The 56,366-nt window shown below is 66.2% G+C and carries 59 protein-coding genes (2 of these 59 only partly in view); 17 read left to right on the top strand and 42 right to left on the bottom strand.

What is annotated here, in order from left to right:
- A protein-coding gene (purF, locus tag C1A30_RS30235; RefSeq protein WP_101951910.1) for an amidophosphoribosyltransferase crosses the window boundary here: on the bottom strand, positions 1–179 show its 5' end (the start). Its footprint begins 1,354 nt before the window's first position; only the first 179 of its 1,533 coding nucleotides appear in the window; the start codon lies at positions 177–179; its stop codon lies beyond the left edge, outside the window.
- Between the two features lie 111 nt (positions 180–290).
- Complete coding sequence (locus C1A30_RS30230; RefSeq protein WP_101951909.1) at positions 291–689, bottom strand: sterol carrier family protein; 399 nt, start codon at positions 687–689, stop codon at positions 291–293.
- Positions 690–705: 16 nt separating this feature from the next.
- Between C1A30_RS30230 and C1A30_RS30225 the strand changes: the two genes are divergently transcribed.
- Together C1A30_RS30225 and C1A30_RS30220 are read left to right on the top strand one after the other, a co-directional pair.
- A complete protein-coding gene (locus C1A30_RS30225; protein WP_101951908.1) occupies positions 706–1,899 on the top strand; it encodes an MCE family protein in 1,194 nt (397 codons plus the stop codon).
- Positions 1,900–1,939: 40 nt separating this feature from the next.
- Positions 1,940–2,350 (top strand): PPOX class F420-dependent oxidoreductase, encoded by a 411-nt coding sequence (locus C1A30_RS30220; protein ID WP_101951906.1) that lies wholly within the window; start codon positions 1,940–1,942, stop codon positions 2,348–2,350.
- 69 nt (positions 2,351–2,419) lie between these two features.
- Here C1A30_RS30220 and C1A30_RS30215 read toward each other — a convergent pair whose 3' ends face one another.
- From C1A30_RS30215 to purL, 4 genes are read right to left on the bottom strand one after another with little or no spacing between them, the layout of a single operon-like run.
- On the bottom strand, positions 2,420–3,214 hold the full coding sequence (locus C1A30_RS30215) for an SDR family NAD(P)-dependent oxidoreductase (RefSeq protein WP_101951905.1): 795 nt from the start codon (positions 3,212–3,214) through the stop codon (positions 2,420–2,422).
- Positions 3,211–3,864 carry a CPBP family intramembrane glutamic endopeptidase gene (locus C1A30_RS30210; RefSeq protein WP_101951904.1) on the bottom strand — a complete coding sequence of 218 codons (654 nt, stop codon included), beginning with the start codon at positions 3,862–3,864 and terminating at the stop codon, positions 3,211–3,213. The genes C1A30_RS30215 and C1A30_RS30210 overlap by 4 nt, the downstream gene beginning before the upstream one ends.
- Positions 3,864–5,588 (bottom strand): alpha/beta-hydrolase family protein, encoded by a 1,725-nt coding sequence (locus C1A30_RS30205; RefSeq protein ID WP_101951902.1) that lies wholly within the window; start codon positions 5,586–5,588, stop codon positions 3,864–3,866. The genes C1A30_RS30210 and C1A30_RS30205 overlap by 1 nt, the downstream gene beginning before the upstream one ends.
- The gene (gene purL / locus C1A30_RS30200; RefSeq protein WP_101951901.1) at positions 5,585–7,882 is read right to left on the bottom strand and encodes a phosphoribosylformylglycinamidine synthase subunit PurL; all 2,298 of its coding nucleotides are present in this window, start codon (positions 7,880–7,882) and stop codon (positions 5,585–5,587) included. The genes C1A30_RS30205 and purL overlap by 4 nt, the downstream gene beginning before the upstream one ends.
- Positions 7,883–7,929: 47 nt before the next feature.
- On the opposite strand from purL, the gene C1A30_RS30195 reads away from it, so the two are divergent.
- Positions 7,930–9,738, top strand: a complete 1,809-nt coding sequence (locus tag C1A30_RS30195) for a thiamine pyrophosphate-requiring protein (RefSeq protein WP_101952990.1) — start codon at positions 7,930–7,932, stop codon at positions 9,736–9,738.
- On the opposite strand, the gene C1A30_RS30190 is transcribed toward C1A30_RS30195, so the two are convergent.
- Positions 9,735–10,085, bottom strand: coding sequence for a VOC family protein (locus C1A30_RS30190; RefSeq protein ID WP_101951900.1), 351 nt, complete (start codon positions 10,083–10,085; stop codon positions 9,735–9,737). The genes C1A30_RS30195 and C1A30_RS30190 overlap by 4 nt on opposite strands.
- A gap of 14 nt (positions 10,086–10,099) precedes the next feature.
- Complete coding sequence (locus C1A30_RS30185; protein ID WP_101951898.1) at positions 10,100–11,356, bottom strand: M18 family aminopeptidase; 1,257 nt, start codon at positions 11,354–11,356, stop codon at positions 10,100–10,102.
- A gap of 43 nt (positions 11,357–11,399) precedes the next feature.
- On the opposite strand from C1A30_RS30185, the gene C1A30_RS30180 reads away from it, so the two are divergent.
- Complete coding sequence (locus C1A30_RS30180; protein WP_101951897.1) at positions 11,400–12,428, top strand: Dyp-type peroxidase; 1,029 nt, start codon at positions 11,400–11,402, stop codon at positions 12,426–12,428.
- Positions 12,425–13,222: a family 1 encapsulin nanocompartment shell protein gene (locus tag C1A30_RS30175; protein ID WP_101951895.1), complete on the top strand. Its 798-nt coding sequence runs from the start codon at positions 12,425–12,427 to the stop codon at positions 13,220–13,222. The genes C1A30_RS30180 and C1A30_RS30175 overlap by 4 nt, the downstream gene beginning before the upstream one ends.
- Before the next feature lie 6 nt (positions 13,223–13,228).
- On the opposite strand, the gene C1A30_RS30170 is transcribed toward C1A30_RS30175, so the two are convergent.
- From C1A30_RS30170 to C1A30_RS30125, 10 genes are all read right to left on the bottom strand, one after another.
- Positions 13,229–13,825: a hypothetical protein gene (locus C1A30_RS30170; RefSeq protein ID WP_101951893.1), complete on the bottom strand. Its 597-nt coding sequence runs from the start codon at positions 13,823–13,825 to the stop codon at positions 13,229–13,231.
- Positions 13,822–15,387, bottom strand: coding sequence for a phage tail sheath subtilisin-like domain-containing protein (locus tag C1A30_RS30165; RefSeq protein ID WP_101951892.1), 1,566 nt, complete (start codon positions 15,385–15,387; stop codon positions 13,822–13,824). Before C1A30_RS30165 ends, C1A30_RS30170 begins: the two co-directional genes overlap by 4 nt.
- A 44-nt stretch (positions 15,388–15,431) precedes the next feature.
- Positions 15,432–16,160: a hypothetical protein gene (locus C1A30_RS30160; RefSeq protein WP_101951890.1), complete on the bottom strand. Its 729-nt coding sequence runs from the start codon at positions 16,158–16,160 to the stop codon at positions 15,432–15,434.
- A gap of 15 nt (positions 16,161–16,175) precedes the next feature.
- Entirely contained in the window at positions 16,176–16,796 is a 621-nt protein-coding gene (locus C1A30_RS36260) for a hypothetical protein (RefSeq protein ID WP_235010264.1), read from the bottom strand.
- 710 nt (positions 16,797–17,506) lie between these two features.
- Complete coding sequence (locus C1A30_RS30150) at positions 17,507–18,226, bottom strand: hypothetical protein (RefSeq protein WP_142392684.1); 720 nt, start codon at positions 18,224–18,226, stop codon at positions 17,507–17,509.
- Positions 18,223–19,521 (bottom strand): hypothetical protein, encoded by a 1,299-nt coding sequence (locus C1A30_RS30145; protein ID WP_101951887.1) that lies wholly within the window; start codon positions 19,519–19,521, stop codon positions 18,223–18,225. Before C1A30_RS30145 ends, C1A30_RS30150 begins: the two co-directional genes overlap by 4 nt.
- A 47-nt stretch (positions 19,522–19,568) precedes the next feature.
- Positions 19,569–19,859 carry a type VII secretion target gene (locus C1A30_RS30140; protein ID WP_369974190.1) on the bottom strand — a complete coding sequence of 97 codons (291 nt, stop codon included), beginning with the start codon at positions 19,857–19,859 and terminating at the stop codon, positions 19,569–19,571.
- A 95-nt stretch (positions 19,860–19,954) separates the two neighbouring features.
- Positions 19,955–20,629: a phosphoribosylformylglycinamidine synthase subunit PurQ gene (gene purQ / locus C1A30_RS30135; protein ID WP_101951885.1), complete on the bottom strand. Its 675-nt coding sequence runs from the start codon at positions 20,627–20,629 to the stop codon at positions 19,955–19,957.
- Positions 20,626–20,865 (bottom strand): phosphoribosylformylglycinamidine synthase subunit PurS, encoded by a 240-nt coding sequence (gene purS / locus C1A30_RS30130; protein WP_101952987.1) that lies wholly within the window; start codon positions 20,863–20,865, stop codon positions 20,626–20,628. Before purS ends, purQ begins: the two co-directional genes overlap by 4 nt.
- Before the next feature lie 36 nt (positions 20,866–20,901).
- Complete coding sequence (locus C1A30_RS30125) at positions 20,902–21,561, bottom strand: ATPase (RefSeq protein WP_101951883.1); 660 nt, start codon at positions 21,559–21,561, stop codon at positions 20,902–20,904.
- Between the two features lie 44 nt (positions 21,562–21,605).
- On the opposite strand from C1A30_RS30125, the gene C1A30_RS30120 reads away from it, so the two are divergent.
- Positions 21,606–22,259, top strand: coding sequence for an MBL fold metallo-hydrolase (locus tag C1A30_RS30120; protein ID WP_101951881.1), 654 nt, complete (start codon positions 21,606–21,608; stop codon positions 22,257–22,259).
- On the opposite strand, the gene C1A30_RS30115 is transcribed toward C1A30_RS30120, so the two are convergent.
- From C1A30_RS30115 to C1A30_RS30100, 4 genes are all read right to left on the bottom strand, one after another.
- Positions 22,256–23,899: an FAD-binding dehydrogenase gene (locus C1A30_RS30115; RefSeq protein WP_101951880.1), complete on the bottom strand. Its 1,644-nt coding sequence runs from the start codon at positions 23,897–23,899 to the stop codon at positions 22,256–22,258. The two genes, C1A30_RS30120 and C1A30_RS30115, sit on opposite strands and share 4 nt — an antisense overlap.
- 22 nt (positions 23,900–23,921) lie before the next feature.
- Positions 23,922–24,626, bottom strand: coding sequence for a DUF2334 domain-containing protein (locus C1A30_RS30110; RefSeq protein WP_101951879.1), 705 nt, complete (start codon positions 24,624–24,626; stop codon positions 23,922–23,924).
- Between the two features lie 62 nt (positions 24,627–24,688).
- Complete coding sequence (locus tag C1A30_RS30105) at positions 24,689–25,180, bottom strand: glutathione peroxidase (RefSeq protein WP_101951877.1); 492 nt, start codon at positions 25,178–25,180, stop codon at positions 24,689–24,691.
- 11 nt (positions 25,181–25,191) lie between these two features.
- The gene (locus C1A30_RS30100; RefSeq protein ID WP_101951876.1) at positions 25,192–25,749 is read right to left on the bottom strand and encodes a TetR/AcrR family transcriptional regulator; all 558 of its coding nucleotides are present in this window, start codon (positions 25,747–25,749) and stop codon (positions 25,192–25,194) included.
- Positions 25,750–25,824: 75 nt separating this feature from the next.
- On the opposite strand from C1A30_RS30100, the gene C1A30_RS30095 reads away from it, so the two are divergent.
- Positions 25,825–26,274 carry a DoxX family protein gene (locus tag C1A30_RS30095; protein ID WP_101951875.1) on the top strand — a complete coding sequence of 150 codons (450 nt, stop codon included), beginning with the start codon at positions 25,825–25,827 and terminating at the stop codon, positions 26,272–26,274.
- Here the strand turns inward: C1A30_RS30095 and C1A30_RS30090 are convergent.
- A complete protein-coding gene (locus C1A30_RS30090; protein ID WP_101951873.1) occupies positions 26,233–28,338 on the bottom strand; it encodes a S9 family peptidase in 2,106 nt (701 codons plus the stop codon). The two genes, C1A30_RS30095 and C1A30_RS30090, sit on opposite strands and share 42 nt — an antisense overlap.
- Complete coding sequence (locus C1A30_RS30085) at positions 28,335–29,222, bottom strand: phosphoribosylaminoimidazolesuccinocarboxamide synthase (protein ID WP_101951872.1); 888 nt, start codon at positions 29,220–29,222, stop codon at positions 28,335–28,337. Before C1A30_RS30085 ends, C1A30_RS30090 begins: the two co-directional genes overlap by 4 nt.
- Positions 29,223–29,252: 30 nt before the next feature.
- Between C1A30_RS30085 and C1A30_RS30080 the strand changes: the two genes are divergently transcribed.
- On the top strand, positions 29,253–29,879 hold the full coding sequence (locus C1A30_RS30080) for a hypothetical protein (protein ID WP_101951871.1): 627 nt from the start codon (positions 29,253–29,255) through the stop codon (positions 29,877–29,879).
- A gap of 95 nt (positions 29,880–29,974) precedes the next feature.
- Positions 29,975–30,838, top strand: coding sequence for a DUF559 domain-containing protein (locus C1A30_RS30075; RefSeq protein ID WP_101952986.1), 864 nt, complete (start codon positions 29,975–29,977; stop codon positions 30,836–30,838).
- Here C1A30_RS30075 and C1A30_RS30070 read toward each other — a convergent pair.
- From C1A30_RS30070 to purB, 3 genes are read right to left on the bottom strand one after another with little or no spacing between them, the layout of a single operon-like run.
- Positions 30,762–31,676, bottom strand: a complete 915-nt coding sequence (locus C1A30_RS30070; RefSeq protein ID WP_101951869.1) for a tellurite resistance/C4-dicarboxylate transporter family protein — start codon at positions 31,674–31,676, stop codon at positions 30,762–30,764. The genes C1A30_RS30075 and C1A30_RS30070 overlap by 77 nt on opposite strands.
- A complete protein-coding gene (locus tag C1A30_RS30065) occupies positions 31,673–32,884 on the bottom strand; it encodes a cytochrome P450 (RefSeq protein ID WP_200828469.1) in 1,212 nt (403 codons plus the stop codon). The genes C1A30_RS30070 and C1A30_RS30065 overlap by 4 nt, the downstream gene beginning before the upstream one ends.
- The gene (gene purB, locus C1A30_RS30060; protein ID WP_101951868.1) at positions 32,881–34,299 is read right to left on the bottom strand and encodes an adenylosuccinate lyase; all 1,419 of its coding nucleotides are present in this window, start codon (positions 34,297–34,299) and stop codon (positions 32,881–32,883) included. The genes C1A30_RS30065 and purB overlap by 4 nt, the downstream gene beginning before the upstream one ends.
- A 40-nt stretch (positions 34,300–34,339) precedes the next feature.
- Here purB and C1A30_RS30055 point away from each other — a divergent pair, with 40 nt between their 5' ends.
- Positions 34,340–35,182: a DUF429 domain-containing protein gene (locus C1A30_RS30055; protein WP_101951866.1), complete on the top strand. Its 843-nt coding sequence runs from the start codon at positions 34,340–34,342 to the stop codon at positions 35,180–35,182.
- Here C1A30_RS30055 and C1A30_RS30050 read toward each other — a convergent pair.
- From C1A30_RS30050 to C1A30_RS30035, 4 genes are read right to left on the bottom strand one after another with little or no spacing between them, the layout of a single operon-like run.
- The gene (locus C1A30_RS30050) at positions 35,179–36,603 is read right to left on the bottom strand and encodes an APC family permease (protein ID WP_101951864.1); all 1,425 of its coding nucleotides are present in this window, start codon (positions 36,601–36,603) and stop codon (positions 35,179–35,181) included. The genes C1A30_RS30055 and C1A30_RS30050 overlap by 4 nt on opposite strands.
- A 15-nt stretch (positions 36,604–36,618) precedes the next feature.
- Complete coding sequence (locus tag C1A30_RS30045) at positions 36,619–37,248, bottom strand: TetR/AcrR family transcriptional regulator (protein ID WP_101951863.1); 630 nt, start codon at positions 37,246–37,248, stop codon at positions 36,619–36,621.
- A gap of 50 nt (positions 37,249–37,298) precedes the next feature.
- Positions 37,299–38,132: an oxidoreductase gene (locus tag C1A30_RS30040; protein WP_101951861.1), complete on the bottom strand. Its 834-nt coding sequence runs from the start codon at positions 38,130–38,132 to the stop codon at positions 37,299–37,301.
- 14 nt (positions 38,133–38,146) lie between these two features.
- On the bottom strand, positions 38,147–38,938 hold the full coding sequence (locus tag C1A30_RS30035) for an SDR family NAD(P)-dependent oxidoreductase (RefSeq protein WP_101951860.1): 792 nt from the start codon (positions 38,936–38,938) through the stop codon (positions 38,147–38,149).
- An 85-nt stretch (positions 38,939–39,023) separates the two neighbouring features.
- On the opposite strand from C1A30_RS30035, the gene C1A30_RS30030 reads away from it, so the two are divergent.
- Positions 39,024–39,602, top strand: coding sequence for a TetR/AcrR family transcriptional regulator (locus C1A30_RS30030; protein WP_101951859.1), 579 nt, complete (start codon positions 39,024–39,026; stop codon positions 39,600–39,602).
- On the top strand, positions 39,599–40,507 hold the full coding sequence (locus C1A30_RS30025; RefSeq protein ID WP_200828468.1) for an alpha/beta hydrolase family protein: 909 nt from the start codon (positions 39,599–39,601) through the stop codon (positions 40,505–40,507). The genes C1A30_RS30030 and C1A30_RS30025 overlap by 4 nt, the downstream gene beginning before the upstream one ends.
- On the opposite strand, the gene purD is transcribed toward C1A30_RS30025, so the two are convergent.
- The 6 genes from purD to C1A30_RS29995 form a co-directional block, all read right to left on the bottom strand.
- A complete protein-coding gene (purD, locus tag C1A30_RS30020) occupies positions 40,504–41,772 on the bottom strand; it encodes a phosphoribosylamine--glycine ligase (RefSeq protein WP_101951857.1) in 1,269 nt (422 codons plus the stop codon). The two genes, C1A30_RS30025 and purD, sit on opposite strands and share 4 nt — an antisense overlap.
- Before the next feature lie 52 nt (positions 41,773–41,824).
- Positions 41,825–43,108: an LLM class flavin-dependent oxidoreductase gene (locus tag C1A30_RS30015; protein ID WP_101951856.1), complete on the bottom strand. Its 1,284-nt coding sequence runs from the start codon at positions 43,106–43,108 to the stop codon at positions 41,825–41,827.
- A 32-nt stretch (positions 43,109–43,140) separates the two neighbouring features.
- Positions 43,141–44,463 (bottom strand): LLM class flavin-dependent oxidoreductase, encoded by a 1,323-nt coding sequence (locus C1A30_RS30010; RefSeq protein WP_101951854.1) that lies wholly within the window; start codon positions 44,461–44,463, stop codon positions 43,141–43,143.
- Positions 44,460–44,786 (bottom strand): hypothetical protein, encoded by a 327-nt coding sequence (locus tag C1A30_RS30005; protein WP_101951852.1) that lies wholly within the window; start codon positions 44,784–44,786, stop codon positions 44,460–44,462. The genes C1A30_RS30010 and C1A30_RS30005 overlap by 4 nt, the downstream gene beginning before the upstream one ends.
- Positions 44,783–46,303 (bottom strand): sodium:solute symporter, encoded by a 1,521-nt coding sequence (locus tag C1A30_RS30000; protein WP_200828467.1) that lies wholly within the window; start codon positions 46,301–46,303, stop codon positions 44,783–44,785. The genes C1A30_RS30005 and C1A30_RS30000 overlap by 4 nt, the downstream gene beginning before the upstream one ends.
- A 208-nt stretch (positions 46,304–46,511) precedes the next feature.
- Entirely contained in the window at positions 46,512–47,228 is a 717-nt protein-coding gene (locus C1A30_RS29995; RefSeq protein ID WP_101951851.1) for a FadR/GntR family transcriptional regulator, read from the bottom strand.
- A 180-nt stretch (positions 47,229–47,408) separates the two neighbouring features.
- Between C1A30_RS29995 and C1A30_RS29990 the strand changes: the two genes are divergently transcribed.
- The 3 genes from C1A30_RS29990 to C1A30_RS29980 are packed head-to-tail and all read left to right on the top strand — an operon-like array spanning position 47,409 to position 50,983.
- A complete protein-coding gene (locus tag C1A30_RS29990) occupies positions 47,409–48,326 on the top strand; it encodes an ABC transporter substrate-binding protein (protein ID WP_101951850.1) in 918 nt (305 codons plus the stop codon).
- On the top strand, positions 48,326–49,873 hold the full coding sequence (locus C1A30_RS29985) for an amino acid ABC transporter permease/ATP-binding protein (RefSeq protein ID WP_101951848.1): 1,548 nt from the start codon (positions 48,326–48,328) through the stop codon (positions 49,871–49,873). The genes C1A30_RS29990 and C1A30_RS29985 overlap by 1 nt, the downstream gene beginning before the upstream one ends.
- Positions 49,874–49,888: 15 nt before the next feature.
- Positions 49,889–50,983 (top strand): acetamidase/formamidase family protein, encoded by a 1,095-nt coding sequence (locus C1A30_RS29980; RefSeq protein ID WP_101951847.1) that lies wholly within the window; start codon positions 49,889–49,891, stop codon positions 50,981–50,983.
- Between the two features lie 7 nt (positions 50,984–50,990).
- Here the strand turns inward: C1A30_RS29980 and ddaH are convergent, their stop codons facing one another.
- Positions 50,991–51,761: a dimethylargininase gene (ddaH, locus tag C1A30_RS29975; protein WP_101952982.1), complete on the bottom strand. Its 771-nt coding sequence runs from the start codon at positions 51,759–51,761 to the stop codon at positions 50,991–50,993.
- 62 nt (positions 51,762–51,823) lie between these two features.
- Between ddaH and C1A30_RS29970 the strand changes: the two genes are divergently transcribed.
- Both C1A30_RS29970 and C1A30_RS29965 read left to right on the top strand, forming a co-directional pair.
- Positions 51,824–53,053 carry a cytochrome P450 gene (locus C1A30_RS29970; protein WP_101952981.1) on the top strand — a complete coding sequence of 410 codons (1,230 nt, stop codon included), beginning with the start codon at positions 51,824–51,826 and terminating at the stop codon, positions 53,051–53,053.
- Between the two features lie 9 nt (positions 53,054–53,062).
- On the top strand, positions 53,063–53,704 hold the full coding sequence (locus C1A30_RS29965) for a TetR/AcrR family transcriptional regulator (protein WP_101951846.1): 642 nt from the start codon (positions 53,063–53,065) through the stop codon (positions 53,702–53,704).
- Here C1A30_RS29965 and C1A30_RS29960 read toward each other — a convergent pair.
- The 4 genes in view from C1A30_RS29960 to C1A30_RS29945 are tightly spaced (at most 4 nt apart) and all read right to left on the bottom strand, a layout consistent with a single transcriptional unit that may run on beyond the window.
- Complete coding sequence (locus C1A30_RS29960; RefSeq protein ID WP_101951844.1) at positions 53,643–54,869, bottom strand: hypothetical protein; 1,227 nt, start codon at positions 54,867–54,869, stop codon at positions 53,643–53,645. The two genes, C1A30_RS29965 and C1A30_RS29960, sit on opposite strands and share 62 nt — an antisense overlap.
- Positions 54,859–55,290, bottom strand: coding sequence for a carboxymuconolactone decarboxylase family protein (locus C1A30_RS29955; protein WP_101951842.1), 432 nt, complete (start codon positions 55,288–55,290; stop codon positions 54,859–54,861). The genes C1A30_RS29960 and C1A30_RS29955 overlap by 11 nt, the downstream gene beginning before the upstream one ends.
- Positions 55,291–55,294: 4 nt before the next feature.
- Positions 55,295–56,143, bottom strand: coding sequence for an NAD(P)-dependent oxidoreductase (locus C1A30_RS29950; protein WP_101951840.1), 849 nt, complete (start codon positions 56,141–56,143; stop codon positions 55,295–55,297).
- Positions 56,143–56,366, bottom strand: the 3' end of a protein-coding gene (locus C1A30_RS29945) for an SDR family oxidoreductase (protein WP_101951839.1). It continues 526 nt past the right edge of the window; only the last 224 of its 750 coding nucleotides appear in the window; the start codon falls outside the window, past its right edge — the gene reads right to left on this strand; its stop codon occupies positions 56,143–56,145. The genes C1A30_RS29950 and C1A30_RS29945 overlap by 1 nt, the downstream gene beginning before the upstream one ends.

Raw genomic sequence — 56,366 nt, 5'->3', positions numbered from 1 at the left:
TCCTTGAACACCAGCACCTGCGAACCGTCGGCGACGGCGATGCCTGCGGCTTCCTGGCCGCGGTGCTGAAGCGCGTACAAGCCGTAGTAGGTGAGTTTGGCGACTTCTTCGCCCGGCGCCCAGACGCCGAATACGCCACACTCTTCGCGGGGTTCTGGATCGGTCTGCGGGCCGGTCACGATATGGCTGCTCCCAGGGCGGGGGGGTAGACGCACCCAGTCTACGGCTACCACCGAGTAATCACGGAATCGCGACGCAGTGTCGCGTGACACACCAACAAACTGTCTAGCTCAGACATTTCCGTCGACGGCAACCAGCGGCAACCAGTGGGCTATCTCACTTGCCCGCGATCCGGACAACTGCAGGCCGCCCGTCGCGGTGGCGCCTTCCACGTCGAGCAGGCCCGTGGCCAGCAGCAGCCACGTGCGCGGATCCGCCTCGACGACGTTCGGCGGGTTCCCGCGGCGGTGCGCAGGCCCGGAAATACATTGCACCGCAACAAAAGGAGGCACCCGGACCTCGACGCTGGCGCCGGGCGCGACGGCTGCAAGGGTGCGGGCGGTCAACCGAACCGCCTCGCCAAGTTCGGTGCGGCCGGGTTCGGGCCTGCCTGCGTCCTTCAACCACGCGAGAACTGCGGAAACGGCGGCGCGGGTCTTCGCCGGATCGGCACTGCGGCGGGCGGCCATACCTTAGATTCTCAAAGTGCTCGTCGACCGCCACCGACCGCCCTATAAAGCGGCGGGCGCGGTCTTCCTGGCGATCGCGGCGGCCGTTGCGGTTTTCATCTTTCTCGCGTTTCGCGGCGCGCTGACCGACAACATCCAATTGACCCTGCTGTCACCGCGGGCCGGCCTCGTCGTCGAACGGGGATCGAAGGTGACCTACAACGGCGTGCAGATCGGCCGGGTGGCGCGGATCGCGATGGACGACCAGAAGGCGAAGCTCACGCTCGACGTCAACCGCCGCTATGTGAAGTTCATCCCGGCCAACGTCGCCGCCGAGATCAGGGCCACCACGGTGTTCGGCAACAAGTACATCTCCCTGAGCTCCCCGAAAAACCCGGCGCCGCAACGGATTACCCCCAGCGACGTGATCGACGCCTCGGCTGTCACGACGGAGTTCAACACGCTGTTCGAGACGGTCACCGCGATCGCCGAGCAGGTGGACCCCATCAAGCTGAATCAGACGCTGGCCGCCGCCGCCGATGCGCTGACCGGCCTTGGCGATCGGTTCGGCGAATCGCTGGAGAATGGCAATCAGATCCTCGGCGAACTGAATCCGCAGATGCCGCAGGTCGCCGCCGACAACCGCGGGCTGGCAGACCTGGCAGACATCTACGCCGACGCGTCGCCCGATCTCTTCAGCGGCCTCGGGCATGCAGTGCGGACCGCGCAGACCTTCAACGAGTACCACGCCGACATCGACGAGGTGTTGATGGCCGCAGTCGGGTTCGCCAACGATGCCGCCGACAGCTTCGAACGTGGCGGACCGTATCTGGTCCGCGGCGCCGCCGACCTGGTCCCGACGACGCAACTTCTCGACAATTACCAGGGCATGATCTTCTGCACGATTCGCAAGTTCTCGGTCGTGCAGAAACAGGTCTCCAAGGCGCTCGGCGGCAACGGCTATTCGCTGGCGTCGTCGTCGGGCACGGTCGGCGGCGGCGGCAACCCGTACGTCTATCCCGACAACCTGCCCCGCACCAACGCCAGGGGCGGGCCGGAAGGCAGGCCGGGCTGCTGGCAGGACATTTCGCGGGACCTGTGGCCCGCCCCGTATCTGGTGATGGACACCGGCGCTTCGATCGCGCCGTACAACCATTTCGAACTCGGCCAACCGATACTGATCGACTACGTGTGGGGCCGACAAGTCGGCGAGAACACGATCAACCCGTGAGCGTTGACATGAACGTTTGTTGAGGTTCTACGTTGACGCCATGGCATTCAAATCCCACGAACTCGAGTTCCTGAGCCAGGCGGAGCTGGGCCGGTTGGCCACCATCCAGCCCGACGGCACGCTGCAGAACAGTCCGGTCGGATTCGTCTACAACGACGAACTGGGCACCATCGACATCGCCGGCTACGGGATGTCGAAGAGCCAGAAGTACCGCAATATCGCCCACAACAACAAGGTGGCGTTCGTCGTCGACGACATCACGTCGCGCGACCCGTGGCGGGTTCGCTGCCTGGAAATCCGCGGCACCGCCGAGCAAGCCGAGATTCCGCCGCCGGGCAATGGCGTGGACACCGCGATCATCCGGGTGACGCCACGGCGGATCATCAGCTTCGGCATCGACGACCAGGTCAGCGAGCCGCATCAGCTGCACGTAGATCGTCGGGACGCCTGAATCAAGAGATCTCGCGGACTGCGGTTCACCGACGGCTGGCCGCCGCCGTCGGTTGGACGGGTAACGACGTCAGTCGACGGGAAACCCGAACAGCTTGACGACGCCGTGATCTCGGCCCGCCGTGTAGCCACCGTCGACCGCGATCGCCTGCCCGGTGACAAACGAGGCATCAAGGGAGACAAGGAAAGCCGCCATCGCGGCCACCTCCTCCGGTTGCCCTCGGCGCCCCAGCGCGTGCTCCTCGGTGATCGAACGCAACGGGCCCTCCATACCTTCGAAGCCCATCACGCTTTCCAGCATCGGGGTGTCGATGAAGCCGGGGCAGATGGCATTCGCCCGGATTCCGCTCGGGCCGTAGTCGAGCGCGATGTTCTTGGTGAGCAACACGACGCCGCCCTTCGCGGCGTTGTACGCACTGCCGCCCGCTGTGCCTTCGAGACCCTCGATGCTCGCGAGCGTCACCACCGATCCGCGCTCTCCGCCGATGCGCGGCTGTTCGATCATCCGGGCCAGCGCCGCCTTGGCCACCAGGTACGTCCCGGTGAGATTGATCCGGATCACCCGCTCCCACTCCTCGCGGGGCAGCAGGTGGATCGGGCCGCCGCCTGCGACACCTGCGCAGTGCACCACTCCGTCGAGCCGCCCACGCACAGCGGCGAACACGGCACCGACCGCGTCTTCGTCGGTGATGTCGGCCGCCACGAAATCGAAGCGATCACCGAGATCGTCTGGCGGGTCTGCAATGTCTGTTCCGACGACGGTGCCGCCCTCGGCCAGCAGCCGCCTGGCGGTGGCGAGCCCGATGCCCGACGCGGCTCCGGTCACAACGAAGGTGCGCGAGCGCGCGCGATCAGCGTTGGTCACCCGGTGCTCCTCTGGTCCGAGGCCGATGACCCTAGCCGCCTCGCGCGGCGTTGTACGCGAAGTGCGGTCAACCCGGCGGCCTCGTTGATCGCCAGGTGCAGCAGAATCGGCGCGATCACGCTGCCGGATCGCGCGTGCAGCCAACCGAACACCCAACCCGCGGCGCCGGTCGCCAGCACGGTGCCCGCCACCGGTTGCCCGGTGACGCGGGCGTCGACGACGTGCCACAGGCCGAACGCCGCCGCCTGCAGCAGCCTGCCGCGGGTCGGGCCGAATGCCGCCTCCGCGACGGTGCCCAGCGCGGCCCGGTAGGCGGCCTCCTCCGGCCACACCGTGCCGACCGGGATGGTCAGCAGCAGCCAGCGGGCGGTGCCCTTAGGCAATTCGCGTTCGGCCATCGCGTTGCGCACCGGCGGCAGCGCCGACACGGCGGCGATGCCCAGCGCGGCGACCGCACCCGCCGCGAGCCCGTGCCGGATACCCGACCACAGCGTGGGCGGGCGAAAACCCAACGGGGACTGCGTGATTGCGACCAGGCCGGTGCCCAGCGACGCGTTCGGAACCGGATGCCACCGCACCCGAGGCGCGGCGAAGCTCCAGCCGACCAGTGCCGCGGCAAGACCAAGAGCGCGAGTCTTGCTGGGCCGCATCAGTATTCGGGCCCGTCTTCGGACTCAGTCTTCTGCAGCGCGATGCGGATGCGTTCGGTGTCGTGCTGGGTCCAGCCGTCCGGCGGGGTGACGGCCGCCCAGCCGTCGAGCACGAAGTCGCCGTAGTTGTGGCCGTGCCCACCTGGCACCGACGACGCATTCGTCATGTCGGCCGCGACCTGCCAGAAGGTGATGATCGGATACCAGCGCATCGACGCGGTCCGGTCCCGGCCCGGCGGCTCCCTCAGCCAGTCGGGCCGGGTGAACAGCAGATTCTCCGACCACCACACGATCGGGTCCGACGGATGCTGCAGGAACAGCACCCGGGTGCCCTCCCACGGCGCCATCGTGTCGTCGTGGATCTCGTTGGCGTCGATACCTTGTGAGAACCGCACCGTGCGGCCGTTGTCGTACCGCGGCTCCACCTCGGTGGTGCCCGGGTCGCGGCGGGCGATGAGGCCCCTCCACATCGGGCTCGCGTTGGGCGGACCGACCCACAGCACCGACGAGAAGCCCATCCGCGAGATGTCGGGCAGCCAGCCGAATGCGCCCTGCCCGGCCATCGATCCGAGGCTTTCGCCGTAGAGCACCAGCTTCGGCCTGCGGTCGGCGGGTAACTGCGTCCACCGTTGGTGGATGGCGTCGATCATCATCCGTCCGGACCGCATGGACTTCTCTTTGTCGCCGAGGAAAGAAATCCAGCTGGGCAGAAAGGAATACTGCGATCCGACCAGCGCGGTGTCGCCGTTGTACATCATCTCGATCGCCCGCGCGGCGACGGGGTTGATCCATCCGGTGCCGGTGGTCGGGATGATGACGAGCAGCTTGCGGTCGAATGCGCCGGTGCGTTCGAGTTCGCTCAGCAGCACCGCCATTCGGCTCTCGTCGTCCTCGGCGGTGTTCAACCCGACGTACACGCGGATCGGTTCCTTGGCGGGCCTGCCGTTCAACCGGGTCAACTCGTCCACGTGCGGGCCGGTGGCCACGAAATTACGGCCCTGGTAGCCCAGCGTGTCCCACGGCGCGTATGACGCTGGGCTGCCCGATCTTTCAGGCTGCAGCGGCTGCACGATGCCCGCACGGGTGGTGGTGTTCTGCGGCTGGAACACCCGGTTCGCGCCTGCCAGGAAACCGCGCACCAGGACGCCGTTGATCAGCGTCACGGCCAGCACCACCACGATGGCGGTACCGATGAACAGCGCCATCTCGTCGTGCAGATGCCAACGTCGGATCAAGAACCGGGCCATGGTTTTGATCACGTCGAGCAGCACTCGCGACACAGCCACGCACACCGCGGCGACCGCCAGTGCGATGATCAGGGTGCGCATGTACCCCAGCGTGTTCGGGCCCTCCATGCCCATCACCGACGAGACCTGACGCTGCCACGCTGCCGCGGGGATCATCATCAACACACACGCCGACACCGAACCCGCGACGACGACCGTCTTCACCGCGTACATCACCCGTTTCGACGGTGGCCACCAGTCCCGTCGGCGCAACACGAAGCGCCGCACCATCTTTTCCAGGAACGCGCCGATGCCGTAGCCGATCGCCGCGTTCAGGCCCCCGATCAAGCCTTGGAACAACCAGTCACGCGGCAGCAGCGACGGGGTCAACGAGAGGCAGAAGAACAGCGCGCCGACGGCCACCCCGGTGAAGTCGAGGTGGACCAGGCTCCACGCCCAGACGAGTAGCGGATGTCGTTCTTTGACCGCCCCGGTCACCCGAACAACCCGGGAAGCACGCCCTCCGACGTGCTGCGCAGGTCCTCCAACGAAACCGTGAACAAGCCCTGTACTTCGATCGAATCGCTGCCTTCGTCGACGACGCCGATCCGCGTCGCGGGCAGCCCGCGTGCCTCGCACATCGCGCGCAATCGGCTCTCCTCGGTGCGCGGCACCGCGACGAGCACCCGGCCCGCGGACTCGCTGAACAACGTGACAAACGGATCCGCGTTCTCCGGAACCACGATGCGGCAACCGGTTTCGCCTGCCAGAGCCGCCTCTACGACGGCCTGCATCAGCCCGCCTTCGGACAGGTCGTGCGCCGCGGACACCAGCCCGTCGCGCGACGCCGCGGCGAGCACCTCGGCCAGCAGCTTCTCGCGGGCAAGGTCGACCTTCGGCGGCAGCCCGCCGAGATGGTCGGCGGTGACCTGGGCCCAGATCGAGCCGTCGAATTCGTCGCGGGTGTCGCCGAGCAGGAGCAGGGTCTCACCGGGCTCGGTGCCCAGCCCCGTCGGGATGCGCCGCTTGACGTCGTCGATCACACCGAGCACCCCGACCACCGGCGTCGGCAGGATCGGCGTGGTTCCGGTCTGGTTGTAGAAGCTGACGTTGCCGCCCGTGACCGGAATGCCAAGTGCTGCACACCCATCCGCCAACCCGCGGACGGCCTGGCTGAACTGCCACATCACCGCCGGGTCTTCCGGTGAACCGAAGTTGAGGCAGTTGGTCACCGCGACCGGATTGGCACCGGTAGCCGCGACGTTGCGATACGCCTCGGCCAGCGCGAGTTGCGCACCGGTGTACGGGTCGAGTTGGGTGTAGCGGCCCGACGCGTCGGTGGACACCGCGATGCCGCGGCCGGTGGTCTCGTCGACGCGCAGCACGCCGCCGTCGGCGTGCTCGGCGAGCACGGTGTTGCCACGCACGTAGCGGTCGTACTGCTCGGTGATGAACGCCCGACTGCACAGGTGCGGACTACCAAGCAGCGCAAGCAGAGTGGCCTTCAGTTCCTCTCCGGTCTTCGGCCGCGGCAGATGGGCCGAGGTGTCTGCGTTGAGCGCGTCCTGGGTGTCCGGACGCTGCACGGGCCGCTCGTACACCGGGCCCTCGTGGGCGACCGTGCGCGGCGGTACGTCGACCACCGTCTCGCCGTTCCAGGTGATCTCCAGTCGGTCGCCGTCGGTGACCTCACCGATGACGGTGGCCAGCACCTCCCACTTGCGGCACACGGCCATGAACTTGTCCACGTTCTCAGGGGTGACGACCGCGCACATCCGTTCCTGCGACTCGCTGGACAGGATTTCGGCGGGCGTCATGTTGGCGGCGCGCAGCGGCACGGCGTCGAGCTCTATTTTCATTCCACCGTCGCCAGCCGACGCGAGTTCGGATGTGGCACAGGATAATCCGGCGCCGCCGAGGTCCTGGATGCCGACGACCAGATCGGCGGCATACAGCTCGAGGCAGCACTCGATGAGCACCTTCTCCATGAACGGATCGCCGACCTGCACGCTGGGCAGCTTCTTGCGACCCGATGCGCCCCCCTCGTCGCCGCCGAAGGTCTCGGATGCCAGCACCGAAACGCCGCCGATGCCGTCGAGGCCGGTGCGCGCACCGAACAGGATGATCTTGTTGCCGGTGCCGGACGCGAACGCCAGGTGCAGGTCCTCCTTGCGCAGCACGCCGACGCACAGCGCATTCACCAACGGGTTGCCGGCATAGGACGCGTCGAACACCGTCTCGCCGCCGATATTGGGCAGTCCCAGCGAGTTTCCGTAGCCGCCGATGCCGCGCACCACCCCGTCGACCACCCGGCGGGTGTCGGGCGCGTCGGCGGCGCCGAACCGCAACTGGTCCATCACCGCCACCGGTCGTGCGCCCATCGCCATGATGTCGCGGACGATGCCGCCCACACCGGTGGCCGCGCCCTGATACGGCTCGATGTAGGAGGGATGGTTGTGCGACTCCACCTTGAACGTGGCCGCCCAGCCGTCGCCGATGTCGACGACGCCGGCGTTCTCGCCGATGCCGGCGAGCATCGCCTCACGCATCTTCTCCGTGGTGGTCTCACCGAAGTAGCGCAGATGCACCTTCGACGACTTGTACGAGCAGTGCTCGCTCCACATCACCGAGTACATCGCCAGCTCGGCGTCGGTGGGCCTGCGACCGAGGATCTCGCGTATCCGCTGGTACTCGTCGTCCTTCAGGCCGAGTTCGCGGAACGGCTGCGGTTGCTCGGGAGTGGCGGTGGCGTGGTCGACAGTGTCAAGGGCGTTGGTGAGCTCCGACGTCACCCGGCCAGTCTAGTTTGGCCAGCATCCTCGCGGGTATCGCGACGCTCATGGGTCAAACCGTTGCTGATTTCCTGCTCGCCCGCCTGCGCGAATGGGGGGTCGAGCAGGTCTTCGGCTATCCGGGCGACGGCATCAACGGGATCGTCGCCGCGTTCGGCGATGCCGACAACCAGCCGCGGTTCGTGCAGGCACGCCACGAGGAGATGGCGGCGTTCGCGGCCACCGGTTATGCGAAGTTCTCCGGCGACGTCGGCGTCTGCCTCGCCACCTCGGGACCCGGTGCGATTCACCTGCTCAACGGGCTCTACGACGCCAAGCTCGACCACACGCCCGTCGTGGCCATCGTCGGCCAGACGGCGCGCAGCGCGATGGGCGGCAGCTATCAGCAGGAAGTCGACCTGCAGACCCTGTTCAAGGACGTGGCCAGCGACTACCTGGTCGAGGTCAACGTCGCCAGCCAGTTACCGAACGCCATCGACAGGGCGATTCGGACCGCGCGCGCTCGCAGGGCACCGACCGCTGTGGTGATCCCGTCGGATCTGCAGGAGGAGCCGTACGAACCGCCCGCGCACGCGTTCAAACAGGTGCCGTCGAGCGGTCCGCACGACGTCGAACCGCTGGCCTCCGCCGACCCTGTCGCGATCTCGCTCGCGGCCGACATCCTCAACGCCGGTTCGCGGGTGGCCATCCTCGTCGGCCAGGGCGCCCGCGGGGCGGCCACCGAAATCCACGAAGTGGCCGAACGCACCGGAGCGGGTGTCGCCAAGGCGCTGCTGGGCAAGGACGTGCTCACCGATGATCTGCCCTACGTCACGGGAGCGATCGGCCTGCTCGGCACCAGGGCGAGCTATGAGCTGATGCGCGACTGCGACACGCTGCTGATCGTCGGCTCCAACTTCCCCTACAGCCAGTTCCTGCCCGAGTACGGCAAGGCCAGAGCCGTGCAGATCGACATCGACGGCGCCAACATCGGCATGCGCTACCCCACCGAGGTCAACATCGTGGCCGACGCCAAAACCGCTCTCGCCGAACTACTTCCGTTGCTGAACCGGAAGACGGAGCGGTCTTGGCGGGACACCGTCGAGGGCAACGTCGCGCGCTGGTGGCAGACCGTGGAACGCCAGGTGATGCTGTCGGCCAAGCCGGTGAATCCGATGCGGGTGGTGTGGGAGCTGTCGAGCCGGCTGCCCGCCGACGCGATCGTCACCGGCGACTCCGGTTCGTCGACCAACTGGTACGCGCGGTGCCTGCGGTTCGGGCCGGGGATGCGCGGTTCGCTGTCGGGGACGTTGGCCACCATGGGTCCGGCGGTGCCGTACGCGATCGGCGCCAAGTACGCCCACCCGGACCGCCCGGTGGTGGCCTTGGTGGGCGACGGCGCGATGCAGATGAACGGGCTGGCCGAACTGCTCACCGTCCGCAGGTACTGGCAGCAGTGGTCGGATCCGCGGCTGGTGGTGTGCGTGTTCCACAACAACGACCTGTCGCACGTCACGTGGGAGCTGCGGGCGATGGGCGGCGCACCGAAATTCGAGGAGTCGCAGACCCTGCCCGAGGTGTCCTACGCCGACGTGGCACGCGCGATGGGGTTGACGGCGATCGCCGTCGACGACCCGGAGCAGCTTGGCGCGGCGTGGGACCAGGCGCTGTCAGCAGGCGAGCCCGTCGTGCTCGACGTGCGCACGGATCCGGAGGTGCCACCCATCCCGCCGCACGCCACCTACGACGAGATGAAGTCGATGGCCGAGGCCATCCTCAAGGGCGACCCGAACGGTTGGCATGTGGTCGGCGAACTCGCGAAGAACAAGGCCGCTGAACTCGTCACCCGCGTGGGTTTGTCCAGGGGCAGCTCTTAGTCAGCAGAGGACGTGACGCAGAACGCGTTGCCCTCCGGGTCGGCCAGCACCACCCACGAGACCGGGCCCAGGCTGTGCCGTCCGGTCTCCTTGGCGCCGAGATCGACCAGCCGCTGCACTTCCGCCTCGACGTCGGCAGCGGTGAAGTCGAGGTGGATCTTGTTCTTCCCCGGCGTCGGGTCCGCGACTTTCTGGAACAGCAACTTGGGCTCCGGCTGGCGTTCGACGGCGACGTATTCGCCTGCGACATAAGGGGTTAACTGTCCGCCGGCAGCCTGCGCCCACCACTGGGCCGCGGTGTCCGGGTCAGTGGTGTCGAACGTGATCGATTCCACGTTGAGTGTCATGGCGCGAGCCTAGGTCAAGCCGGTGACAAAAAGGCCGCGAGCGCCGCGGCGTAGGCGGCGACGTCGGCGGCGCCCATCAGCTCCCGCGCCGAGTGCATGGCCAGTTGCGGCGCACCGACGTCGACAGTGGGAATGCCGGTGCCCGCCGCCGTCATCGGGCCGATCGTCGACCCGCACGGCAGGTCGGCCCGATGCTCGTAGCGCTGCAGCGGCACGCCTGCCTGGGCGCACGCCATGGCGAACGCCGCGGCGGTGCGGCCGTCGGTGGCGTAGCGCAGGTTCGGCTGCACCTTGAGCACCGGGCCACCGTTGACCTCGATCAGATGCCCCGGTTCGTGACGCTCGGGATAGTTCGGATGCGTTGCGTGCGCCATGTCCCCGGAGGCCACCATCGACGTCGACACCCTGCGCAGGTAGTCCTCGCGGCCACCGCCTGCGGCCAACGTGATGCGCTCCAGCACCGTCGGCAGCAGTTCGGACTGCGCACCGTGGTCCGACTGCGAGCCGACCTCTTCGTGGTCGAAGAGGGCGAGCACCGGAAGATGCTCCTTCGGCTGCGCGGCCAGGAAGGCTTCGAGCCCCGCATAACAGGTGGCCTGGTTGTCCAGCCGCGGTGCGCTGACCAGCTCCTGGTTCGCGCCGACCAGCCGCGACGGGTTCAGGTCGTGGGTCATCAGGTCGTAGCCGAGCACATCGGCTTCCGGGACGCCTGCGTGCTCGGCGACGTACCGGAGAAACGACCCACTGCCGGTGCCGACGCCCCACACCGCGTTGACGTGCCGCTGCGGGTCCAGCGACACCGATTTGCGGTCCTCGGCCAGGTGAATGGCCAGCTGAGGCACCCGCAGGATCGGCTCGTCGATGCGAACCGGCCAGTGGTCGACCGTGTTGCCGACCCGGATCGACAGCCGGCCGCTGATGCCGAGGTCGCGGTCCAGCCAGGAGTTCAGCCACGCCCCGCCGTAGGGCTGCAGCGCCACGATCTGCCAACCGGCGACGAAGCGGTCGGGATGCTGCTTGACCCGAAGATTGGGGCTGTCGGTGTGGGCGCCGACGATGCGAAACGGCGTCGTGGCCTCGTCGCCTGCGATCCAGGCGACCAGCGATCCGGCCCGCACCGTGAAGAAGCGTCCCGAGGCGGGCCACGCGTCGGCTTCGGACAGTTCGGTGAACCCGGCGTCGGTCAGCCGCTGCGCGGCCGTCGCACACACGTGAAACGGCGAAGGTGACGCGTCGATGAACTCACATAGCCCCTTGGCACTTGCCGACATGGTTAACCATCATGGCCGACGATCTTGACGATAAGGTCAGACGGTGCCCGAGCCACTGCCACAACCGGTAACGGCGCCGCTGACACCGGCAGCCATCTTCCTCGTGGTCACCATCGACGAGGACGGCGAGGCCGCGGTGCACGACGCGCTGCCCGACATCGCGGGGTTGGTGCGCGCGGTCGGCTTCCGCGACCCGGACAAGAAGTTGTCGGTGGTCACCTCGATCGGCTCCGACGCGTGGGACCGGTTGTTCTCCGGTCCTCGGCCTGCCGAGCTGACACCGTTCATCGAACTAAACAGCGGCCGCCACAAGGCTCCCGCGACGCCCGGCGATCTGCTGTTTCACATCCGGGCGAACTCGATGGATATGTGCTTCGAGTTGGCGGGCCGGATCGTCAAGGCGTTGGGGGCGGTGACGGTCGTCGACGAGACACACGGTTTCCGGTTCTTCGACAACCGCGATCTGCTCGGCTTCGTCGACGGCACCGAGAATCCGGACGGGCCACTCGCGGTGTCGGCCACCGAGATCGGCGACGAGGACCCCGACTTCGCCGGCGGCTGCTACGTCCACGTGCAGAAGTATCTGCACGACATGTCGGCGTGGGACGCACTGTCGGTCACCGAGCAGGAACTGGTGATTGGGCGCAGCAAGCTCGAGGACATCGAGATGGACGACGATGTGAAGCCGGCCAACTCGCACATCGCGCTGAACGTGATCGAGGACGACGACGGCAACGAACTCAAGATCGTCAGGCACAACATGCCGTTCGGCGAGATCGGCAAGGGCGAGTACGGAACGTATTTCATCGGCTACTCGCGCACGGCCGCGGTGACCGAGCGGATGCTGCGCAACATGTTCATCGGTGATCCGCCGGGGAACACCGACCACATCCTCGAGTTCTCGACGGCGATCACCGGCGGTAAGTTCTTCACGCCGATCGTCGACTTCCTCAATGATCCACCGCCGCTTCCGGATTCGGAACCTGCAGAAGACCAACCAGATGTCGCTGTTGCGCCCGTCGGCACCAACGGGTCGCTGGCGATCGGCAGCCTGAAAGGAATTCGTCAATGAACAACCTGTATCGCGAGCTGGCTCCGATCACCGATGCCGCTTGGCAGCAGATCGAAGAAGAGGCCGCGCGAACGTTCAAGCGGCACATCGCCGGACGGCGCGTCGTCGACGTGAGTGAGCCGGGTGGCCCGGTGACCGCGGGCATCAGCACGGGACATCTGCTCGACGTCACGTCACCGGGCGACGGTGTGGTGGCTCACCTGCGTGAGGCTAAACCGCTGGTGCGGCTGCGGGTTCCATTCACGGTGTCGCGCATCGCGATCGACGACGTCGAGCGGGGGTCGCAGGACTCGGACTGGGATCCGGTCAAAGACGCCGCCAAGAAGTTGGCGTTCGTCGAGGACCGGGCGATCTTCGAGGGATATCAGGCGGCGTCCATCGACGGAATCCGCGCATGCAGTTCGAATACGGCGCTGGCGCTGCCGCAGGACGCCCGCGAGATTCCTGACGTGATCGCCCAAGCGTTGTCGGAGCTGCGTCTGGCAGGCGTCGACGGGCCGTATTCGGTGCTGCTGTCGGCCGACGTGTACACGAAGGTCAGTGAGACCACCGAGCACGGGTATCCGATCCGCGAGCACCTCAACCGGCTCGTCGACGGCGACATCATCTGGGCGCCCGCGATCGACGGCGCGTTCGTGTTGTCGACGCGCGGCGGCGATTTCGATCTGCAGCTGGGCACCGACGTGTCGATCGGCTACTCCTCGCATACCGCCGACAACGTCGAGCTGTACCTCGAGGAGACACTGACGTTCCTCTGCTACACCGCGGAGGCCTCGGTCGCGCTGACGCCGTAGCGTTTCCTACAGCGCCGAGCGGGCGTCCGGTTCGTCGATCAATTCGTTGGTCTGCAGATCGAGCCGCTGCGGGCGGGTGGTCCGTGCCGCGTCCGTCGTCACCTTCATCACCAGATCCGCCGGATTCAGGTTGTGTGCCCGCGCCCCCGCGACCGCCGCGTCGACGGCTTCCTGTTCTCCGATGTCGCGGCCACCGGCGTAGACCTTCGTCGTGTGGGCGTAGGCGGTGGTGCCGTTTGACGGCCGGTGGAACGAGACCGTCCGCACGGCGGCGGGCTCCTCGGGTGGGCCGGTGAAGGCGCCGGTGGTGTCGAACTGGTTGACCACGGCCACCGCCGCACCGTTGTCGGAGATCAGTTCGACGTGCAGTTCGGTGAGGTCCCTTGCCACTAGCGACGGTCCGTTCACGGTGACCGTCGACCCGCCGACCACCGCCCGCCGAAGCAGCGCGTAGCTGCGGAATATCGGGTTCGGCGCGATGTTGGCGTTGAACTCGGTGTGCAACGCCAGCGTCGATTGAGCGACGACGGCGTGCGCGGCATGGGCGTAGTGGACGGTGGCCGAGTAGCCCCACGTGTTGACGGTGTCGGTCAAGATGATCATGGCGGCCCCTTCTGCCCTGCGATCAGCTGCAACTGCAGGATGACAAATTCGGCGGGTCTGAGTGGGGCGAAACCGACGACGACGTTCAGGACGCCGTTGTCGATGTCGTCGTCGGTCGTGGTTTGCCTGCCGCAGTTGACGAAATAGGCGTCTCTTTCCGTCTGCCCCTGAAAGGCGCCTTTCCTGAAGAGGTCATTCATGAACGCGCCGACCGTGAGCCGGATCTGCGCCCACAGTGGTTCGTCGTTGGGTTCGAACATCGCCCATTGCAGTCCGCGTTGCAGGCTTTCCTCGATGAACAGCGCGGTGCGCCGGACGGGGATGTACTTGAACTCGTCGGCGTTGACGTCGGCGCCGCGCATGGTGCGTGCTCCCCACACCACCGGGCCGACCGTCGGAAAGGTGCGAATCACGTTGATGCCGTGCTGATTCAGCGGGCCCGCCTGGGCATCGGAAAGATTCTCCGATAGCCCCACCACACCGGCGAGTGAGGCGTCGGCGCCTGCCGGGGCCTTCCAGACGCCGCGGGTAGCGTCGGTGCGCGCGATCACTCCGGCTACCGCGCCACATGGGGCGAACGGCTCGATCTGGTTCCCGCGCAATGGATTCTTCTGCAGCAGCCGCGGATAGAAGACCGCAGCATTGCGGGCGGCCGTTTCGATGGATTGGAATTGGGAGAGCCGATCGGTCAGGTCGGCGCGGGTCCAGTCGGCCGGCGCGTCGACGAGGAGGAACGCACGGCGTTCGACGCAGTAGTCGAGGATGTCCCGGTACACGGGCGCCGGCACCGAGTGGTCGAGGGTATTGGCCGACACGCACACGAGGTTGACGAGGTCGACGTGCGCGAGCTGGTACTTACCGGTTCGTGCCGCCCGGTCGCCTGCATAAGCGGCGAGGTCCAGTGGCGCGCTGGGGTGGCCGACGTCGGTGGGCTGCACGTGATCCCATGTCGCGGTGCCGGTGCCGTCGACCGATTCGCCGGGAGGCTCGACCAACGCATCGGGATCGGCGATCCGCACCAACGCGGACTCGCGCGCCAACACTCGATCGACGCGGCGCGCAGTGTCTTTGACCGTCAGGTTGAGGAACTTCTCCTGTGGTCCGCCCGGCCTGGCCCTGACGCGCAAGCTGAACAGGTCGTCGGTCGTCAACCCCAGGTCGGTTGCCACCCCGGCATCGCCGTCGTGTTTGACTTGCGCTTCAAGGCTGTTGGCCCAATCTCCGGGTGACGTGGCGACCAGCGTGACGGGGTGGACGGTACCCGCTTTGAGGACGGCTGCCGGGTTGCCCACGGATGGGTTTTCATAGAGCCGAACGATGACCGCCTGCGATCCACCGTTGGCGAAGAAGTCGCGGACCGCGAAGCCCATCGGGTAGTTCAGGTCGAGGGGACCGAACTGGTCGATGAAGTCGGTGAGATCAAAGACGCTGACCGGCTTGTCGGTGGGGCCCATCGCCGCCTGGCCGAGAAAGGCTGTAGTCGACGTCGCAACACCAGCGATGGGGTGTCCCGCTGGGGACTCCTCGATAAAGACACCCGGGTGGGAGACGTCGTCCGGCATCTGACTGATATTCGTCGCCTGCGCCGAGATTCGCAGGCGTTCTGTCAGAGCTGCATCTGCGCGAGCCGCGTGCGAGCTCGACCGTCGGTGAGCTCGTCGCGTGATTCCGGATGTGTCCAATAAAAGCGGATCAACTGACGCAACGCGGAGCCGTTTGGGGTCATCGCCTGGGCCGGCAACATGGCGAAATTGCCGTCAGACAGCACGAATACGACAGCTCCCAGTGTGGATTGGTGCTGTCCGGGCGCCCTGTCTGAAATGTCTGCCACTTGATGCCAGTCGACGGACACAGGACGCCAGCGCTGTGCCAGTTCGAATCCACCCGGCGTCAATCGGAGGTATCGGCTGCTACCGCGTCGAACGAATCGCCACAACACCGGTACTCCAAATGCGACGATCACACAACTGGCGGGTAGCAGCGAATGCCGCATCACCGGTGGGACTGGCACATCGAGCCTCCCAAGAGGTGCGAGCACCGCGATCAGAGCGCTTGCCACCACGAGGCCGGCGATCGACACCTGTACAGAAATATCGATGCCTCGATCTGGGCGGAATGTGGTTCCTGTGCCATCGACTTCGACGCGGGGGCTCACATTTCCCCTGACGATCTTTATCAGCGGTGCTATGAGTCCATAGCAGAATGCGCAGCCGCCGATGGCCGCGACCGCCGTGGGGTACCCGCCCCGCACCGTAGCGCGAACGGCAACGGTCGCCGCCAAACTCCCGATCAGGCCGAGGAAGACCCACGCCAGCACCGCGGTTCGCAGATTCATCGGCCGGACCTGGCCTCAGTGCGGTGCGACCAACGAGAACAGCTTGTCGTCGGTGCGCTGCACCAGTGTGGTGTTGACCTTCCACACCTCTTTGGCTTCGTCCGGAGCGGGGCCCGGAATGGACCAGAGAGTGTCACACGTCGACAGGTCGACCGCTTGCGCGGTGCCGTCGCCTTTCGCGACAGCCGTTTCACCGTCGGATGCGATGTAATAGACACCGAGGCTGTCGCCTTCGCAGGTCTTTCCTGGTGCACGGGTCCTCACGTCGAACTGCTGCCACTGCCGATGATCGGCATCTGCAGCGAAGAAATACCGCGAGCCGATGACGCGGGCCTCCGCCGCGGGCGCTGACGGCGGAAGCTGCAGAAGGACCCGGCCGTCGAGGCTGAAAACGGCGCGGCCTGAGTCCGCTGAGATCATCGGCAGATCAAGCGATCCGAGATCGAGCTTGCCTTCCATCGCCGGATCGCTCAGCTTCCTTCCCGTCTCGTCGAAGAACGCGACGCGTTCCTTGAAGAGGTCATTCGCGGGTGCATATTCGTATCCGAAGCCGCCGGGATACACGACCGCTCGTTTCAATTCCACCCCGTGCGGCAGAGAAGGATTCACGATTCTGCCGTCGGCCACAGAGAACACGACGTCTGCTAACCCGCCATTACCTTGGACCGCCAGTCTCGATGGAGGAATGTCTCGATCCGGCTCCGTGAATTGCGTTGACAGGTCACCATCACCCGGCACGAACCACGTTCTCTCACCGCGCGATCCGATGCCATAGACGCCTTTCCGGAAAACGGTCGCAATCGCGTAGTTTCCGACTTGCTCCAGGCTCGGCTGATCTTGTGTCCGCGCTACGTGGAGGTCGGTAGGACCGTCGAAAGTCAGTTGTCCTGAGGAAGTGTCGACGACCCACGCCGTCGAAGGTGTCTTCGGGTCGGGGCTCTGCCGTACGCACAGAACATTGGGGGGACCGTTCACGTAACAGTCGAAATTCGTCGAGTCACCGGCCGCTCCGAGTCGCACAGGTCCGAAGAGCCGCCTGCCGTTGGTCAGATCCAGACCCAGCAACCACCAACCTTCCCCCGTGATGCCAAGGAAGATGCCGCGATCACCGATATTGCCCACCGGTCGGACCACAGTCCCGGCTGGCAGTGCGAGATCCTTGACCGTCGTTGTCCACCCCGGCACCGGCCGCTCACGCATCGACGACGACAGCAGAATCTGTTGAGGAAGCTCGACGGCGCCCGATGGCGCTTGCGGCTTACTTTCCGTTGCGCTCTCGCCGCAGCCGGTCAAGGCAAGCAAGACGCCCGTGAGTACAAGCCACCGTCTGAACATTCTGTGACGCCTTAACTTTCGAGCCGCTGCAGCGCCCGCCCGTCGGCCAGCTCTACGCGGTTTTCTGGATTTTTCCAATAGAAGCGCACTAGCTCACGCAGTGCGTGACCGCTCGGTGTGTACCAATCTGACGGAAGTATCCGCGTACCGCCGTCTCTCGCTGTGATGTAGGTGGTTCCGGTGGAATGCCGTGCCTTTTGGGGTCTGTCCGCTATTTCCGTCACCTCGCTCCAGGAGCGCGTGACGGACGACACTGTGTTTCCCAACTCGAATCCGTCGGCAGTCAAGCGGACATAGCTTGTTCCGCGCCGCCGAATTATCTGCCGCACACTGAAGACACCAGCCAATACCCCTGCCACACAGGCAAACACGAAGTATCGCTCGTCATTGCGCGGCACGCGTATGCCGAGCATGTCGAGGGGCGCGAAGATGGCGTAACACGCCATTGCGACGAAACACCCAAACGTCGCAGCCGTTAGCAGGATGTCCACTCGTCGGTCCGGGCGCACCATGATTCCGCCGTCCTCGAGCGCGACGCGGGGTTTCACCTTGCGTAACGCGATGATTGCCAGCATCAGTATGAAGCCCAAGGCGAAGATCGCGAACCCGAGAGCCACGACGGCCGACAGAAACGCGCCTCGCGCGACGAAGATGAACGCCCACACAAGGCAGAAAACCCCAAAGGGACCGAGGACGATCCACAGAAGGACGGTTGCGGTCGTTGACCTCACGGCGGGCACATTACGTTGCCGACCAGTTCCCCGACGTACCCGAAGACAAAACCGCCCGCGGTGTTGGCTCCCATTGCAGCGATCGGACCCACTCCCGGTATGGCTCCCACCACGACGGTCGTGGCGAGACCGCCCGCCAGCCCAACACCGCCGGACCACGCCGCGACACACCGATCATGCAAGGTGTCCGCCGACACCATGTTGTACGCCATCGTGGCGATGCCCAGCGCCGGGCCACCCCATTTCGCACCGGCTTTGACTTTCTCGAGTTCCGCCGTCGAAAGGCCGGGAATACCTTTGTGAGCTTTGGTTTCCAGGCCTGAAAGCGCTCCACCGGCCAGCGTGGAAATCGGATCGTTGAAGAAGGAGTCCGGCAGCACGCTGTGGCGCCCGTCGGGCGTCGTGCAACTGCCCGTGCGGACTCCGTCGGCGGTCTCCGACATCACCACATGCGTTCCGTTGCCGTACCACACCTCGGTCGATTTGCCGCCATCCTCACGCGGGATGGTCGACGTCAGCGACACAGTCTTCCCGGTTTTGTCAGTGTGAAGGACCGTCACGGTACCTGCGGGATACACCTGTTCGCTCGGCAAGCCTTGATCGATGTATTCGGTGGTCACTTGCTTGCTGCCGTCCAGCATTGTGAACGTGGTGATCTGGTTGCCATCCTTGTCCACTGAATGGCTGACGTCGCGAACACTTGACGCCATGTCCTGAGCGCGGGCAATTTCCTGAAATTGCCGACCTTCCGCTGCGCTCGGGTCGGGGACGTCATCGCCGGGAACTGGCGGCACCGGCCCGGGCGGCCCGTACTCCAGATTCGTGAAGATCGCGCCCTCGCCGGCCCGGGCAACCACCAACTGACGTGCGGCGGAAGCGTCGGCTTCGTCGACGGCATGCGCCAGCCCGTTGATCTCCTCTTGTGCTGCCTCTGCTTCCTTCTGTAGCTCAGCCGCTTTCTCCGCCGACATGCCCGCCGGATCGATGAGCACAACCCATTGGTCGGTGACGTTCAGCGGACCACCATCGATCTCGTCCGCCTTGGCGAGTAGTTCGGATCGAGCCTTGCCTATCGATGCGGTACCTGTTTGCAGTGCGGTTGCGAACGCCTCGGTGTAGTTCTTGAACGTCGACGACCTCTTCGTCGCGCGATCGAACATCTTCGATGCCGCGTCCTGGGCTTGACCGGCCCACCCCCGCGATTCGGGCATGCGGTCAATGCCATCGTCGAGATTCCGGACCGCGTTGTAGATCGAAACCCCGGCGGCCTCAATCGTCGATGCGGCTGACGACATCGAGTCTGGCCGCCAACTCTGCAACCGCGAACGTGAAGGCAGCACGGTCAGAACAGCTGCGTGAAAATGCCCGCGAGAGCGGTGTCGTCGACCTCGTAGCGGTCTCCCGCTCCGCGAACCGCTTGCCCCATGGATGTGATGTCTTTGACGATGTCCTTTGCCGCAAGCCCGAGGTGATGACCGACCTGTCGTGCGGCCCACTGCGTCTCCGACGCCGGCAATCCGTCGGCCGCAGTGGTCGCAACGCTGCTGACGTCGAGGCCGCTGATAGACGCCGCGGCGGAATCAACCTGCGCTGCAAACGCGCGCAGCACCTCTGGATCGACGAGCACGATCACTCCTGGAATTTCAGTACGCAATCAGTTGTCTCGACCCTAAGGCCTGCCGGACACCCCTGTGCGCACCAATTTCCGCACGCTCGCGGTCGTGAGACCTACGCCGCGAGCACCTGATCGAGGGCGGAGTAGAACAGGCCGAGCCCGTCGTCGGACGGGCCGGTCAGCGCCTCGGTGGCGTGCTCTGGATGCGGCATCAGGCCGACGACGCGACCGTTGGCCGAGCTGATACCGGCGATGTCGCGCATCGAGCCGTTCGGGTTGTCGCGGTAGCGGAACACCACCCGACCCTCGCCCTCCAACTCGTCGAGCACCTGCTCGCTGGCCACGTAGCGGCCCTCGCCCGATTTCAACGGCACCAGAATGTCGGCGCCGACGTCGTAGCGCGACGTCCACGCCGTCGTATTCGACACGACCTCCAGCCACAGATCGCGGCAGACGAAGTGCAGGCCCGCGTTACGCGTCAACGCGCCAGGCAGCAGGCCGGCCTCACACAGCACCTGAAAACCGTTGCAGATCCCCAACACTGGCAGTCCCTGCTCAGCGCCGCGGACCACTTCGCCCATCACCGGGGCGAACTTCGCGATCGCGCCGCAACGCAAGTAGTCCCCGTACGAGAAGCCGCCCGGCACCACCACCGCGTCGACCCCCTTGAGGTCCGCGTCGGCGTGCCACAGGCTGACCGCCTCGGCGCCGGCCAACTTGACCGCCCTGGCGGCGTCGACGTCGTCCAGCGTCCCCGGAAATGTGATCACGCCCACACGTGCGGTCATGATGGCTCCCTGCTGACGCTGAAATCCTCGATCACCGTGTTCGCCAGCAGCGATTCGGCAATCTCGGCCAGGGTGTCGTCGTCGATGCTGTCGTCGACCTCGAGCTCAAATCGCTTGCCCTGCCGTACATCCGAGACACCGTCGAAGCCGAGCCGTCCCAGCGCCCCGACGATCGCCTGCCCCTGCGGGTCGAGGATCTCCGCCTTGGGCATCACGTGCACAACCACCCTTGCCACGGCGAACACTCTACCGGCGGCAACGCCGCCGCCGCCTCACCGGCACGAACCAAGGTATGCCCTGCACAACGGGGCCGCCATCGCATCGAGCACCTGCGCGTCGGCCACCGACGGCCAGTCGACCTGAGGCGGCAGCGACGACCACATGGCCAGTTCGACGACGGTGCTGCTGCCCGGATGGGCCAGCAGGTACTCGTGCATCACCTGGTCGCCCGCCTTGCTGATCACCGCGGCGACGCTGGTGCCGTCGTCGGTGGTGATCGACGGCGACGCCGTGGCCGCCGTCGTCTGGCAGTCGCGCAGCCGCGACCTGGCCGTATCCAGCGTCGACATCGCGGTTCGTCCTCCGGTCGCGGTGTCGCCGCGCCAGTGGATCACCTGCACCAGCAGGTTCCACTGGTCTTTCTCGTGCAGCACCACCGATCGCGCCGCGACGGCATATGCACGCGGATCCTCGGCAACCGGCGGACTGCTGCACACCGCCTCGAAGCCGAACCGCGGCGACGCCGCCGTCACCGCCAATGCGGCCAGGCCAGGCCACCGATACACCGGGTACAGCGGCACCGATGGCGGCGCGATCCACGCCGCATCGGGGATGGCGTCGCAAAACGGCGGGCACTCGCCAGGTACCGCGCCCGCAGGGGGCGCGCTGGCCAGCCCAAAGGTCGCCACGGCTACCGCCAGCAGCAATCGCACGATGCAGGTCCCCCTGGTACAGACTTGCGCGCCACAATATAGGCATGCAATTGACGCATTTCGGCCATTCATGCCTACTCGCGAATTTCAAGGGCGATTCCGGAGAGGACACCACCGTCCTGTTCGACCCCGGCACGTTTTCGCACGGCTTCGAGGGCATCACCGGGCTGTCGGCCATCCTGATCACCCACCAGCACCCCGATCATGCCGACACGGCGCGGCTACCGGCGCTCGTCGAGGCCAACCCGCAGGCCGCGCTGTACGCCGACCCGCAAACCGCCGATCAACTCGGCGACCCGTGGCAGGCTGTGCACGTCGGCGACGAGTTGAGCATCGGGCACCTGACCGTGCGGGGCGTGGGCGGCAGGCACGCGGTGATCCACCCGGAAATCCCTGTGATAGACAATATTTCGTACCTCATCGGTGACGGCTCGCATGCCGCCCGGTTGATGCACCCCGGCGACGCGCTGTTCGCGCCGGGCGAGCCCGTCGACGTGCTGGCCACTCCCGCAGCTGCCCCGTGGATGAAGGTGTCGGAGGCGGTTGACTATCTGCGCGCCGTCGCACCCGCCCGCGCCGTACCAATCCATCAGGCGATCATCGAACCGAACGCCCGCGGCATCTATTACGGGCGGCTGTCCGAAATGACCAACGCCGACTTCCAGGTGCTCGAACCCGAAAATGCCACGGACTTCTAAGCCATAGCCCTCGCTGCTGCCCGGCCCGCCGCTCGACCCGAGAACACGCACCCGCCCAGGAAGGTGCCCTCCAGCGAGCGGTAGCCGTGCACGCCGCCGCCGCCGAATCCGGCCGCCTCGCCCGCTGCGTACAGACCGTCGAACGGCGTGCCGTCTGGTTTGAGCGCCCGCGAGTCCAGATCGGTTTCCAAGCCGCCCAACGACTTCCGGGTCAGGATGTGCAGTTTGACGGCGATCAACGGGCCCGCCTTCGGATCGGTGAGTCGGTGCGGGGCGACGACGCGACCGAACCGGTCGCCAAGGTAGTTGCGCGCCACCCGGATCGAGGCGATCTGGGTGTCTTTGGTGAACCGGTTGGCCACCTCGCGGTCGCGGGCAGTCACCTCCTCCTCGACGGTCGCATAGTCGAGTGGCAACACGTCAGGCACGTTGTTCATCGCAGATACCAAGTCGCGCAACGAGTTTCCACTGACGAAGTCGACACCCTTGTCCACGAACGCCTGCACCGGCGGCGGCGCCCCCGGCCGCACCCGCCGCAACACATCGCGCACGCTCTTACCGGTGAGGTCGGGATTCTGCTCCTGCCCGGACAACGCGAACTCCTTCTCGATGATTCGCGCGTTGAGGACGTACCAGGTGTAGTCCTGCCCGGTCTGCGAGATGTACTCCAGCGTGCCGAGCGTGTCGAACCCCGGATACAACGGCGACGGCAACCGTTTGCCGTTGGCGTCCAGCCACAACGACGACGGCCCCGGAATGATCCGGATGCCGTGCAACGGCCAGATGGGGTCGTAGTTCGTGATGCCCTCGGTGTAGTGCCACATCCGGTCGCTGTTGATCACCCGCGCACCCGCGGATTCGGTGATGCCGATCATCCGCCCGTCGACGTGCGCGGGCACCCCGGACAGCAACTGCTCGGGCACCCGGCCCATCCGCTTCGGCCAGTTCTGCCGCACCAGGTCGTGGCTCCCGCCGATCCCGCCACTGGCGACGATCACCGCTTGCGCGCGAAATTCGAAGTCGCCGATAACATTTCGTGACGACTCGACACCGCGCGCAGCGGTCGTCGGCTCCAGCACCGCACCGCGCACCCCGGTGACCGCACCGTTGTCCACGATCAGCTCGTCGACACGGTGGCGATGCGCGAACCGCACCTTGGCGTTGCCCAGCAACCGGCGCGCGAAGATGTCGACGATCGCAGGCCCGGTACCCCAGGTGATGTGGAAGCGCGGCACCGAGTTGCCGTGGCCGCGAGCGTCATAGCCACCCCGCTCGGCCCAACCGACCAGCGGGAAGGTCCGCAGCCCACGCTCGTGCAGCCAACTGCGCTTCTCCCCCGCGGCGAAGTCGACGTACGCGTGCGCCCACTGCCGCGGCCAGTGGTCCTCGGGCCGGTCGAAGCCTGCGGTGCCCAGCCAGTCCTGCAACGCCAACTCGTGGCTGTCGCGGATGCCCAGCCGCCGCTGTTCCGGGCTGTCCACGAAGAACAGCCCGCCGAACGACCAGAATGCCTGGCCGCCGACGTTGTTGGCGTTCTCCTGATCCACAATCAACACGCTGCGGCCGCGTTCGACCAGCTCACACGCGGCCACCAGACCGGCCAGACCGGCACCCACCACGATCACATCAGCATCTGCCACGCCGCCACGTTAGCGGCGTTGGCTATGCCGCGTCTGTCAGAGCGGGATATGGGTCCCAGTGGTAGACGGACGGCATGCACCCGTGCATCAACGCCAAGTCGACGGCGTCGAGCATGGCCTGCAACGGACCGGGCCGACGGAGATGACGTGCGGCCACCGCGACGCGGACGACGCCCTCGCGCCGCGCCGCGCGTTCGGCGGACAGGACAAGCGTTCGACACCACCACGGCTCGCTCAAGAACCCCTCGCCGATGCCGAGCACCCGGCTCCGCACGGTGGTCTGACGAACCAGATCGGTGATGCCGCTCAGCCCGGCGACGAGCCGAAACCCATTGCGGGGCAATGCCATCATGGTGCCTTGCGATACCGTCCATCCGGGCGCGGCGAACAGCCTGGTCCGCAACCCCAGATGCTCGAGCACCCGGTCCGCGCCCATCAACCGCAAATTCGCTTCGTGCGCTTGCAAAGTGGCGAACTCGCCGCGTCGCTTCTTGGTGGCCGCCTCGTCAAAGCCGTGCAGCACTATGGCATCACCGCGGGTGCGCCGGTCGGCAAGCCACTCGACCGTCGGCGCATCCGAGTCGAGCCGGTAGCCCCCTTTGATCCTCGGCGCCACCAAAAACGAAGCGGGCACGCTACGTTCGTCAAGTCGGCCGCGGAACGCGGCGACGTCGGCCAGCGTGCGATCGCTGATCCCGGAAACCGAGACGATCAGTTGTCCAGCCACGCGCCCAGTGTGGCAACGGCATATGTCGCGACGGTTTACAACACGTGGTCAGCAGTTGACATCTACCGGGGCAACACCGATTCGATGGCCGCGATCACCTCAGGCGCATCCGGCACCGTGCGGGGCCGGAACCGGTTGACCACCTGACCGCCGGGCGCCAGCAGGAACTTCTCGAAGTTCCATTGGACGTCACCCGCCTCGCCTGAGGCATCCGGCGTCTTGGTCAGTTCGGCGTACAGCGGGTGCCGGTTGGCGCCGTTCACGTCGGTCTTGGCCAGCAGCGGAAAGGTCACGCCGTAGTTGGTGGCACAGAACGTCTGGATCTCCTCGGCGGTGCCCGGCTCCTGGCCCATGAACTGGTTGCACGGCACCCCGATCACCGTCAGGCCGCGGTCACCGTAGTCCGTCGCCAGTTGCTCCAGCGCGGTGTATTGCGGAGTCAGCCCACACTTCGACGCCACGTTCACCACCAGCGCAGCGCCGTCAGCCAACTCGGCCAGCGTCGTGGGCCGTCCGTCCAGCGTCGTCAATGCGATGTCAGTCAGCGAGGTCATAACCCGGCAGGCTACCCGTTCGTGAACAGCATCCCGGCGACCCGATGCACCAGCGCGATCGGATCGGTGTCGTTGTCGATGGCTTGATTGAGCCAAAGCAGCGAAAAGCCGTGCACCAGAGACCATGCCGCCAATGCGGCGGCCTGCGGATCGCCCTTGGCGTTCGCATCGTCGAGCGTGCCGACGCCTTGCGCCAGCTCAGTTCCGGCGGCATCCATCGACGCGATCAGTTCCGGATCCGCGGCGTTGACCAGCGACCGGTCGAACATCACCGCGTAGTGGCCGGGATGGTCGAGCGCGAATCGGACGTAGGCGAGTGCCGCCTCGAGGAAGTCCGGCCGGGCGTCGCGGAGCGCCTCGGTCAGCAGGCGCCACCCCTCGGCGGCGAGCGCGGTGAACAGTCCGCGGCGGTCGGTGAAATGATGCGCGGGCGCGGCGTGGGACACCCCGGCCTCCCGCGCGAGCTCGCGCAGTGAGATTCCGTCGGCGCCGCGCTCTGCGACAAGGGCGGCGGCTTTGGCCAGGATGACGGCCTTCAGATCGCCGTGGTGATAGGTGTCCCTGCTCATCTCCCGATCATATCTTGACAGTGCCTAGATTCCTGCCTAACCTCCATCTTGTCACTGTCTAGATTAGGAGTTGCGATGGCAGTTGTCCTCACGCTGGTCCTCGGCACCCTGGCCGCCCGCCTGGTCGGCTGGCTGGGGGTCGATTACGTCGCCGGCTGGCCGGAAGCGCTCGCGGTCGGCCTGGCGGTGATGTTCGTGATGACCGGGGCGGCACACTTCGTGAACCCACTGCGGCGCGACATGATCGCGATCGTACCGCCGCGGCTGCCCGCGCCGGGTCTGCTCGTCACGTTCACCGGCGTGCTCGAACTGCTTGGCGCGGCCGGGCTGCTCTATCCGCCGACCCGTGTCGCCGCGGCGGTGTGTCTCTTCGTGCTGATGTTGGTGATGTTCCCGGCCAACATCTATGCGTCGCGGATGCCCGGTCCGCCGAAGTCGATGAACTCGCGGTTGGACGTGCGGACTGCGGAGGAGATCGTGTTCCTAGCCGCCGCCGTCGTGGTTGGCCTTGGCGGCGTCCAATAGCCAGGCGTACTCGAACGCCACTTCCTTCCAACGCTCATAGCGGCCGCTGATCCCGCCGTGGCCCGCATTCATCTCGGTCTTCAGCAGCACCGGGTTATCGTCGGTCTTGGTGTGCCGAAGCGCCGCAACCCATTTCGCGGGTTCGACGTAGAGCACGCGGGTGTCGTTCAGCGACGTCATCGCGAGGATCGGCGGATAGTCCTTCGCCTCGATGTTCTCGTAGGGTGAGTAGGACTTCATGTAGTGGTAGACGTCTTTGTCTTCCAACGGGTTTCCCCACTCGTCCCACTCGGTGACCGTCAACGGCAGCGACGGGTCGAGGATGGTGGTCAACGCGTCGACGAACGGGACCGCGGCGAGGATGCCAGCGAACAGTTCCGGCGCCATGTTGGCGACCGCGCCCATCAGCAACCCGCCCGCGCTGCCGCCGAAGGCCACCAGGTTCTCCGGTCGGGTGACGTCGGTCTGGATGAGGTGGTGCGCCACCACGATGAAATCGGTGAAGGTGTTCTTCTTCTCCAGCAGCTTGCCGTGCTCGTACCAGGACCTGCCGAGCTCACCGCCGCCGCGCACATGGGCGACCGCGAACACCATGCCCCGGTCGAGCAGCGACAGCCGGGCGATGGAAAACCGTGGGTCCTCGCAGGATTCGTAGGCGCCATAGCCGTATAGCAAGGTCGGCGCGGGGTACGGCAGCCCGATGCGGTGAATGATCGAAATCGGTACCCGCGCACCGTCGGGGGCGACGGCCCAGTCGCGGCGTTCGACGTACTCGTCGGGGTGATAGTCGCCGAGCACCGGTTGCTCACGCAGCAGCGTGCGCTCGCCGGTCGCCAGGTCGATGTCGTAGATGCGCACCGGGATGACGAACGACGTCGCACCGATCCGCAGCTTGGGTGAACTCCAGTTCGGGTTCGCCGAAAGGCCCGCCGACATCAACTCGGAGTCGAACGTGATGTCCTCGGGGCGACCGTATTCGCCGTCGGCGTAAATTGGCCACAGCTGGATCCGCGGCAGCGCCTCGCTGCGGTAGCTGACCACCAGATGCCCCTCGAACGCGTCGACCGAGTCCAGTCGGACGTCGTCACGGTGCTCTATCAGGGTCCGAACGTTGGTGGGATCGCTCACCGGAGCCTCGACGAGCGTGAAGTTCTCGGCGCCGTCGTTGTGCAGGATCAGGAACCGGTCCTCGCCGCCGACAACCGCATGCTCGACGGAGTACTCGACCAGTTCGCGGCGCGGCCAGATGGTGGTGAACTCGGCCTCACCGTCTCCTGCGTCGCCGTAGCGCATCTCGGTGGTGACGGCGCTGCCTGCGGCGATGACGATGTATTTGTTGCTGCGGGTGCGTCCGACGGCAAGCCAGAACTTCTCGTCGGGCTCGTGGTAGACCTTCTCGGCGGGCAGGCCGGAGCCCAGTCGGTGCCGCCACACGGTGTCCGGCCGCCACGCCTCGTCGACCGTGACGTAGTAGATGGTGTGGTTGTCCGCCGCCCAGGTGGCTCCGGCGCCGATACCGACGATCTCGTCGTCGTACAGAGCGCCGGTGCGTAAGTCCTTGAAGCGCAGGGTGTATCGCTCGTCACCCTTGACGTCCACCGAATAGGCCAGGATGTTGCCGTCCAGGCTGACCGACGCGGCGCCCAGCGCAAAGTAGTCGTGTCCTTCGGCCTCGACGTTCTCGTCGAGCAGGATCTGCTCGCCGGGGATCTCGGTGTTCTCGTCGAGCTGCGGAGGCACCCAGTCGTCGGGATCCGCGACGGGGCAACGGCATTGCACGCTGTACTGCTTGCCCTCGAAGCTTCGGCCGTAATACCACCAGTCGCCGCGGCGGGTCGGCACGGACAGATCGGTTTCCTTCGTCCGCGCCTTGATCTCGTCGAAGATCTTCTGCCGCAGTGGCGCCAACGACTCTGTCACGTGGTCGGTGTATTCGTTCTCGGCCTTGAGGTACTCGAGGACTTCCGGGTCGTCCTTGTCGCGCAACCACTCGTAAGGGTCGACGAAGACGTCGCCGTGATACTCGCGGCGATGGTCGATGCGTTTGGCTACAGGTGGGTTCATGGTGTGATCCAGTCGCTGAATTTGCGGCCCGAAATGCGTTCGTAGGCCTCGATGTAACGGGCGCGGGTGGCGTCGACGATGTCGGGTGGCAGCGGCGGCGGCGGTTTGTCGCCGTTGCGGTCCCAGCCGGACTCAGGGCCGGTGAGCCAGTTGCGCACGAACTGCTTGTCGAAACTCTCCTGGACGACGCCCTCCTGGTACGAGTCGGCGCGCCAGTACCTGCTGGAGTCCGGGGTGAAGACCTCGTCGGCAAGGCGCAGGTTGCCTTGCTTGTCGACGCCGAACTCGAATTTGGTGTCAGCGACGATGATGCCTTTCGTCAGCGCATGATCGGCGCCCTGGATGTAGGTCTGCAACGTCTTCTCCCGTAACTGGTTGGCCCGCACCGCGCCCACCAACTCGATCACGTCGTCGAACGAAATGTTCTCATCGTGTTGTCCCAGTTCGGCTTTGGTGGCCGGGGTGAACAACGGCTGGGCGAACTTGCTGGCCTCTGTCAGCCCCGGCGGCAACGCGATGCCGCACACCTTGCCGGTCTTCTGGTAGTCGATCAGCCCGGACCCGGTCAGATAGCCGCGGGCCACCGCCTCGACCGGCAGCATCTCGAGTTCCTGCACCACCAAGGCACGGCCGAGGACGTCTTGCGGGATGCGCTCGTCATCGGGCGGGCCCGCCAGGTGGTTGGGCGCCGAGACGAAGTCGAAGAAGAAGACGCTCATCGCGGTCAGGATGCGGCCCTTGTCGGGTATCTCGGAGTCCAGGATGTAGTCGTAGGCGGAGATGCGGTCGGTGGCGACGAACAGCAGAGTCTCGTCGTCGACGCGGTACAGTTCGCGAACCTTGCCGCTGGCCAGATGTTCGTAGTCCGACAGAGACGGGCGCATCGGGCCAGCCTATCTGCTGGGATCAACCTCATGACGTCCCGTTACGTGCCCTATGCCACCACACCGACGCGACTGGTCAGGCAGTTGATCAGCGATTTGGTGGTGATCGCCTGGACGACCGTGTGGGTGCTGGTCGGGATGGCGGTGCACTCCGCAGTGTCGGCGATCGCCGCAGTCGGTCGCCAGGTCGAGACCGGCGCCAACGGGGTCGCCGACAACCTCAACTCGGCCGGTGACAGCACCGACGACTTCCCGCTCATCGGCGATACGCTCGCCAAGCCGCTGCGCGCGGCGAGTCAGGCCGCGCTCGACATCGCCGGTGCCGGGCACAGCTTGAATTCGACGGCGTCGTGGTTGGCCTGGGTGCTGGCGCTCGCGGTGGCCGCACCGCCGATCCTGTTCGTCGCGCTGCCCTGGCTGTTTCTGCGGATCCGGTTCTTCCGCCGCAAGTGGACGGCAATCACGCTGTCGTCGACCGCGGCGGGCGAACAGTTGCTCGCCCTCCGGGCGCTGGCCAACCGGCCGCTGGCCAAGCTCGCCGCGATCACGCCCGATCCGGTGGGCGCGTGGCGGGACCTCGACCCCATCGCGATCCGCGGCCTGGCCGCGCTGGAACTCCGGGCGGCCGGCGTCCGGGTCCGCCGCGTCCGCCACTGAGCGATTTCGGTGTGGTGGGTCGCGCCCGCCGCGACGGATCACACCGAAATCGCAGGGAGTGGAACCGGGCAGGCCGTCACTGCCGTCCAATAGTGGTGCTCGATGACTTCCTACGCCGACATGACGGCGTCATCACATTGGCTCAAGCGCGCACCGCGGGCCTGAGCAAGCACGCTGTCAACCGGCGAATAACGGCCGGCCATTGGGTGCGATGTTCCCAGGGCGTGTACTTCGTCGACGACAGGCCGTTCACAGACCGGGCACGTGTCCGCGCCTCGGTGTGGGGCTACGGGGACCGAGCAGTCGCGAGCGGTTTGGCCGCGGCGTGGTGGCACGACCTGACCAAGTACCCGCCTGACGTCGTCGAGGTGACAGTGCCCCGTCGGGGCGACAGCCGATGCCACGTCGGCACCAGATTGAGGCGGCGGGATCTGGACCCATGCGACGTCGTCGAACGCAACGGCTTGCGCGTCACGGCGCTGCCGCTGACCGTCGTCGAGGCCGCCGCCAGACGCGGCGGCGGCGCGAAGCTGATGGACTCCGCACTGCAGCGCCATGTCGAATTGCCGCAACTCTGGAAAGCCCATCTGCGCAACAAGGGCCGCTACGGTTCGCCTGCCGCGAGGCGACTGCTCGTTGCAGCCGCCGACGGCGCCCGCTCCGCGGCCGAACGTCTGCTGATCAAGCTGTTGCGGGACAACAACATCACCGGCTGGAAGGCCAACTATCCGGTCGGCGGATACAAGGTCGACGTCGGACTCCCGGCGGAGAAGATCGCCGTCGAAACCGACGGCTGGGCCTTTCACCACAGCCGGGAGGACTTCCAGATCGACCGCGAACGGCAGAACAAGCTGATCCTGCTCGGCTGGCTGGTGCTGCGCTTCACGTGGCTGGATCTGACGGAGTATCCGCAGCGCGTGCTCGCCGAAATCGAAGCAGCGCGTCGGTCCCGACGATGAGCCACGCCGCAAGCGCGATCCAGAAGAACACCAGCGACACGATTGTCAGCCAGTGCCAACCGGTTTCGACGGCGGTGGCATACGTCGCCGACGAATACATCCCCAGCGGGAACACCGCAGCCCACCCCAGTCCGATGCGGCGCTTGAGACACACGTAAATCAGCACGGGGATCCAGGCGGTGGCCACGATCCACGTCACCACCGTCACCGGCCACACCGCGGTCAGGCCCGCCCTGTGAATGTGATCGCCCGCCAACGTCGCGATCGCCGCACCGCCCATCAGAATCCAGATGTGCGGCTGGGCCACATCCGGCGGCATCGCCGCACGCAGCGCGCGCCGCACCACCAGGCTCGTCATCATCACGTAGACGAAGATCGCGACAGCCCAGAACAACACGGCAGAAAACACGAACTTCAGATCCGCCATCAGGATGGCCAACCCGGATGTCGCGACGCTGACCAGCTCCCAGCCGCCGTGCGCGCGATCACGCAAGCCGGAGCGTTCGCGCCACATTCGGCGTGCCATCACCGGCGCCAACGAAAGCCAGCCCTGCAACGCCATTCCGGCCAGCACCCACAGCACTATTCGGTGCTCAGCCAGTCGCGCCGCGACCACCGCGCACGCGGCGATGTACGTGCACAGCGGAATCGCCACATCGAGATCCGTCACCGCCCACGAGTCGCGTCGCCAGGCACTCGCGGCCGCCACGATCAGCACCGGCAACGCCACGGCGGCCAACACGATCAACACGTCGCTGACGACGTCGAAACCGTGGTCGGACGCCGCGATCGACACGATCCCGGTCGCCATCACCGCCGCAAACGTGTCCGGTTTCACGGGCGCAGTTCGACCACCAGATGTCGGATTCCGGTGTGCCGGTTGCTGCGTGTCCACTCCACCGGCTTGACCACCTGCACCGACGAGAACCTGCCCAGCAGTTCCTCGAACAGCACCCGCAGTTCGAGGCGCGCCAGATTGGCACCAAGGCAGTAGTGCACGCCATGCCCAAAACCCAGATGCGGATTGGGTTTCCGCGCGATATCGAACGTGTCCGCATCGGCGAACACCAACGAGTCGCGGTTCGCCGAACCCTCCCACACCTGTACCTTCTGCCCGGCCTCGATGCGGCAGCGGGCCAACTCGACGTCGCGGGTGGCAGTGCGCCGCTTCGACGGCGACGGGGACGTCCAGCGCACCATCTCCTCGATCGCAGAGGACAACAGCGCCAAATCCGAACGCAGCAAAGCCAATTGAGCAGGATGCTCGGCCAACGCCAGCAGCCCACCCGCGACGGCGTTGCGGGTCGTCTCCGCGCCCGCGCTGAACAGCAGGCTGAAGAACAGGTACACCTCGAGGTCGCTCGCATCGGAGTTGGCGACCACCGACAGCATGTCGTCGGTCGGCGAAGCCCGCTTGGCCGCAATCAACTCCTGGCCGTAGGCGTACATCCGCGACCCGGTGTCCTCCGCCGACATCTGCCCCACCGACGCTTTACGCGCGCCGCCGAAGTCGAACTGCGGTTCGATCGCCTCGAACAGCCAATGTCGTTCGGACTCAGGAATTCCCAGCAGAATGCAGATCATCTGCATCGGGAGTTCAGCAGCGATCTCGACCAGGAAGTCGAAGGGCTCGCCGCCGACCACCGCGTCCAGCAGGCGACGCGCCCGCACCCGCAGATCGTCTTCCACCCTGGCGATCATCCGCGGCGTCAGGCCCGAACTGACCAATCGGCGGATCTCCGAATGCCGCGGATCGTCCATCATGTTCAAGACCTGGCCGGCGATCGACAGATCCTGCAACAGCGTGCCACCGTATGGCCGTGACCCTCCGGTGACGGACGAAAAAGTCGCTGGATCACGAAACACTGCAAGCGTTTCCGCGTGCGTGGCCACCGACCAGAAGCCCTCGCCGTCCGGCGTGTGCTCGGTGGGCGGGTGCCAGTACACCGGCGCCTCGCGCCGATGCACCGCGAACAGCTCATGCGGAAACCCGGAGGCGAAGTTGTCCAGATCGGTGAAGTCGATCTGCGACAACCCCGAACTCACAGGATCGCGCCCGAGGTGTACTTCGCCGCCTCGGGATACCGGCCCACCAGGTCGTCGACCGCGTCCACCACCCTGTCCACCTGATCGCCCGCGGCGCCGGTGAACGCCTGCTTGTCGGCCAGCGCGGCGTCGAGTGCGACCCGGTCCAGCGGCAGCCGAGGATCGGCGGCCAACCGGTCCAAAAGGTCGGGCTCCAAACCCTTCTCGCGCATCGCCAACGCCACCGCGACGGCGTGCTCCTTGATCACCTCGTGTGCGGCCTCGCGGCCCATCCCCGCGCGCACCGCAGCGATCAGGATCCGCGTGGTCGCCAGGAACGGCAGGTACCGGTCGAGTTCGCGCTGGATCACCGCGGGATAGGCGCCGAACTCGTCGAGCACCGTCAGGAACGTCTCGATCTGGCCGTCGATCGCGAAGAACGCGTCAGGCAGCGCGACGCGTCGCACCACCGAGCAGAACACGTCGCCCTCGTTCCACTGCGCGCCCGCCAACTCGGCGGCCATCGACGCGTAGCCGCGCAGCACCACCTGCAACCCGTTGACCCGCTCGCAGGACCTGGTGTTCATCTTGTGCGGCATCGCCGACGAGCCGACCTGCCCGGGCGCGAAGCCCTCGGTCACCAGTTCGTGGCCTGCCATCAACCGGATGGTGTGCGCCAGCGACGACGGCCCGGCCCCCACCTGCACCAGGGCGGACACCACGTCGTGGTCCAGCGACCGCGGATAGACCTGCCCGACGCTGGTGAAAATGTTTGTGAATCCCAGGAATTCGGCGACGCGACGCTCGAGCTCGGCCAACCGCCCGGTGTCGCCGGAGAACAGGTCGAGCATGTCCTGCGCGGTGCCCATCGGGCCCTTGATGCCGCGCAGCGGATACCGGTCGATCAGTGTCCGCAACCGCTCGAGCGCCAACAGCATCTCCTCGGCCGCCGACGCGAACCGCTTGCCCAACGTGGTGGCCTGCGCGGCGACGTTGTGGCTGCGTCCCGCCATCACCAGATCGCGGTAGCTGATCGCACGCTCGGCCAGTCGCGCCACCACCGCGACACCGTGGGCGTGCACCAATTCGAGCGACCGGCGGATCTGCAACTGCTCGACGTTCTCGGTGAGGTCCCGAGAGGTCATGCCCTTGTGCACGTGTTCGTGCCCCGCCAACGCGTTGAACTCCTCGATGCGCGCCTTGACGTCGTGGCGCAGCACCCGCTCGCGCGCCGCGATGGACGACAGGTCGACGTCGTCGAGCACCCGTTCGTAGTCCTCCACCACGCCCGCGGGCACGTCGACGCCGAGCGCTGCCTGCGCCCGCAGCACCGCCAGCCACAGCCGGCGTTCGGCGACCACCTTGGCCTCCGGTGACCAGATCGCCACCATCTCGTCGCTGGCATACCGGTTGGCCAGCACATCAGGGATCGTCACAGACAGACAGCTTACGGCGCGGGTAAGGCAGGCTAGGCGCATGTACTTCGTTGGGCTCGATCTTGCGTGGGGTGAAAAGAAGCAGACCGGCGTGGCCGCCATCGATGCAGGCGGCCGCCTGCTGCACGTGGGTATCGCACTGGACGACGCCAGCATCATCGACGCCGTCACCCCGTTCACCGGCGAGGATTGCCTGGTCGGCATCGACGCCCCGCTGATCGTCAACAACCCCACCGGATACCGGCCCGCCGAGACGGCGTACAACAAGGACTTCGGCAAGTTCGATGCGGGCGCGTATCCGGCGAACACCACCAACCCGCTGTTCAACCCGCCGCGCGCGGCGGTGCTGGCAAACACGCTCGGGCTCGACATGGATCCCGCGTCGTCCTCGACCAGGCGGGCCATCGAGGTCTACCCGCATCCGGCGACGGTGGTGTTGTTCGGGCTGGAGAAGACGCTGAAGTACAAGAAGGGCGCGTTCGGCGATCGCCAACGCGAGCTGCTCAAGTTGATGACGCTGATCGAGGGACTCGACAACGAGACACCGCGACTGCGGGCGAACCGCAGCGTGGCATGGGTCGAACTGCGCAGGCGGGTCGAGGCCGCCACCAAGCCGAGCCAACTCGACAGGGACGAGGACGCCGTCGACGCGGTCATCGCCGCCTACGTCGCGTCGTACTGGTACCACCGTCCGGAGGACGTCACCATCTACGGCGACTACGAGACGGGCTACATCGTCACGCCGACGCTGTCCGCACCCGCCAAGCCGACGCCCGACCGCCGCACCAGCCGGTCCTCCCTGGAGAGCAGGCTGATCCGTGCGATGGAACTGCTCGGCGACGCGCAGAAGGAACTCAACGCGATTCGCGAGGCGCTGCGCTAATCCGGTGGGGCACCCAGATGCGTCGGGTCGGTGATCCCCGCGTCGCGGATGCCGAGTCGACGGTTGATCGCCATCGTCACGAAGAACAACACGATGCCGATCCCGACGAGGATCAGTGCCAGCACGTACTGCTGGGCGGGCCTGCCCGACAGCGGCGTCACCAGATACAGCGAGGTGATACAGCCGATCACCGGCAGCGCAGTTGGCGTCTTGAAGTGCCCGCCCCCTTCGCGAACGTCGCGGCGCAGCACCAGAACCGCGACGTTGACCATCGCGAACACCGCCAGCAACAGCAGCGACGTGGTACCACCGAGCACCGCGATCGCACTGCTGTTCGCGAACGCCGTCACGTAGAAGATCAAGCCGAACGCGATCAGTGTGGTGAACACGATCGCCACCCAGGGGGTGAGCCGTCGCGGGTGCACCGCGCCCAACAACGGCGGCAACACATGCTGGCGGGCCATGCCGTAGATCAGCCTGCTGGCCATCAACATGTTGATCAGCGCCGTATTCGACACTGCGAACATCGATATGAACGGCAGGATGTCCTCGATCGGCAGCCCCGGCGCACCGGCCTTGACCACCTCGACCAGCGGCGTGTCACTGGCCTCGAGCACACCGACGGGCACCAGCGCCACCGCGACAATGGCCACCATCACGTACACGACACCGGCGATCGACAGTCCCGACAACAACACCTTCGGGAAGACTCGGACCGGATCCTTGGTCTCCTCAGCCATGTTCACCGAGTCCTCGAAGCCGACCATCGCGAAGAACGCCAGCGACGTCGCGGTGGTGACGGCGAGGAAAACGTTCTTGTCCGACGCCGTTTCGAACGCGACGACGCGGGAGAAGTCGACGTCGCTGCTCGATGTGAACGCCCACAAGCCGACGAGGATCACCAGCAGCAAGCCGGTGATCTCGATGATCGTCAGTGCCACATTGAGTTTCACGCTCTCCCCGACACCGCGCAGGTTGACCAGCGCGAGCAGCGCCATGAACAGCAGGGCGACGGTGACGATCCCGACCTTGCCCCAGTCCAGATCGAACGCCGTCTCGAAGTTCGCCGCGAAGAACCGCGACGCGGTGGAGGCCGACGTGATGCCGGAACACATCACCACGAACGCCACCAGGAAGGTCACGAACTGCACGCCAAAAGCCTTGTGCGCGTACAGTGCTGCGCCCGCCGCCTGCGGATACTTGGTGACCAGCTCCAGGTAGCTGAACGCGGTGATGGTGGCGATCACGAACGCGACGAGGAACGGAATCCACGCCGCCCCACCGACTTCGCCCGCGACGTCGCCGGTGAGCGCGTACACGCCGGTGCCGAGGATGTCACCGACGACGAACAACAGCAGCAGTCCTGGGCCCATGACTCGCCGCAGTTGTGGTTGCTCCTCAACGGTCGCCGGCGTGGTCATTGCCCTGTCCTCCGATCAGACTGGTGCCACTCTTTCATCGATCGGCGCGAGCACGTCGATCACATCGATCAAGGTCGCCCGAGCCGTCGCACGCGGGCCGTCGCCGTCGCCGACCAGCGCGGCCACCACCGCTCCGTCGACGGCGCACACCAGTGCGGTGAGCAGTTCCGCGCGCACCGAGCGACCGGACCGCTCGACGACTTCGACCACCGCGTCGGTGCGCTGCTGCAGGATGCGGCGTTCGATCTCCCGCAACCCGGGTTGGCGCGCACACGCGATGTACCGCTCATAGCGGGAGATCAACTGTTCGGTGACCCGCAGCCCGTTGGCTTCACCGACCAACAGGTCCACCAACACGTCGGCCGTCGACTCGGCGCCCCGACGCCGCCGCGATAACGCGGAGACCCTGGCGCGCAATTGTTCGGCCTCACGGGCGCCGGCGTGTTCGACCGCCTTGGTGATGAGGTCCTCGAGCGAGGAGAAGTAGTACGTCGTCGACGCCAACGGCAGCCCCGCGCGGCGGGCCACTGCGCGATGCCGGACCGCGTCGAAGCCACCTTCGCACAGCAGATCAGCGGCCGCGCTGACCAGCGCGTACCGCCGACGTTCTCCTTTTGGAGTGACTGCTGCCGTCACGTTTAGCATGCTGCCAGTCAGGCGGTTGCGGCATAGTGCTTTCGGCTAATCATCAGCCTTTACTCAGGGAAGTCCGCGCTGCGGCTGACCGCGGCCCACTGCCGCGCTTCGTCGAGGCGTTGAATGCCATTGGTCAATGCGAGTTCGACGGCATCGCTGCCCAACAACAGTCGACGCGGAGGGTCAGGCGACTCGACGACATCGATCACGATCTGCGCCCCGCGCGCCGGGTCGCCCGGTTGATTTCCGTTGGCGGCCCGACGCAGTCGGTGAATGAATGCAATCGTGTCGTGGTAGTCCGGACCGGGTTCGTGCATCGTCATCGACGACCCCATCCAGTCGGTGCGAAAGGCGCCGGGTTCGACGATGATCACCTTGACGCCGAACGCGTCGACCTCGTTGGCGAGCACTTCGGAGAAACCCTCGACACCGAACTTCGCCGTCTGGTACGCGGCCAGGCCGGGAGTGCCACCGACGCGTCCGCCGACCGACGAAAACTGTACGAACACACCGGATCGCTGCGCGCGCAACACCGGAAGGGCGGCGCGGGTGACGTTGACAACCCCGAACAGGTTGGCCTCGATCTGGGCTCGGAAGTCCGCCGGATCGGTCTCCTCGATCGGTGCGCTGTCGGCGTAGCCGGCATTGTTGACGACCACGTCAAGGCGACCGAACTCGGCGACCGCGAATTGGACTGCGGCAACCGCGGCGTCAGCGTCGGTGACGTCGAGCGCGAACACCCGCGCCCGGTCCTCGTGACCCTCGACCAGTTCCCGCAACCGCTCGGGTTGCCGCGCGGTCGCCACAACCCGGTCGCCGTGGGCAAGCACGGCGCGCAGCAACTCCGCGCCGAAGCCGCGGGAACTTCCGGTGATCAACCACACCTTGCTCATTTGTCTACTCCTTCTCATGCCACGCTGCGGATCGCGCCGCCGTCCACGCGCAGAACTGCACCGCTGATGTAGGCCGCGTGCGAGCTGGCGAGGAATACTGTTGCGGCGGCGATCTCCTCGGGTCGGCCGAAGCGGCCGATGTCGTTGGGAAACCACTGCGATGCCGCGGCGGCTTCGATGTCCTTCCACTGCGGGCCCCATCCCCGGTCGGCGGCAACTCGTACCGCCATCTCGCGAACAGAGTCGGTGAGAATTGCACCGGGCGCGACGGTGTTCGCGGTGACGCCGGTGCCCGCGAGGTCGCGGGCCAACGACACCGTCAGGTTGTGCCGAGCCGCGAGTGTGGCGTTGTAGTGCGGCTGGTCGGCGACGGGCTGAACGGCCAGCCCGCCACCGATCTGAATGACGCGCCCCCAGCCACGGTGCCGCATCCGCGGCAGCAGGCGCTCGATCAGCCGCACTCCTGAGATGACGTTCACCTGGTAAATCTGCGCCCACATGTCGGCGGTCACCTCCGACCAGGGCAGCCCGTCGAACGTTCCGGCGTTGTTGACCAGAATGTCGACATCGCCCGCGGCTTCGGTGACTGCGTCGGCGCCGGCGTCGGTGGCCAGGTCTCCGACGACGACAACCGCGTCACCACCCGCGTCGCGGATTCCCGCCGCAACCCCCGTCGCGCGCTCGGCATCGCGACCATGCACCACCACCGAAGCACCCTCAGCGCCCAACGCCTCGGCGATGGCTCGGCCCAAGCCTGCGCTCGAACCGCTGACCAGTGCCCGCTTGCCCGACAGGCCCATGTCCATGACGTCTCCTTTGATCTACGCTCGTAGACTTCTGTCGTTGTATACAGACGTAGACTTAGCCCGGCCTATTCCCTAGCGTGGAGTCATGACGGCGCCCAAGCACCGACCGCGCAATGCGGCCGCCACCCGTGCAGCGATCCTCGAATCCGCGATCCGCAGCTTCGCCCGCGCGGGCTACGACGGCGTCGGTGTGCGGGACATCGCCGGCGACGCCGGTGTCACGGCAATGATGGTGAACAGGTACTTCGGGTCGAAGGAGCAGCTGTTCGCCGAGGCCGTCGAGGTTTCCTTCGCTCCTCCTGCGGTGATCGGCACGGACGCCGCGACCCTGGCACACGATGCCGCCGCGGCGCTGGTCGCCAGGACCAACGTGGGCGCCGAACCGCTGAACCCATTCCTGATCATGCTGCGATCGGTGTCCAACCCGCGCGCTGTCGAGATCGTGCGCGACGCGATCGAACGCCACGTCGGACGCCGCCTGGCCGGTCAACTGCCTGAACCCGGTCGCGGCATTCGCACCGAGGCCATGTTGGCGACGATCGCGGGCGTCCTGCTGATGCGACAGGTGATCGACACCCGCGCCCTTCGCGACGCCGACCCCGATCAGCTGGTCGAGCTGCTCGAAGCGGTCTTCACCGCGATCGTCGAGGCGCCTTTGGCATGATGGCGCGCATGCCCGAACTCAGTCGCCGCGCAGTGCTGCGCCTTGGTGTCGGTGCCGCGGCCGGTGCGGCAGGCGCGTACGCACTGGGCTCTGCTCTGCACGGACCGGGTACGGCGGCGCCGTCGGTGTCGATGACGAGCGCGGGCGCCAAACTGGCTCCGCCTGTGCCGCTGGAGCCGGCACCCGCGGCCGTGCAACCGACGTACGTGAACGGCTCGTTCGTGTCCGCCGCGCGCGGCGGCGTCACCACCAATTGGGCGATCGCCCGCCCGCCGGGTCAGACCGCGCCGCTTCGGCCGGTGATCGCGCTGCACGGCAAGGGCCAGGACGCCGCGGGAGTGATGGCGGGCGGAGTGGAGCAAGGCCTCGCACAGGCGGTGGACGCGGGCATTCCGCCGTTCGCGGTGGTCGCCGTCGACGGCGGCGGAAGCTATTGGCACAAGCGGGCATCCGGCGAGGACTCCGGCGCCATGGTGCTCAACGAACTGATCCCGATGCTCGCGCAGCAGGGCCTCGACACGTCGCGGGTCGGATTCCTCGGCTGGTCGATGGGCGGCTACGGCGCGCTGCTGCTCGGCGCGCGACTCGGCCCGGCGCGCACCGCCGCGATCTGCGCGGTGAGCCCGGCGCTGTGGACGTCGTCCGGCGCCACGGCGCCCGGTGCATTCGACGGCGCAGACGATTATGCGGCCAACAGCGTGTGGGGGCTGCCGCAACTCGGCCAGATCCCCATCCGAATCGACTGCGGCAACAGTGATCCCTTCTATTCGGCGACCAAGCAGTTCATCGCCCAGTTGCCGAGTCCACCGTCGGGCGGCTTCTCGCCTGGCGGCCACGACGGCGCGTTCTGGAGTTCGCAGTTGCCCGCAGAGATCGCCTGGATGGCTCCGCTGCTGGTTGCTTAAACTGTGACTCGGCCCTCAGCCGCAGCCAGCCCGATATCGGACCGAAAATGGCTGCCGGGCAAGCGAATCGAGTTCGTCAGCGCATAGGCGGCTGCACGCGCAGCGGTCAGGTCGGCGCCCGTGCCGACGACCGAGAGCACCCGGCCACCCGACGACACAACCGCTCCGTCGTCGCGTCGCGCCGTGCCCGCGTGCAGCACACCGTCGGTTTCCGAACCGGTGATGACGTCGCCGACGCGCGGTCGGCCCGGATAATTCTCGGCGGCCACCACCACGGTCACGGCATAGCCGTCGTGCCAGCGCAACGGCGGTTGTTCGGCAAGCCGCCCCGTCGCCGCTGCATGCAGCAGTTGGCCGAGCGGGGTCTCCAGCAGCGCCAACACCGACTGCGTCTCGGGATCACCGAAGCGGCAATTGAATTCGACGACGGCGGGCCCCTTCGATGTGATCGCCAGTCCGGCGTACAGCAGCCCGGAAAAAGGGCTACCACGCCGAACCATCTCCGCCGCAACGGGTTTCACCACTTCTTCCACGATCTGGGTGACCACGTCGGCGGGTAGCCACGGCAGCGGCGCGTAGGCGCCCATGCCGCCGGTGTTGGGTCCGGTGTCGTTGTCGCCGACTCGCTTGTAGTCCTGCGCAGGCACCAGTGGCACCACGGTTTCCCCGTCGACGACGCTGAACAGTGACACCTCCGGCCCGTCGAGGAACGATTCGAGCAGCACCGGGTGGCCGGCGTCGAGCAGGCTCGCCGCATGCGCGCGGGCGGCGTCGCGGTCCGCGGTCACCACCACGCCCTTGCCTGCGGCCAGTCCGTCGTCTTTGACCACCCACGCCTGATCGCCCGCGGAGCACCCGAACCGGTCCAGTGCCGCGTCGAGGTGCGCGGGGTTGTCGACGATCTCGCTGGTCGCGGTCCGCACACCCGCCGCCGACATCACATCCTTGGCGAACGCCTTCGATCCTTCGATGCGGGCAGCGTCCTTCGTCGGCCCGAAGCACGCGATGCCCGCCGCGCGCACCGCGTCGGCGACGCCGAGAACCAGCGGCACCTCGGGCCCGATCACCACCAGATCGGCGCCGATCCGCTGCGCCAACTGCACGACGGCCTCACCCGAGCTGACGTCGACGTCGTACTGATCGGCGATGTTCGCCGTGCCGGCGTTGCCCGGCGCGACGGCCAGCTCCTCGACCTCGGGGTCGCGGCGCAGGGCCAGCAGCAACGCATGTTCACGGGCTCCGGATCCGATAACGAGGACGCGCACAGCCTCACCCTAATAGTCAGCTGTCGAGGGTTTCGATGACGTAGCGGTTGGCTCAATCGCCGAGGATGTTTTCGCGCAGCGTCGCACCCGGGTAACGCGTCCGGTAGCGCCCGCGTCGCTGCAGTTCGGGAACGACGAGGTCGACGAACTCCTCGAAGCAGCCCGGCGTGTAGGTCGCCAGCAGCATGAAGCCGTCGGCGCCGCCGTCGTCGAGGAATTCCTCGAGTTGATCGGCGACGGTGACCGGAGAACCGATCACCTGCGGCATCGAGAAGCGGAACGAGTAAATCTCAGCAGCCTCGGCTACCGTCACGGCGCTACCCGCCCCTGTCGCCACCAACGCGTCCTTGACTCCCTGGATGCCGGGCACCGGGATCTGCTCCAGCGGCGTCGCAGGGTCGAACTCGGAGAAGTCGACACCCAACTGACCGGAAAGCATCGCCAACGTCGCCTCGGGGCGGAGCAGCGCGCGCAGGTGAGCCGCCTTCTCCCGGGCCTGCGCATCGGTGTCTGCGACTATTACCTGCGCGCCGTAGTAGAGCCTGACCGCGGCGGGGTCGCGGCCGGCGTCGACGACCCGACGGCGAATGTCGTCCGAATAGGCGCGCATCGACGCCACGGTTGGCTGGATCGCGAAGATCGCTTCCGCGGTCTGCGCGGCGAACCGGCGTCCCGGCTCGCTGGCGCCTGCCTGCCACAAAACGGGTCTGCCCTGCGGTGAGGGCGCGACGAAATGTCGTGCTCGGCAGCGGAAGTGCTTGCCCTCGAACACCACCTCGCGGATCTTCTCCGGATGGGCGTACACACCGGTATGCCGGTCCGCGACGACCGCGTCGGGCTGCCACGAGTCCCATAGCTGACAGCAGAGGTCGACGTACTCGGCGATGCGTTCGTACCGGATGGAGCGGTCGGGCATGTCCTGCCCGTACGCGGCGAACTCCGAAGGCGAATACGACCCGACGATGTTCCACGCGATCCGGCCGCCGGACAGGTGGTCGAAGGTCGACAGCCGCCGTGCCATCGAGTACGGATGCTCGAACGCCGTCGACAACGTAATGCCTACACCCAGATACGATGTCGCGCCGGTGATGATCGGCGTCAACGCCGCCGGCTCATGCGTCGGCGCCTGCACCGCGTAGCGAACGGTGGCATCCGAGCTGTCCTCGAATGAGTTGTACGGCGCCAACTCGTCGGCGAGGAACAGTGCGTCGAACAGCCCGCGCTCAAGCGTGCGGGCCAGGTGCTGCCAGTACGGCGGCGAGGCGTAGTCCCATCCGACCTTGTCCTGCGGGTGGCGCCACATGCCGACGGAGTGGCTGCTGACCCCGTGCTGCATGAAGGCCAGGAAGTGGGCGCTGCGCGGTGAGATCAGTACTCCTGCAGGCTTTCTCGCAACGTGGTTCCGGGATAACGGGTTCGGTAGCGGCCGCGCCGCTGCAACTCCGGTACCAGAAGTTCGGTCACGTCGTTGAAGCAACCGGGCGTGTCGGTCGCCAACAGCATGAACCCGTTGCAGCCGCCGTCGTCCAGGTAGGACTCCATCTGGTCGGCGACGTCGGACGGGGTGCCGACGGCGACGGGGGCACCCATCGAGACGCCGTAGATCTGCGCGGCTTCACGCACTGTCACCGGCGCACCGTCCTTGGCCTCCAGGATCGCGTCGAACAATCCCCGGATGCCCTGCACGTCGGCGTCGACCACGTTGTCGTCAAGTTCGAGCGTGGAGAAGTCAAAACCGGTGTGGCCGGAGAGGATTCCGAGTGCGCTCTCGATCTGAACGTTCTCCACAAACTCGGCGTACTTGTCGTTGGCGCGAGACTTGTCGCGGTCGATGATCGTCTGCAGACCGTAGATGAGCTTGACCGACTCCGGGTCGCGGCCGTGGTTGTCGGCGCGGGTGCGGATGTCGTCGGCGTAGGCGCGCATGCTCTTGGGTGTCGGGAAGATGCCGAACACCGATTCGGCGTGTTTCGAGGCGAACTCGCGCCCCTGCTCCGAGGAACCGGCCTGCCACAGCACCGGTCGCTTCTGCGGCGACGGCGCGACGAAGTGACGGCCCTTGGACTTGAAGAACTGGCCCTCGAAGTCGATCTCGCGGACCTTCGCCGGATCGGCGAAGATGCCGTTCTCGCGGTCGTAGACGATGGCGTCGTCATCCCAGGAGTCCCATAGCTGATACAGGATCTCCATGTACTCCTCGACCACCTCGTAGCGCTTGTCGCGCGGCGTGAGATTGTCCTTGCCCATCGCCTGAAACTCGCTCTTGGAGTATGACGTCACGATGTTCCAGCCGACGCGGCCGTTCGTCAGATGGTCCAGCGAAGACAGGTGGCGCGCCATCATGTAGGGCGGAATGAACGACGTCGACAGCGTGATGCCGATCCCCAGGTGTTTCGTGAACGCCCCAACGATCGGCACCAGTGTTGCCGGCTCGTGCACCGGACACTGGCCTGCGTACTTGACGACCGGGTCGGAGTTGCCCTTGTAGGTGGTGTATGGCGCGAGCTCGTCCGCGATGAACATCGCGTCGAACAGTCCGCGCTCCATGATGCGGCCGAGATCGCGCCAGTATTCCGGGCGCGACCAGTGATAACCGACCTTGTCGCGTGGATGCGCCCACATCGTCGACGCGTGATTCATCACGCCGTGCTGCACGAAACCCAGCAGGTGGGCCTTCCTCGTCGCGGTCACGCCTCGACGCTCCTGCGGTCGATGAGGAACGCGAGCACAACCGCCACCGCTGAGCCCACTGCGAGAACAGCTGGGAGGTACCAAAAGACGGGGCTGACGCCGAGCAGCGCGATCACGGCGGTAGACCCCGCCAGCGCGCCGATCGCCTTCCAGGTGAACGTGCCGGCATCGCCGAGCTCGTCGGTCGACAGGTCATCGGGCTCACCCGACGCGGCCGCCGACAGGACGTCCCGACGAACCCGCAAGAAGGCCTGCACACCCAGACCGATGTAAACGATGGCCACCGCCACGCCGGCGACTAAGGCGATCCAGAAGGCGATCATCGGACCGGATCCGGGTCGAGATCACCACTGCGGTCGACCACTTCGACAGCTTCCGAGTGATCGGTGAGCACATCACCCCGCCCTTTCAGGCTGGCGAAGTCGAAGGATTGTTTGGACAGCAGACTGATACCTACTGCGGCCACGAGCGAAATCGCCTCCAAAGTGATGATTCCCTGTAGTTCCCCGACGAACTCCCGCACGGGGTAACCGACCGCCACCGCGAGCACCAAGCTCGTGACGAATGCGATCGCGGTCATACGACGCCAGAAGATTGCCAGCGCCAGCGGAATGATCAACGCGGCCTTGAGGAAGTAGACCGTGTTGACCAGCTGTACGTAGTCGATGCCGGAGCTGACGACGATGCCACCGATGACACCCGCAATGATGATCGAGCTCTTCGTCCATCGGAATAGTGACTTCTGCGCGATGTCGGGCTTTGCGCGCTTCAGGATGTCAACGGCGACAACGGATGACAGTGCCGAGAACGCACCGTCAATCGACGAGTAGCACGCGTTGAGGATGATGAGTACGTAGAGCGCCACCAGGATGATCGGCAGACCGAGGTGGCTCACGACATACGGTCCGATGCCACCGGGACCGGCGTCGCCAAGATCGGCAGCGTCGACGCCGAAGCCGAGCCCGACGAGGCCCAGCAGGCCGAGAACGATCGGAATCGGGTAGAACCACAGGCCCGCCCAGACGAAGGTGCGACCCATCGTGGCGGGCTTCAGCGCCCACGCCTTCTGCCAAAACGTCTGATCGGCCATCGTCGACGCCAGCAGGCCCAGCGACAATGAGATGCCGAACCCGGCGGCCGCCGCGCCGTCGAAGGCGTTCAAGGTGTTGGGTCCCGCCTCGTCGACCTTCTGGAATACGAGTTGCGGCCCGCCGACCTTGGCCAGCACGTACAGCACCACGATCGCCGCGGGCACCGTGATCAGCAATGTGTTGAACGTCGCGGTGATCGCCGAGGTCCACAGACCACCGAAGTAGGAGTAGACGGTCACCGTCGCCAGCGTGATCACCAACACCACAGTCGGATTGATCCCGAAGATCACACCCATGACGAGCACGACGCCGAAGAGGTTGATGAAGATCTCCGCGAGCAGACCGAGCAGCATCGCGATCAGTGCGATCGTCGTGGCCGGCTTGTTTTGGAAACGCTCGCGGATGAACTCCACGATCGTGTAACCGGCAGGCATCTGGCGCCGTAGTTTCAGGGCGAAGGGCACCATCACCATCACGGCCAGGCCGTTGGGAACGACGAACCAGATGAGACCGGACGTACCGAACGAGAAGGCCTGCGCCGACGACATCATCACCGCCATCGACCATGTCCACACCGCGATCACCGATCCGACACCGAACCCGAAACCGATGCGACGGTCTGCGATCACGAAGTCGTGGGTGTTCTTCACCATCGACCGCACGGTGAACGCCACGACGAACATGAAGGCGCCCAGACCGAGCATCAGCGCGAAGCCGATGCCCGGTGACAAATTGGACGGAAGAAACACGGGGCCTCCTGGGCACTAGAACGGCCGGTGCGACCGAGCCCCGGCGGTGCGGAGGCACGCAGCACTGCATGCCGTCGGGGCACGTAGATGGTGTCAAGCCGACGAAGCCCGTGCGAGTATTAGGATCACGCTGAGTCGAGTAGTGGGGACGCACACTCGCGTGTGGTACCGGCGTCTCATTCCCTCAAGCCGACTCCGCCGACCGGATTCAATCGCCGGTGCGCGCGGCGCCCCGTCGCTTGGTCGCCTTGGCGATGAGCTCCTTGACCTCTTCGAGGTGCACCATCATCGACTCCTGCGCGGCCCCCGGATCGTGGTCGCGGACGGCTTCGTAGATGCGGCGATGCCCGCGTGTCGAGATGCGCCGGCCCGCCCTGGTGGCGTGTGAATGCTGCCGCACGTCGTGGGTCCAGTCGCCGGTCATCGCCTGCAGCGACTCCAGCAGTGGGTTCTGCGCCGCACGGGCCAGTAGCGTGTGGAACTCGACGTCCAACCGAAGCGACTCGGACTGCAACACATTCTCGTGTGACCGGTCCAACACGTCGCCGAGCTGTAGCAGATTCGAGGCGGTCGCCCGGCTGGCGGCCAACGCCGCGATCGACGGCTCGATGATCTCCCGCAGTTCCGCGGCGTAGGACGCCGACGCGTCCTCGGCGGACAGGTTGCGAAGATCACCCGAATTCCGTTGTAAACCAAGCACAGTCGTCCCACGGCCCGGCCTGCGCTCGATGAGGCGTTTGGCCTCGAGCTCGTGCATGGCCTCCCGCAACGTCGAGCGCGATACGTCGAACTTCTCCGCTAGCTCCCGCTCGGACGGCAGCCGCGAACCCGGGGTCAACTCACTGGTGGCGATCAGCCGTTCGAAGTGCGCGGCCAGCACCACCGAGATGTTCTGGTGGCGACGCGGTACCGGCAGCTGGGCCATCGGCACATCATAGGGCAGGCACCTCGCGAGTCGCGTCGATGACGCTATGTAAACGGCAACGCCACCGGTGTAAAACGTTGGTAAACCACCCCATCTCACCTGTCGCAATGCGCGGCGGCGGCTTAACGTACGCGGAGTCACTTGGTCGGACCATCCGGCCAATTAGGAGGGATCGGGACCATGACACCTCGAGTCGTGCGGACGTTGGCCGCCGCACTCTGCGCCGCCGCGGCTTTGGCCGGCTGTTCCACCGACAGCGACAAGGCGCAGCCGGCGGCCGCCAGCGGTGAGTACGCCGACGTCGCGAGCTCACCGGCCTGCACCACGCTGCGCCAAGACCACCCGGGCCTGGCCGGTAAGACCATGCGCAACGCGATCAACCCGTACACCCCCGGCTATGAGACCGTCGACCCCACCGACCCGAGCAAGTACCAGGGCTTCGACATCGACCTTGGCAACGCGATCGGCGCCTGCCTCGGGTTCTCGGTGAGCTACGTGCCGGTCGGTTTCTCCGAACTGGTCCCGACCGTGGCCAGCGGGCGCGCCGACTGGATCCTGTCGAACCTGTACGCAACCAAGGAACGTGCCCAGGGCGGCGTCGACTTCGTAAGCTACTCAAAGGTTTTCGACGGCATCCTGGTCAAGAACGGCAACCCGAAGAAGATCACCGGCATCGACACCTCGCTGTGTGGCCTCACCGTGGCGCTGAACAAGGGCTACGTCGAGGTGCCGCTGGTCGAAGCGGTCGGACCCAAATGCCAGGCCCAAGGCAAGCCCGCCCCCACCACCAGCCTGTTCGACAACAGCTCCGACTGCGTGCAGGCCATCCTGGCCGGCCGCGCCGACTCCTACATGAACGACATCAACACCGTGAAGCGCTACATCGCCGAACACCCCAACGATCTGGCGTCCGCCGACACGGTGATGCTGGACTACACGATCGGAATCGGTGTGCCCCGGGGCGATCACGACCTGCGCGACGCCGTCATCGGCGCGCTGAACGAGATCCAGTCGACCGGTCTGCAAGGCAAACTCGCGACCAAGTGGAAGCTCGATGAGAACGCGGTCGCCCAGCCGACCGTGCTCAGCGCCGACTGATGGACAAGTTCACCCACTACCTGACCACCGGCTGGCTGCTCGATGGCATCGTCTTCACCCTGCAGCTGACCCTGTACGGCTTCGCCGGGGGTCTGCTGCTGGGCCTGGTGCTCGCCCTGGCCCAGTTGACCCGCTTCAAACCGCTGAGCGTGCTGGCCCGCACCTACGTCGTCATCTACCGCGGCACACCGCTGATCCTGCAGATGGTTTTCGTGTTCACCGCGCTGCCCCACGCCGGGATCTCGTTCCCGCCGTTGATGGCCGCGTCGGTGGCGCTTGCGATGAACGAAGCGGCGTTCTTCGCCGAGATCTTCCGGTCCGGCGTGCGCGCCGTTGACCCCGGCCAGTTGGCCGCGGCCAGGGCGCTCGGGCTGGTGCCCAGAGTGGTGGCGCTGCGCATCGTCGTGCCGCAGGTCACCCGCATGTCGGTGCCCGCGCTCGGTAACGAGGCCGTCGCCACGATGAAGAACTCAGCGCTGGCCTCGATCATCGCGGTGCCCGAATTGACCCTGCGCACACAGCAACTGACGTCGGCGACGTTCGACTACTTCTCCATCTACTTCGCCACCGGCGTGATGTACCTGGCGCTGACCGGCGCGCTGACCGTGATCCAGTTGCTGCTCGAGGATGCGCTCAACCTCGACCGCGGCCGCAAGCGTTCGGTGCTGTCGCGCATGGTGCCGCTGCCGCGCAGCCAATCCGCGCCGAGCGCGCCACCCGATGACACCCCACCCCCGCCGCCGCTGGATCTGGACGCCCTCGCGCCGCGCACCATCGGCGCCGAGTTGATCCAACTGACCGGCGTGGCCAAGGCCTACGGCGAGCACACCATCTTCGACGGCGTCGACCTGAGCATCCGCTCCGGTGAGGTGGTGGCACTGCTCGGGCCGAGCGGCTCCGGCAAGAGCACGCTGCTGCGGATGATCAACGGGCTCGAGGAGATCGACGCGGGGACCATCACGGTGGCCGGCGCCCGGATCGGATACGACGAACGCGGCCGACGCCTTTCGGTGCGCCAGGCGGCCGAACAACGCCAGCAGCTCGGTATCGGGATGGTATTCCAGCACTTCAATCTGTTCAGTCACCTCTCGGCGCGGATGAACGTCGCCGGGCCGCTGAACTGGACCGGCACCGCCAAACTCGAGGCGGAGGCCACCGCAGAGGCGCTACTGGCGAAAGTCGGTATGGCACAACGCGCCAGCGCGCTGCCGCGTCAACTCTCCGGCGGTCAGCAGCAACGGGTCGGCATCGCGCGGGCGTTGGCGCTGAGCCCGCGGGTGCTGCTGCTCGACGAGCCGACCAGCGCATTGGATCCCGAGCTGATCGCCGGTGTGCTCGACGTCATCCGGGGGTTGGCCCACCAGCAGGGCCTGACGATGTTGATCGCCACCCACCAGCTCGGCTTCGCCAACGAGATCGCCGACCGCGTGGTGTTCATGGCCAACGGCAACATCGTCGAACAAGGACCGGCCGCCGAGGTCATCGGCGCACCCACACACGAAATCACCCGGCGCTTCATGACCGCGATGCGCGCGGCGGAAGTCTAGACGAGGAGTCCACCAATGCCACCCGTCTCATCAATCAGCCCGGCCCGCACCGTTCTTCAGTCCGGGTCGGGGCCCGTGACCGGCAGGCACTACCTGCCGTCGCGGCCCGACGAGGTGCAGTGGGGCTGGCTGCCGAATGCGGCCACCGCACCGGTCGTCGAGCTCGACAGCGGCGACACCATCACCATCGACACCGTCAGCCACGAAGGGATTCTCGAGGATCAGGGCCGCGATCCGGTCCGCTTCCTCGCCGAATTCGGGGTCCGCGAGGACGAGGTGCTCGACGACATGATCGCCATCGCCGAGACCGGCCCCAGCCACGACATCGACGACGGGCCGCACGTGGTGACCGGGCCGATCGCGGTGAATCAGGCCAGGGCCGGCGACGTCCTGCGCATCGACGTGGTGGAACTGACGCAACGCGCCCCGTACGGTTTCATCAGCATGCGGCACGGTTTCGGCGCGCTGCCCGACGAGCTGCCCGCCGAGGGCATGATGTTCAGCCACTTCTGTGAGGTCGACCCGTCCGGCAGCGTCGGCAGAATCGCTGTCGCGCAACGGTTCCTGCAGTTTCCACTGGCCCCGTTCCTCGGTCTGATGGGGGTGGCGCGCAACACCGGTGATCGGGTGCCGTCGGTGCCGCCCGGTGACCACGGCGGCAACATGGACGTCAAACACGCGGTGGCAGGCTCGACCGTGTTCCTGCCGGTGCAAGTGGACGGGGCGTCGTTCTACGTCGGCGACCCGCATTTCGCCCAGGGCAACGGTGAGGTGGCGCTGACGGCGCTGGAGGCGCCGCTGCGCGCCACGCTGCGGTTGACCGTGCTGCGCGGCGACGAGCGCACGCACGCGATCGGCCCGTTGACCTCACCGATGATCGAAACGTCCTCGCACTGGATCCCCACCGGGATGGACGTCGACCTCGACGAAGCGATGCGCAAGGCCGTACGAAACGCGGTGGCGTTGCTGCGTCAGCGCTTCGATATCCCCGAACCCGTTGTCCTGGCCTATCTTTCCGCCGCCGCCGATTTCGAGGTCAGCCAGGTGGTCGACGCGGTCAAAGGTGTGCACTGCATGATCGCCAAACGCGACTTCGCGGCCTGGTTCTGAGCCGGTGTCAGATGCCGCGCAGCCGGACCGATAGACACGTGACACAGCCCTCGAGCTTTTCGAACTCACCGATGTCGACAAGCACCGGTTCGTAGCCGCGCGCCCGCAGCAGGTCAGCGGTTTTGGGCGCGGCCGACGACATCAGCAGCTTCCGGTCGCCGAGCAGCACCACGTGTGCGCCCGGCTCCTCGGGCACCGCGAGGAACGCCGGGAACACCGATGGATCGTCGACCACCGGTTCGTAGCCGATGATCGTGCCGTCCGGCAGCGCGGTCACCGCCGATTTGAGGTGCAGCGCCTTGGTCAACGGCACTGTGATCACGTTCGCGCCGTACGGCGCCAGGTGTTCGGCGAGCTGCCGGATTCCCTCGGCGTTCGTGCGCCCGGACTGCCCGACGTACACCGTGCCGCCGTGCTTCAGGACGTCTCCGCCGTCGAGCACGCCGGGCGCCTCGATACGCGCGATGCGGTAACCCAATTCAGCGATGACCTTCTCGGTGCCCGCGGTCTCGGAGCGCCGCTCGGCGGCGCCCGACCGCGCGATCACGGCGAGGTCCCCGTAGACGACGACGGTGTCCTCGACGAACACGCTGTCGGGGGAATCCGGCGCCGGTTCGACTTCGGTCAACCGCCAACCGGCGTCGACGAAAGCCCGCACATAGGCGTCCCACTGCTTCATCGCGACGTCCTGGTCGACGGGCGACCGCTCGAGGTGGGTCAGCAGTCCTTCTGCCAGGCGCGGACCGGGCCGTCGCACTAGCGCCTTCTTGGCATGCACGGTCCCGATCGTACGGTTGCCGCACGGCCATACACTTGACATAGCGGTGTATGGTCAAGGCTATGACGCAGACCACATGCCCGTTCGGCCCTGGGTACGACTTCACCGATCCCGACGTGCTGCTCAAGGGCATCCCCGTCGCCGAGTTCGCGCAGCTACGCAAAACCGCGCCGGTGTGGTGGAACGAGCAGAAGGAGTCGATCTTCGACGACGGCGGCTACTGGGTGATCAGCAGGCACGCCGACATCAAGGAGATCTCGCGCAACGGCGAACTGTGGTCGACCAATCGCAAGGGCGTGGTGATGCGGATGCCCGAAGGCTCCACGCCCGAGCAACTCGAGCTGACCAAGGCGCTGCTGATCAACCACGACGCGCCCGAGCACACTCGGCTACGCAAGATCGTGTCGCGGCTGTTCACCCCGCGGGCCGTCGCCACGCTGGAGGAGAAGCTCACCGTGGCTGCCCGCGAAATCGTCGCTGCCGCAAGGGAAAAGGAGAGCGGCAACTTTGTTGATGACATCGCGATGGGCCTGCCGTTGCTGGCGATCGCCGATCTGCTCGGCGTGCCGGAGGCCGACCGGGAGAAGTTGTTCCACTGGACCAACCTGATCATGAACACCGACGACCCGGACTTCGAGGCGGACGTCATCGCCGCCAACGCCGAGTTGATGGGTTACGCCTACAACATGGCCGAGGAGCGGCGGCGCTGCCCGGCAGACGACATCGTCACCCGCTTGGTCCAGGCCGACATTGACGGGGAGGCCATCGAAGACGTCGAGTTCGCGTTCTTCGTCATCCTGCTCGCCGTCGCGGGCAACGAGACCACCCGCAACGCGATGACACACGGTATGAACGCATTCTTCGAGAATCCCGACCAGTGGGAGTTGTTCAAACGTGCGCGGCCGGAGACCACCGCCGACGAGATCGTGCGCTGGGCCACGCCGGTGCACTGCTTCCAGCGGACGGCGTTGGCGGACACCGAGATCGGTGGCGTCACCGTTCGCGAGGGGCAGCGGGTCGGCCTCTTCTACAGCTCCGCCAACTACGACGAGGAGGTGTTCGAGCACCCGTTCCGGTTTGATATCCGGCGGGACCCGAACCCGCATCTCGGCTTCGGCGGCAACGGCGCGCACTACTGCATCGGCGCCAACCTGGCGCGCATGGAGATCAAGCTGATCTTCAACGAGCTGGCCAGTCAGGTTCCGGACATCGCCAAACTGGGGGAACCGCAACGGCTTCGGTCCGGCTGGATCAACGGGGTCAAGGAGCTGCAAGTCTCCTACCGCGGATAACATCGGCCCGTGCGCACCCATGGCTGGTCGGGCTCGGCCCCCGCGACGGATGAGGAGGCCATTGCCCGCATCCTCGACGCCGCCGGCAAGGCGATCGACGCCAAGGGCGCCGACTTCTCCATCACCGACGTCGCACGCGCGTTGGGCGTCACCCGGCAGACCGTCTACCGGTATTTCCCGAGCACCGACGCGCTGCTGGTCGCCGCCGCTGTACATGCCGCCAGCGGCTTCCTGGACCGGTTGGCCGCGCATCTGCAGGGCATCTCGGATCCGGCCGAGGCAGTCGCCGAGGGCGTCGCGACCGCGCTGGAGTGGTTACCGCGAGACAAACATCTTGGTCTGCTGATCGTTCCCGGTCGGCCCAGTCGGCACACCGAGGAAGTGACGTCCGACGTCGCGTTGGACTTCGCGCATTCGATGGTGCGCCGGTTCGACGTGGATTGGGCCGGCCTCGGGTTCACCGATGCCGATCTCGACGAACTCGCCGAGCATCTGCTGCGCATCATCCAGTCGTTCGTGATCGATCCCGGCCGCCCGCCACGCAGCGGCGACCAACTGCGGGCTTACCTGAGGCGCTGGGTGGGCGGGGCTATACCACCGTCAGCGGTAGCGACTTCCTCGGTTCGAACACGAACGTCGCACCGCCGCTGACCTTCGCGACGGATACTTCCGGTAGTTCCTTTGCCGCGGTGTCGGTTTCGAACACGCGAGCCGTCCATTCGGTGTCTGTCCCTGCGAGCTCCACGTCGAGGTGGGGGTCGACCGCCGCGACCGCCGCCTGCAGCGGACGGGCCTCGGCGGGGCTGATCAGCGACACCCACGTGCCGTCTTCGTGGGCAGGTGAGCGCTGGACGTGCACGGTGTCCGGGCCGAACTCGGCGGACACGTAGGCGCTCGGGTTGAACACCGGGTGCAGTTCCAGCATCCGTACCGCGCCGTCGATGTCCTTCGACAGGCCGAGCGCGCGGTGGATGCGTTCGGCGGCGATACCCGCCAATCCGATCAGTTGTTTGGTGCAGATCTCGTTCGCCAGTTCGGTGTTCGTTCCCGCGCGCTTGCCGACCGCGAGCACGAATGACAGGTTCAGCAGGTGCATCTGCAGCGCGACCTCATCGGCCATCCGCACGAGCGCGGAGTTGGAGAAAGCCGCGAAGTCGAAGTCGGAGACCAGATCACCGGAGTAGTCACTCTGTCCCTGTTCGCCGGCGTCGATGGGGGCGAGTTCGGTTGCGGCAGCCCGGGTTCTGCGGATGACGTCCAGCGCAGGGTGGTCGTCGACTTCCGGATACGACTCGTCGATGATCACCGTCCACGCGCAGTGTGGTTGGCGGTCGGCGGGCACCCGTGGCGGCCGGTGGATCGGCCTGATCTGGGCCCGGCGGTTGGTGGCCACCGCGGTGGCGTCGAACGTCGGGTCTTCGATGTCGTGGCACATGCCGCGGACGTACTCTTCGCCCATCGGCTCGACGTCCAGCAGTGCCCCGCAATGATCGAGATGAAACTCGCCGTGCCACCGGTCGTGCACGGCGTAGCGGAAATCCATGAACTGCGGCGGCGCACCGATGTCGAGCTGTAGGCCTTTGAAGATCGTGATGACATCGTCACCCTCGTAGCGCAGTGCCCGCTGCATCCGCCTGGTGTAGATGGGGCTGGCACCCATCCACTCCTCGATCGCGATCTGCAGCATCTCCTCACGGCCGAAATTGCTGATGCACCACGCCATTCCGGAGCGGTCGATCATCTGCCCGATCAGCAGGAGCTCCGGCACCAGCGTCGCGAGCTGATCCCGCGACAGGCCAGCGTACCTACTTGTCATGGATCTTGCCCCCGGAGTGCATCTGCACGGCCGCGTTGACGTTGGCCTTCTTGTCCTCACCCTGCTGCTTCCTGCGTTGCTTGGTCACCTTGGTGATCACGCCGTCGAGCTTGGACCCGAGCGGGAAGCCGAGGTAGTGGGTGAGGAAGATCGCCATCTCCTTGAGTTCGTCCTCGGTGATCTCACCGTTGGCCAGCGCGGCGTTGGCCTGGATCTCGGCAAGGTCGCTGTTGCCGAGCGCGGTGACGACGGTCAGCGTCATGATCCGCTTGTCGCGCATCGACAGGCCTGGCCGCGTCCAGATGGTGCCGAACAAATGGTCGGCGGTCAGTGCGAAGAAGTCGTTGCCTTCGACGTTCGGCATCTCCCAGCCGTAGACCTCGTTCATCTTCTCCAGGCCCTTGCGGCGCAGTTCGTCCATGGGGCTACTCCTCTGTGTGCGGCACGCCGAGTCCGGCGGCCAGATTCTTCAGGGCCAACTCGGCGAGCGGCAGATCGACGTGCAACGAGTCGCCCAGTGCAAGAGCGAGCTTCAGATCCTTCTCGCCCAGATCGCGGGTGTGCGTGAAGGGCTTGAACAGGAAGTGATCCTGGGCGAGGGGTTTTGCATCGTCGCGGAACATGATCATTCCGGCGCCGCCGCTCTGCTTGTCACTGTGACGGACCACGTTTCCGAGGTCCTGTGGGTTGATACCTGCGGCGTCGGCGAGTTTCAACGCCTCACACGCGGCCGCGAAGGAGATGAAATGCAGCATGTTGCGGGCCAACTTCATGCGCGTGCCCGCGCCTGGCTCACCGGCATGCACGATGAGCGATGCCCATTGCGAGAACGGCTCTTTGACGAGCGCGAACGCCTCATCGCTTGCGCCGACCATGACGGCCAGTTCTCCCTTCTTGGCCGCACGGTCACCTCCACTGACCGGTGCATCGACGATGTGAATACCCTTGACATGCAACTGCTTTGCCAGCTCTGCCGCGGTGTCGGCGGCGATCGTCGAGTGGATCGCGATGACGGTGCCGGGCTTGGCGTGCTCGGCGAGCTGCCCCACCACATCACGCACCTGCTCGTCGTTGAGCACCGTGACGCTGATGACGTCGGCGTTGGCGATGTCGGCGACGCTGTCCGCAAGCGTGGCGCCCAGTTCGGCCAGCGGGGTCATCGCTTCAGTGCGGACGTCGAAGACGATCAGGCCGCCTGGCCATTCGACCAGTCGTTTCGCCATCGGCGCGCCCTGGTTGCCGAGGCCGATGTACCCGAGCTTGAGATCGCTCATCAGCGGATGATCTGTCCGCCGTCGACGTTGAAGATCTGGCCGGTGATCCACTTGGCCTGATCCGAGAGCAGGAACAGGCACATGCCGACCAGGTCTTCGGGTTGGCCCATGCGCGACAACGGGATTCCCTTCACGATGTCGGCGACCATCTCCTGCGGAGTGGTGGTGCGGTTGGCCTCGGTGTCGATGGGGCCCGGCGCGATCGCGTTGACGCGGATGTTCT

The organism is Mycobacterium sp. 3519A (genome assembly GCF_900240945.1).
In the GTDB taxonomy this organism is placed as follows: Bacteria; Actinomycetota; Actinomycetes; order Mycobacteriales; family Mycobacteriaceae; genus Mycobacterium.
Note: the sequence above shows the minus strand (reverse complement) of the source record. Positions and strands in the feature narration are given on the sequence as shown.

What these genes read in the sequence shown, in the direction of transcription:
- C1A30_RS30230 (WP_101951909.1), bottom strand. Translation starts at nt 689, where the DNA reads ATGGCCGCCCGCCGCAGTGCCGATCCGGCGAAGACCCGCGCCGCCGTT.
- C1A30_RS30220 (WP_101951906.1), top strand. Translation starts at nt 1,940, where the DNA reads ATGGCATTCAAATCCCACGAACTCGAGTTCCTGAGCCAGGCGGAGCTG.
- C1A30_RS30210 (WP_101951904.1), bottom strand. Translation starts at nt 3,864, where the DNA reads ATGCGGCCCAGCAAGACTCGCGCTCTTGGTCTTGCCGCGGCACTGGTC.
- C1A30_RS30195 (WP_101952990.1), top strand. Translation starts at nt 7,930, where the DNA reads ATGGGTCAAACCGTTGCTGATTTCCTGCTCGCCCGCCTGCGCGAATGG.
- C1A30_RS30190 (WP_101951900.1), bottom strand. Translation starts at nt 10,085, where the DNA reads ATGACACTCAACGTGGAATCGATCACGTTCGACACCACTGACCCGGAC.
- C1A30_RS30185 (WP_101951898.1), bottom strand. Translation starts at nt 11,356, where the DNA reads ATGTCGGCAAGTGCCAAGGGGCTATGTGAGTTCATCGACGCGTCACCT.
- C1A30_RS30175 (WP_101951895.1), top strand. Translation starts at nt 12,425, where the DNA reads ATGAACAACCTGTATCGCGAGCTGGCTCCGATCACCGATGCCGCTTGG.
- C1A30_RS30170 (WP_101951893.1), bottom strand. Translation starts at nt 13,825, where the DNA reads ATGATCATCTTGACCGACACCGTCAACACGTGGGGCTACTCGGCCACC.
- C1A30_RS30165 (WP_101951892.1), bottom strand. Translation starts at nt 15,387, where the DNA reads ATGCCGGACGACGTCTCCCACCCGGGTGTCTTTATCGAGGAGTCCCCA.
- C1A30_RS30160 (WP_101951890.1), bottom strand. Translation starts at nt 16,160, where the DNA reads ATGAATCTGCGAACCGCGGTGCTGGCGTGGGTCTTCCTCGGCCTGATC.
- C1A30_RS30145 (WP_101951887.1), bottom strand. Translation starts at nt 19,521, where the DNA reads ATGTCGTCAGCCGCATCGACGATTGAGGCCGCCGGGGTTTCGATCTAC.
- purQ (WP_101951885.1), bottom strand. Translation starts at nt 20,629, where the DNA reads ATGACCGCACGTGTGGGCGTGATCACATTTCCGGGGACGCTGGACGAC.
- C1A30_RS30120 (WP_101951881.1), top strand. Translation starts at nt 21,606, where the DNA reads ATGCAATTGACGCATTTCGGCCATTCATGCCTACTCGCGAATTTCAAG.
- C1A30_RS30105 (WP_101951877.1), bottom strand. Translation starts at nt 25,180, where the DNA reads ATGACCTCGCTGACTGACATCGCATTGACGACGCTGGACGGACGGCCC.
- C1A30_RS30100 (WP_101951876.1), bottom strand. Translation starts at nt 25,749, where the DNA reads ATGAGCAGGGACACCTATCACCACGGCGATCTGAAGGCCGTCATCCTG.
- C1A30_RS30095 (WP_101951875.1), top strand. Translation starts at nt 25,825, where the DNA reads ATGGCAGTTGTCCTCACGCTGGTCCTCGGCACCCTGGCCGCCCGCCTG.
- C1A30_RS30090 (WP_101951873.1), bottom strand. Translation starts at nt 28,338, where the DNA reads ATGAACCCACCTGTAGCCAAACGCATCGACCATCGCCGCGAGTATCAC.
- C1A30_RS30085 (WP_101951872.1), bottom strand. Translation starts at nt 29,222, where the DNA reads ATGCGCCCGTCTCTGTCGGACTACGAACATCTGGCCAGCGGCAAGGTT.
- C1A30_RS30080 (WP_101951871.1), top strand. Translation starts at nt 29,253, where the DNA reads ATGACGTCCCGTTACGTGCCCTATGCCACCACACCGACGCGACTGGTC.
- C1A30_RS30055 (WP_101951866.1), top strand. Translation starts at nt 34,340, where the DNA reads ATGTACTTCGTTGGGCTCGATCTTGCGTGGGGTGAAAAGAAGCAGACC.
- C1A30_RS30050 (WP_101951864.1), bottom strand. Translation starts at nt 36,603, where the DNA reads ATGACCACGCCGGCGACCGTTGAGGAGCAACCACAACTGCGGCGAGTC.
- C1A30_RS30045 (WP_101951863.1), bottom strand. Translation starts at nt 37,248, where the DNA reads ATGCTAAACGTGACGGCAGCAGTCACTCCAAAAGGAGAACGTCGGCGG.
- C1A30_RS30040 (WP_101951861.1), bottom strand. Translation starts at nt 38,132, where the DNA reads ATGAGCAAGGTGTGGTTGATCACCGGAAGTTCCCGCGGCTTCGGCGCG.
- C1A30_RS30035 (WP_101951860.1), bottom strand. Translation starts at nt 38,938, where the DNA reads ATGGACATGGGCCTGTCGGGCAAGCGGGCACTGGTCAGCGGTTCGAGC.
- C1A30_RS30030 (WP_101951859.1), top strand. Translation starts at nt 39,024, where the DNA reads ATGACGGCGCCCAAGCACCGACCGCGCAATGCGGCCGCCACCCGTGCA.
- C1A30_RS30025 (WP_200828468.1), top strand. Translation starts at nt 39,599, where the DNA reads ATGATGGCGCGCATGCCCGAACTCAGTCGCCGCGCAGTGCTGCGCCTT.
- C1A30_RS30015 (WP_101951856.1), bottom strand. Translation starts at nt 43,108, where the DNA reads ATGCAGCACGGGGTCAGCAGCCACTCCGTCGGCATGTGGCGCCACCCG.
- C1A30_RS30005 (WP_101951852.1), bottom strand. Translation starts at nt 44,786, where the DNA reads ATGATCGCCTTCTGGATCGCCTTAGTCGCCGGCGTGGCGGTGGCCATC.
- C1A30_RS29995 (WP_101951851.1), bottom strand. Translation starts at nt 47,228, where the DNA reads ATGGCCCAGCTGCCGGTACCGCGTCGCCACCAGAACATCTCGGTGGTG.
- C1A30_RS29990 (WP_101951850.1), top strand. Translation starts at nt 47,409, where the DNA reads ATGACACCTCGAGTCGTGCGGACGTTGGCCGCCGCACTCTGCGCCGCC.
- C1A30_RS29985 (WP_101951848.1), top strand. Translation starts at nt 48,326, where the DNA reads ATGGACAAGTTCACCCACTACCTGACCACCGGCTGGCTGCTCGATGGC.
- C1A30_RS29980 (WP_101951847.1), top strand. Translation starts at nt 49,889, where the DNA reads ATGCCACCCGTCTCATCAATCAGCCCGGCCCGCACCGTTCTTCAGTCC.
- C1A30_RS29970 (WP_101952981.1), top strand. Translation starts at nt 51,824, where the DNA reads ATGACGCAGACCACATGCCCGTTCGGCCCTGGGTACGACTTCACCGAT.
- C1A30_RS29960 (WP_101951844.1), bottom strand. Translation starts at nt 54,869, where the DNA reads ATGACAAGTAGGTACGCTGGCCTGTCGCGGGATCAGCTCGCGACGCTG.
- C1A30_RS29955 (WP_101951842.1), bottom strand. Translation starts at nt 55,290, where the DNA reads ATGGACGAACTGCGCCGCAAGGGCCTGGAGAAGATGAACGAGGTCTAC.
- C1A30_RS29950 (WP_101951840.1), bottom strand. Translation starts at nt 56,143, where the DNA reads ATGAGCGATCTCAAGCTCGGGTACATCGGCCTCGGCAACCAGGGCGCG.